Here is a 57,671-nt window from a genome sequence, read left to right on the forward strand (position 1 = left end):
AGCCATGGCACCTAATAGCTGAGGCAGGTAATCAGGGCTCTCAGTCTGTGATGTATCTGTGAGTAATCCGCTAGTCACCATGCTGGTGGCAGGTTCAGCGCCTTTGCCCTGTGTTTGTATTCCCCAACGCACCTGCGGATATACGTTTTGAGCGTCTTTACCCGTGGCTGCCTGGCCGAGGTATTGCATTTGCAAGGCTTGTTGCTGGGCAAGGTGGGCCGGCAATTGCATCTGGACCACGGCGGGTTGCTGGTTGGGTAACTGTACCTGGACTTTGAAATTGGCTAACTCTGAGCCATTGGCAGCATTGGATTCTTTTTGCAAAATCATGCCGGTGAACTGCATTCCCGGGCGCAAGCGGCTCCATAAAGGCGCTTCGGATTGTGCCCCTTCGACCGGCATGATCGATGAGACAGCACGCAAGCTCTCTGTTTCCTGTGCTACGAAACGATTAGCGAGAACTTGCGGGATAGGGAGCATTTATATGGCGTCCGGCGGGATGCGCGCATGTAACTGCGCATCAAAAATCATATCGGTAATTCTGTGCATGACCGGGTATAGCAGGTTGCGGATCTCGCCATCGTCGGCCAGGATCTTCTGCACCAGTTTTTGCTTGCGCGTATGGTCTTCTGCACTCAAGGTTTCAGATTGCAGCCGCAGGTTTTGCTCCAGGGTTTTAATCACCTCAATTTTGAGCATATAAGATTGCTCGAGTTCGGTGACTTTTTCCCAGGCACTTTGCCGGGCGGCGATCAGCATCTGCTCCATGATTTTGGCAGAAGACTCATAGGTATCAATCAGTGCTTTTGACATAATCTTATACTCCGGCAACAGCCAAGCGATTAGTGTTTACTGCAGGAATGGACTGCGCCTTTTGAGAAACAACTGCGTTGAAAGGTGCGCTGGCCTGCGTAGTTCTGTTCACCCCGGATTTCTCCAAAGTTTCCCAGGCACTTTTCAATTCCATCAATAGCTGCTGGATCTCATTTACTTTTTTCACATCCAGACGCAAGCTGGCCTGCATCAGGGTACGTGTCATATATTGATACAGCTCATCCAGGTTGCTGGCGATCTGTCCGCCGGCACGTTTATCCAGGCTGGAGCGCAAGCCATTATCAATAATCGAAACTGCTTTGGTCAGGCACTCGCCTTTTTTAATGATATTGCCCTGCCCCATAGCTTGTTGTGCATGAATACAAGCGGTAATCGCACCTTCATACAGCATCACAGTCAATTTCAAAGGGCTGGCATCCACGACACCGGTTTCCAAGCCAACATTGGCATAAGCATTAATGCCTGATTGTTTCATTCCAAACATAAAATTCTCCTGATTCCTAATTCTTGATGCTGTTAGCTTTTATTCAATGCAGCAATTTGTTGACTGAGGTAAGAGCTGGTGCTTTGCATGCTGGAAAGCAATGCATCCAGTTTTGCATACTGCGCCCTGTAGCGTGCTTCAATGGCTGGCAGCTTTGCGCTCAAATCGGTTGACCTCTTATTCAGCGACTTGATAGAGGTCTGAATACCTTCTGTTTTGGTGGTGATTGAGCCTGTTGCATCCAGCCATCCGCCTATCATGCTGCTGAGTTCTCCAGCCAGACCTTTACTAAAGGTGACTGTGCCGCGGCTACCGGTCGCCGAGCCATTAATCGATACTTTGAGGCCTTGTGCCGCATTGTCAGCCGCACCGATCAGGCTGGCACCGCTGCCATACGCTGTCACACCGTTGATACTGCCGGCAGCATCTTGCGAACTGCTACCCAATTGGCTGACGTTGATGGCATAAGTACCGGTCTGCGTTTTGCCTGAGCTGCTGACATACGTGACTTGCGGGTCTGATGTCGTTGCAGAAGGTGCAAACAACTTGGCTACATCCGTTAAATTGGTGTTTAACGCAGTATTCAACTTGGCCGCATCCAGGGTTAGTACGCCATTTTCACCAGACTTCACCCCTATATCACTTAACGTGCGGAATGTGGTTGCCGTGGTTGAAGGGCGTGCCAGCATGGATTTCAGCTTGACCATGATGTCGCGTGTGGTTGAATCCCCTAGCAATGGTCCGTTAGAGGAAGATCCCCCTTCCACAAACTTGGTCAGGTCACGCAAGCTGGAATTCAGCTTGTTGTAGGCATCGACGAAATTCTGTACCGATGCCTGTATGGTGTCAGTATCTGTGGCAATCTCAAGCGTGGTATTCACACTGGTGATCGATTTCAGGTTTAAAGTCACACCCTGAATCACATCATTCAGTGTATTGCTTGGCTTGCTGATACTCAGGCCATCTACCGTCAGCAGCGCATTTTGTGCGCCCACCAACTGCGTCATGTTTTTGCCTGCACCCACAGTGCTTAATGGATCATAAGCGAGTGCCGACAAGCCGGTGCCATCTGTGCTATTACCATCGGTATCAGTCACATCGATTTTCAGGCTGTTCACCGCGCCGGTGTCTTTTGAAGTGATCACCAGGCGGTTACCGCTACCGTCATTCACAATCGAGGCCGTCACCGACGCATTTTTAGCATTGATCGCATCACGGATGCCTGACAGCGTATTGTTGGTGCTGTCTATGGTGATACTAAGTGCCTGCTTGTCTGCATTGGCCGTGAAGCTTGCAGGGCTCGCAGTGTAGCTGCCAAAAGAAATGTTCAGGGTACCGGTGCCGATAATATCGGTGGCACTGGCATAAGCCGATGTGGCAAGTTTTTGTGAAGTGGCCAGCTGGGTGACTGCAATGCTGTAACTGCCGTTTGCCGCTGTGCCGTCAGCAGTGGCCGCAAGGCTGCTACTATCAGACAACTTGGCAGCTTGCGAAGTGAATTTGGCAGCCGTTGCCAATTTATCAACTGCAGCCTGAAAAGTACTTAAACCGCTTTTCAACGTGCCGTAAGCGGTGAGTTTGGTATTGTATGAGCTGACTTGTGTCTTGATCTGTGTGATGGGCTGTTGCTCAAGCGTCATCAACCCGGTGACTATCGAGTCAATTGCCAGTCCGGATGCACCGGTTGTTGATGTAATTGAAGCCATCTTTTAATCTCCAGACACTTTAAAACAGTTGCCCTAAACTGCCTGCCTGATCACCAGACCACGCAATTTATCCAGGGTTTTACTAATCGCAAGTACTTCTTCGTTCGGGATCTGGCGCAATACTTTTTGTGTTTCAGTATCCACCACCTTCACGATGATGCGATCAGACTCGTCATCAATCGAAAACTCTATGGTTTGCAATGCAGGTGCAACATACTCATTCAGCTTGTTGACTGCCCCTGTCAAAGTTGCCTTGTCTAATACCTCAGCAGCTTTTTGCTCACCATTACCATACTTCACCAACTTAAGACTATTCACAGAAGCTAGTCCGTTCACCGGACGTCCGCCTATTCCATCTATAGATTGACTCATGATATTGCTCCTTCTGCTTAACCTAAATCCACAGAGACGGATCTCTGTGGATATGATTCAACTGGTTGGGGAATTAACCTCTTAACAGTGACATCACTTGGTTAGGCAGCTGGTTAGCTTGAGCCAACATCGCTGTACCTGCTTGTTGCAGAATCTGTGCACGTGTCATCTTCGCTGTTTCTGAAGCAAAGTCAGCATCCATGATACGAGACTTAGCAGCAGACATGTTTTCAGAAGAAATTTGCAAGTTGCTGATTACAGATTCAAAACGGTTTTGGTAAGCACCCAATGTCGCACGGTTGGTGTTTACACTATCCAGTGCAGCGTCAATCGCTGTCAGTGCAGCAGAAGCAGCAGAAGCAGAAGACAGTGAACCAGCCATACTTACAGCGGCTACAGAGCTCACACTGATTGTGTCAGAAGCATCTGCACCAACCTGGAACTGATAACCCTTACCTAATGCAGCTTCGCCGTTAAACTTGGTGGCGGTGCTCAAACGTGTCAATTCTTCTTTCAGTTGTGAATATTCAGCATCCAGGTTTGCACGGTCACCAGTACTGTAAGAACCGTTAGCTGCCTGTACAGCCAATTCACGCATACGTTGCAGAGCGTCTGTACCTTTAGACAAACCACCTTCAGCAGTTTGCAGGAAAGAGATCGCATCGTTAGAGTTACGAATCGCAACATCCATACCACGCACTTGAGCGTCCATACGTGTTGCAATTGCCAAGCCAGCGGCGTCATCTTTAGAACTGTTGATACGCAGACCTGAAGACAAACGTTGAATCGATTGATTCATGCTTGACTGAGAAGTGCTCAGGTTACGTTGTGCGTTTAAAGATGCAATGTTTGTGTTAATTACTGCAGCCATGTTATTTCTCCTTGAGAGTCGTATATCCAGTTAAGTGTCAAATCGTCGTATTACTATTTCCTCAACGTTGATTCGCTTACTACCAGTTTTCAATTTGCAAATTCATCGTTGTTGTTTATGTTATCGACCGCTTCCGAAATTTCTTTAATGTTGCATTTAAAATTTCTTGTTTTACATCTTGACATCGGTCGAGCACTTGTTTCTGTTAACGACGACTCTCAGGAGTTCTTTAGCCCTTCTTGAAATTTATATAGTTTTAGAATTCATAACCATAAATTCAACTTGCTCCATTCTAAATAAAGCCAGCACAAATCCATTGGCGGAGTTAGCCGTGAATCACCTCTTAATTTATTTAACTAGCGGATGCGAGATGTACATGAAAAGCAACCTTATATATAGGTAAATATATAGATAAGGATTTAAAGGAGCTTTAAGGCGTTTTTCACACAATCAATTCCATGCCCTGCATTTCATAATTCCTATAGATGTTCAACAGATGTTTTCGGCTGGTTTGAACAATGCATATATATAGGAGTGTTGCATGGCATCAGTTTATGTAGGTATGACGGTAGATATTCTGCATCACGGGCATATCAATATCATCGAACAGGCGAGAAAGTACGGCGATGTGACGATAGGATTATTGTCCGATGCGGCAGTGGCTGATCACAAACGCTTGCCATACCTGACTTACGATCAGCGTAAATCCATCGTTGAAAATATTCGTGGCGTGGTCAACGTCGTACCGCAGGAAGAATGGGACTATGCGCCCAACCTGCTGAAGCACAAACCCGACATCATGGTACATGGCGATGACTGGCTGGACGGCCCGTTATTGCCTTATCGTGAGCGCGCCCGTGCCGCACTTGCCGAATATGGTGGCCACCTGATCGAAATCCCTTATACGCGCGGCATTTCCTCCAATGAAATGCTGGGCCAGATACAAACACTGGGCACTACACCGGATATCCGCCGCCGCACTTTAAAAAGATTGCTGGCCGCCAAACCTATTTCCAGATTTATTGAAGCACACAACCCGATCTCGGCCCTGATAGCTGAACATGCCATCGCCCAGCGCAACGGTAAGAACTGCCAGTTTGATGGCTTCTGGTCCAGCTCGCTGACTGACTCGACTGCGCGCGGCAAACCGGATATTGAAGCGGTAGAAATCAACAGCCGTTTATCCAACATCAATGATATTTTCGATGTGACGACTAAACCATTAGTCATGGATGCAGATACCGGCGGCAAACTGGAACACTTTGAACTCAATGTGCGCAGCATGGAACGCCTGGGCATTTCAGCCACCATTATTGAAGACAAGATAGGCTTGAAAAAGAATTCGCTGTTTGGTAATGAGGTGGCGCAGTTGCAGGATGACATACAGCCTTTCTGCGACAAAATCGCCGCAGGCCGTGCTGCCCGCGTCAGCGATGACTTTATGGTGATTGCCAGGATAGAAAGCCTGATCCTGGAAAAAGGCATGGAAGACGCGGTCAAGCGTGCACAAGCGTATGTCGGTGCAGGCGTAGACGGCATTATGATCCACAGCCGCCAGAAATCACCCGATGAAGTATTCGAATTTGCCAAAATCTTTAAATCTGAATTCCCGACCACACCACTGGTGTGCGTGCCTACCAGCTATTGCACAGTCACTGAGGAAGAGCTGGCCGCCCGTGGATTCAACCTGGTGATTTACGCCAACCATATGATGCGCGCGGCTTACCCGGCCATGCAACGCACTGCCATCGAAATCCTCAAGAATGGCAGGACCGCAGAAGTTGAATCCGAACTGATGTCGATCAACGATGTACTGTCGCTGATCCCCGGTACCAAATAATAAAGGAGCATCCCACATGATTGAAGCTGGTGCATTTCTGGAAGCGCTGCAACACGCAGGTGTGCAGTTTTTTACGGGTGTGCCCGATTCCTTGCTAAAGGAATTGTGTGCCTGCTTTTCTGATCGCCTGCCCGAGCACAAACATGTGATTGCTGCCAATGAAGGCGGCGCCACTGGCCTGGCGATGGGACATTACCTGGCCACAGGCAGCCCGGGGCTGGTGTATATGCAAAACTCCGGCCTGGGCAATGTGGTGAATCCGATCGCTTCGCTGGCAGACCCACAGATTTATGGTATCCCCATGCTGATGGTGATAGGCTGGCGCGGTGAAATGCAGCCGGATGGCACCCAGATCCATGACGAGCCGCAACACATTAAACAAGGCCAGATTACGCTGGAACAACTGGAAATGATGGGTATCCCGTTTGAAATTTTCCAGACAGATATCAGTTGCGCCTTAACGCAAACGCGCAGGTTGCTGGCATTGGCAAAACGCCGGTCAGGCCCGGTGGCCCTGATAGTGCGCAAACAAAGTTTTGCGCCTTATAAAGCAAAAGCAGTCATTAAATCCGGCCATGCCAATGAAGCCACCCTGCCTAGCCGTGAAGATATGCTGACCAATGTCGTACGCCTGCTGGCAGAGGATGTTGCCGTAGTTGCGACCACTGGCATGGCTTCTCGTGAGCTGTTTGAATTACGGCATGCACAAAAAAGCGGGCATTCCCGCGACTTTTTAACGGTAGGTGGTATGGGCCATGCTTCGCAAATTGCTTGTGGCATCGCGCTGGCACAACCTGAACGGCAAGTAGTTTGCCTGGACGGTGATGGCGCCATGCTCATGCATATGGGCAGCCTGACCTTGAGCGCACAACAACGCAACCTGGTCCATATCGTCTTTAATAATGGCGCGCATGATTCTGTGGGTGGTCAACCTACCGTGGCTGCGCAATTGAATCTATCCAGCATCGCCAAGGCGGCTGGTTACCAGTGGGTGATCCGCGTCAGTTCCGGTGGCCAACTCGATGAATCGTTGCATTACGCTTTAAGTCTGGGTCAAAGCTGCTTTATTGAAGTGCTTTGTCGCCGTGGTGCGCGCGCTGACCTGGGACGCCCTACCCGCACGCCTGCACAAAACAAACAGGACTTTATGCAGTTTCTGGAAGAGGTCGCTTATGCCTGATCAGTCGCCAACCTTACTGGCGCATATCACGCAGCAAAATAGCGCCAAAGCCTTATTTACCGCAGGTCCTGCCAGTTTACTGGAAGAAAATCTGCTCGGCTTGCGCCCATGTTTTGGCCGTGGCGACACCGATTACCAGCAAGTGGAAGCTGCGGTGCTAGATGCATTAAAAAACATGACCGGACACGCCCAGATTGCGCGTCTGCAAGGTTCTGCCAGCCTGGCACTGGAAATCGCCTCATTGAATTTCCTATTCGGCAAGGTACTGGTCATAGACAGCGGCTACTACGCACAACGTCTGGTGAGTTTTGCCGAAGCGGCACAACGCCTGGGCCATGTCAGATCGGTCACTTTCGTCAACTGGCTGGACCTGGCAGATATCGCCGACCAATATGACTGGGTAGTGGCTTGCTATACCGAAACCAGCATAGGCCTCAAATTGCCCATGAATGAATTACGTGCGCTGGCAAACCGTGCTGACGCGCAGCTGTTTCTCGATGCCACTGCCTCCATCGGCCTCGAAGATGATCACGACCAGGCAGATGTGATTGCCTATAGCTCGTGCAAAGGCTTATTCGGGCTGACTGGTGCGGCTTTTATCGCATTTAACCAGTTACCAACCAATACAGTAGATGGGTTTTACCTCAATCTGCATACCCACCTGGAACGGCGTATGACCGGCCCTTATCATGCGATTGCTTCGCTGTATGAGGTGTTGCAAAAACATCAAGACTTACGTCAGGCGGTGTTTATTAACAAAGCCGCCATGTTGCAAAAATTTTCAGGCTACGCCACTCATCAAGACAGCCATCAACCTGCACTCTGCACCTGGATCGATGCCAGGATAGGTTCCCATGACCCGCGCGCAGTCCTATATGCTCCGCGTGGCATCAGCCGTGGCAGCGTAGTTTGCCACCTGGGTGAAGCCCATCTGGGTAAAGCGGCGCGTGGCGAGATCCTAAACATGCTGGAGGTACTGGCATGAGTCATCAAAAACGCATCATGGTTGATATGTCTGCCACGCTGATCCATCATGGCCATGTCCGTTTGTTAAAACAGGCAAAACAGTTGGGACACGTCGTCGTGGCATTGACCACTGATGAAGAAATCCGCAGTAAAAAAGGCTACGAGCCTGAGCTGGATTATGCCGCACGTGCAGAAGTATTATTGGCCATGCGCGACGTAGATGAAGTCGTGCCCAGCCCATGGTTGCTCGATGACGCATTCTTGCAGCAACACCGCATTGATTTACTTGTCCACGGCCACGATAACAGCAACCCGATTGCAGCCGAAAAATTACATATCCTGCCACGCACCGAAGGCATCAGCAGCACGCAGCTGCGCGCACGCGTGCTGAAAGCCGTCAGTCAAAAAATGGAAGCGAACTCATGAGCAATTTATGGCAACAAATCTGGGAAAAACGTACCCTGCAACCGCAACACGCGATCACACTGGAAACACTGATCTCGCTGGATGGCTTTGACAGTGGCGCCGGTAAGATCAACCTGGCTGACTGGCAGGAATATACCCGCCGTATCAGTGAAAAGCTGGGCCTGAAAGCTGGCAACTCACTATTCGAAGTCGGCTGCGGCGCCGGCGCTTTCCTGTTTTCGCTGCGTGAACAAATGGCACTCGAAGTGGGCGGCCTGGATTACGCAGCAGGCCTGATAGCAGCCGCACAAAAAGCCATGCCAGATGGTGAATTCCTCGTCCAGGGCGCACAGTCACTGGACACCGAAACCACTTACGATTTTGTCATCGCCAACAGCGTGTTTCACTATTTTGATGAAGCGACAGCAGCGCAGGTATTGCAGGCCATGTGGAAAAAAGCCAGGCATGGTATTGCCATACTGGATGTCCCGAATGCGGCCACTCGTGAAGCCTGTGAGCTGGCTCGCCGTGAAGCGCTGACTGAGGCTGAATATGAAGAGAAATACCGTGGTTTGCACCACACATATTACACACCGGAATGGTTTATCAATCAGTTGCCGGAATGGCCGCATCAAGCCTTCGAAAGCTGCGTGCCTAACTATACACAAAGCGAATTCCGTTTCAGTGTAATTTTTTCAAAACATTTGCATGGATAAGACGCAATCATGACGACACCTGCACTCAATAACCTGCCCGCCATCACTTTCTTTTTTACCGATAACTGCGAACGCCAGGCATTGGCCCCTATCGCGGATGAAGCGGCCGGCAGGGGCTTCCCGATACAATGGAGTACCGACTCCAGGCAGTACGCTGAAATCGGCGTCTATTGCGAGCATGCATGCAAACCCAATGCGGGGTTTTCTATCATATTGCTGCACGACCTGGCCCAGCGCCACGATATCTGGCCGCATTTCTGGCACCACGAGCCGTGGAACGCCTTTGATATGGGCATAGTACCCGGCGCCGACTGGGTAGACCGCTGGCAAACCCAGGCAGTATTTGCCAAGGCACGTCCTAAACTGGGTGTGTTTGATCTTGGCTGGCCCAAGGCCGACCTGGTCTACCGCAACCAGGATGAATTCAAGCAGCAAGCGAAAGCCTTGCGCGAACAACTGGGCCTCAAATACGAGCGTTCGGTGTTATACGCACCTTCATGGGAAAACCATGGCAAGCAGGATGACTTTGTACAGGCCCTGAAAGATTTGCCGGTAAACCTGTTGCTTAAACAAGCGCCATGGTCTGAAAAATACCGCTGGGTGCTGAATAATATCGACGAGATGGACGCCCTGCATCGTGGTTGTGCCGACAATGTCTACGTGATTGATCGCGAGATCAGTATCATGTATTGCCTGGGCCTGGCTGATGTCATGGTATCTGATGAATCGAGCGTGCTAACCGAAGCCTTGCTGCTGGATGTGCCTGGCGTCGCAGTGATAGACTGGGTGATCCCTGACACCAACCCGCCCAGGCCGGCTTGTGTGCCTTACGATTACGTCACTAAAACCACCCGTGCCAACCTGCGCGAGACGGTTCTGGACGTGCTGGAACGGCCTCAGCACTACCAGACAGAAATCAGTGTCAACAAACAGCAACAGTTCGCCCACCTGGGTGAAAGCGCCAAACTGATCGTCGACAATCTACTGGCCGCCTTGCAAGGCCAACCGTTGCCTACGCCTGCGCTGACTGCACAGGTCGAAATTGACCGCACCACCTACCAGCAAGCAGAACAACTGGCAGTGCAAGGCGATATGAAATTATCTACCCAGATCATGCTGGACCTGATCAAAAAAGGCAGCACTTGCTGGGAGCCCTATAATGACCTCGGCACGTTGCTGGTAGGCCAAGGGCAATTTGAAGATGCTGAAATGCTGCTGGAAAAAGCGGTACATTTTGCGCAGGAAAACCCTGCAATCCCACTGAGTAACCTGACTGAGGTGTACTGCCTGCAGGAGAAAGCAGATAAAGCGCTACAAACGCTGGTGAAGCTGAGCCAGCATGCACCTAATTCAGCGGCGTCTATTCCGCATATCCGCAAGTGCATGGAAACGATGTTTTAGGGTTTTGGGTGGCAATGGATGCTCTGAGACTGCATAACGGCAGGCTTATCCTAAGTTGTTGCCACCTGTATAGGTATGTATTAGAACTCGTCCTTCTGGCATAGGCCAGAATCCAGGCAAGGTTAATGTTCAGCTTGGTTGCAATAGAGTGCAGCTGTCGCGCTTGCTGTAGGTTTTAGTAGGTATTTCTTTGGATAGTTTTGTGGTCTGTTTCGGCATTTTATTTCGCCTCTAGGCGAGTTACTTTTCTTTGCTTGCACAAAGAAAATATAACCAAAAGAAATGCACCCTAGCTTCCGCTTTCTTCCTGCGTTGCTCATCAAAATAAGCGGTCGCGAAACTCGCCCTAGCGGCCTGCACACTACGCAGCCCACCGCGGAGCTCAGACAGTCGCTCCCTTCCTCCTTATTTTGACTGCGCTACTCAGCGCGTCAGATAGGGGCCCGTTTAAAACCAACACGTTGAAACGTTAGTTAAACGGCTTGAGATTGAGGGCGCTTAGCAATTGTGTAACCTAAGACCAACCCGCCAACTCTCTTTTTTGCTTTGGTTTTATTTCGCTGGTCGAGCGGGATACGATGTGAGAAAGACCTAACTAAATAACCGCGTAGTGCCTTTCAGGGTCCCCTATCTGACGCGCCGAGTAGCGCAGTCAGCGTGGGAGTTTTCGGCCAGCGCCTGTTTGAGCTCCGCGGTGGCTTGCGTAGTGTGCAAGCCGCTAGGGCGAGTTTCGTTGGACGCCCACGTTGACGAGCAACGCAGGGAACAAGCGGAAGCTAGGGTGCCCTTTCTTTTGGTGACTTATTCTTTGGGCAAGCAAAGAAAAGTCACTCGCCTAGAGGCGAAAAAGAACGGTTCATTCGTCCAAAGAAATACCTAATTAACCCTTCCTGCAACTACAACACTTGTTCTTTACTAGAACCAAGCTAAGCATTAATCTTGCCTGGATTCCAGGCCTACGCCAGAATGACGTTAGTTGCACGAAGCATCCGCTTCGCACATAGATCCGGTGACTTAACCTGTGTCACTATCAATAAGCCCCTCAAATCCCATCCCCATAAAAAAAGCCTGCCATTTCTCAATAGCAGGCTTTTATCAATCCTTATGCATTAAGTAAACAGCTGACGCACCGGCAATGCCGCCCGTGAGAACTCGGCAGTCAATCCATTCACATGCTGCTCCGGCAAGCCCTGGATCAGGTTCTGCAAGCGGTTGAATACGCTGATAAACGCCTGTAGCTCATGATCCTTGAAGGTATAGCCCAATAACTCCAGCACGGCCAGTGACAAGCCACCGATATTAGAAGGTGTGCTTGCATGCGGCTTGGCGCAACCACGGATACGATGCAGTGTCAGGAACAGGCCACGTAACGCGACGAATGACACCGGCAATGGAATCGCAAAATCCCATTCCAGGTCAAAGAAATGGCCCTGCCCTTGCGCATCCACCACAAAGTTTGTAGGGGTGGCGTCAAAATATTGTGATGGCAGCAGATCAGTAGCGCCTGCAAACTCTGGCAAGGTATGGACACCCTGTGTGGTGCTGGAAGCTAATGCATCTACCCATACTTTTGCCCATACGGTGAGATCTTCCACGCGCCAGTTAGGTCGGTTGACCAGTTGCGTCAATTTGTCCATCCATAAAGTGCCGCCATGGTAAGGAGACTGCTCCCAATCGGCCTGCAACAATGTTGGTGTTTCACCGGTGCTGCGGGTGCGTATAGATACGGCTTGGTCAGCATGCACAAACTGGGTTTCTTTGCTGAATATTGCCTGACGCTGGCAACCATAATGGGCAGCCAATACGTCCGGATGTTGTTTCTCTGCCTGTTGTGATGGATAGGCCACGAACATAAACGAGTTGGCCATATCCTCGACCAGGTTATTGCGCGCAAGTACTTTCCACGCATTTTCCAGCGAGAAGGTAGGATGTCTTGGCGATTGTCTGTCATGCACGACTGAGCCAGCAGCCAAAGCACCGATATCCCAGCCTGCCGCTTTATGCGCAGGATTAAACCCTTCCGGATAGATCACAGTCACCGGTGTTTTGTAATCTGGCAATGGTACATACAGCTCTGTCGTTTCAAACCCTGCGCTACGGATCAGCGCATCCAGTTCAATGCGGCCGAATGTGATCGGGCTGGTGGTGCTGTAAGAATCATTAATGCCATACATGGCCTGGCCCATATGGTCTTCAGGTGCGCCGTTGAAATACTTCAGGCCCAGCTGGTTTTCAATCGCCACAATCAGCATGCCGTCTTCTTTCAGGAAAGACTTGGCTTTTTGCAGCAGGGTCAGCAATGGATTAGCTTCTTTGACATAGACCTGAGCGTATTCCAATACGCCGATCAGGGTCACTACATCGAATTTTTCATCTGTTTCATAAGACTGGATCAGATCGCAAAATACGTTGACGTTAGATAATTCAGCGCAACGCTGGCCAATGATACGGGCACGGTTAGGGCTGCCTTCCACTACCACGACTTCCCCGCCTAATTCACCTAGAAAACGCGTAATCGCACCGCAACCGGCACCCAGCTCGAGCACCTTGCCGTTGGCGATTTTTTCGGCAAACGGACGTAACAGGTTGGCACGTTGTGAAGTCAGGTGATAGTAGCTAGGCCAGTCAGTGGCTTTAGCAGCCAACTCATCTGAGAACACACTTTTATCACGTGCCTGGCGGATGATGTCGTACAGGCGTTGTTCGGCATTACCGGCATCCTGGTAGCCGAAGGCTTCTGCCTGTGCGCGTTGGTAGAAGTTATCCTGCGCGCGGTAAATGTAACCACCAACAGTGGCTGGTTTCTGATTGCCTGTGGCAACAGGCGCTGCCGCAACAGGTAGCGCCTGCGCATAAAACGCCTGGCAGGCCTGGTTCAATTGCTGGATCGCTGTTTCAGGCAAGCCATGCTGCCTGGCGAAGGCGATGACTTCAGTCACTTCTTTCTGGTTTGTGGTTTGCATCAAGGCATGCACATAGGCGGTCCAGTAGGCTTCTGTTTGCGGTGCCAGGATCACAGCCTGCTCCAGTAAAGGCAATGCCGTCTTGGCAGATTCCTGCAAGGCAATGAGCCCCAGCCCGTAATAAGCCACATGCTGTTTGGGCGCTATATTGAGTATCTCCTGATACATTGCAGCAGCTTCAGTGAATTCGCCTTTTTCCTGGTGTTGTATCGCCAGTTGCAAGACTTCCTCAACAGATTGTTCCAGGGTCTGCTGGCTTGCGTGTGTTGAGGCTAAATCTGATTCTGTAGATGCAGCTTGCATTGCTAAAGTTTCCATGGTGGGTCCTTTTAAGGTCGTTTGTTTGGTTGCAGAGAGCTCGTTTGCAGGTGACGCCAGTGCGTCGCTCTCTTCTGCAAGCAAGTGCATGTTAAAAGAATGGGCAGGCTGGTTTTGGCACCAGCGTTGCCACATCAGGCGTAATGCATCAGCCAGGGTGGCTGATAATTTGGCAGGCTGTGACAACAAAGACTGTTGCAGGCGGTCACGCATGCCGTTACGTACTTCTGCCAGCGCAGCAAGGTCAGCGCATAAAGCGGCTCCTTGTGCTACCCAGGCTTGTGCATCAGCAGCGATCCACTGTGTTAATCCTGCATGCTGCATCAATGCCATGGCACCACGGCTGGTCAGGCGATCACCGGTCTGGCACAGCGTAGGCACACCCATCCATAAGGCATGCGCAGTGGTGGTTAGCCCGTTGGATGGAAAAGTATCCAGGCAAATATCAACGCGATGATATTGCAGCAAATAATCAGCCATATGACTGCGGGCGACCAGTTCCAGGCGGTCGCTCGAAATGCCGGCCTGTTCAAACCAGCAGACCAGGTGACTGCCATTTTCTGAAGCGGCTATACCACCGATGATCATGCGGCTACCTGGTACGGCTAGCATTAGTTGTGCCCACAATTGCACCGTGGCCTGCGTGATTTTATTCGGGCGGTTAAAGCAGCCAAAGGTGATATAGCCATTGTGCAATGCTGGCAATGCCTCTACATCAGACATACTTGCGTCCGGCATAAATGGCGCATTGACAGGCAGCTGCACCAGTTTTTCAGTGAATTGGGCATCAAACTCTCCCATTGGCGTCAATGCCTGGTCCGACAGGTAATAATCCATGGCGCTCAGGCCAGTGGTGTTCATATAGCCCAGCCAGCTGATTTGTACAGGCGCAGGTTTTCTGGCGAATGTCAGCAGGCGGTTACCTGAGGTATGGCCGGACAAATCAATCAGGATATCAATCGCATCGTGACGGATGGTCTCTGCCAGGGATGCATCAGATAGCTCGGTCACGTCTTTCCAGTTAGCAAAGTATTCACGCATTTTTGCGGTGACTTCGTCGCTTAATGGATGGTTGTAATATGCATACAATTCCAGCTGCTGGTCGCTGGCCAAGCCTAGCAATAATGGCTTGAGGAAATGGGGAATGGAATGCGCCCTGAGATCAGCCGACACAAACCCTACTCTCAAAGGCCTATCCAGATCGCGGCTGTTGCCATGTGGCAACCATTGCGCTTTTAACGGGGCTTCATACAACGCCGCATACGCCTGGTGCGCTTGTAACAATTCTGCGGGTGGCATGCCTTGCGCATGGCTCATGCAAAACAGCAGGTTGCTGAAACAACCGGCATCATTAGGCTGTATTGTCAGCGCCTGTTTGAAGTGGCTTATGGCTTGATCCACTGCGCCCAGGTCTTTGAGCACAATGCCTAAGTTATTATAAGCAGCGGCATAATCCGGTTTCAGTGCAATCGCCTGTTCAAAGGCTAACACGGCTGCATTCAGATCACCCTGCGCCTTCAGCACCAGGCCGTAATAACAATGTTCTACCGGGTCGGCCGCATTGAGCGCCAGGGCACGCCTGGCTGGCTCGCGTGCATCCTCTTTCAGCAACATGCGTACGTCACTCAACATTTTCCAGCCGTTCAACCAGTCCGGATGCAATTGCAGCAGACTGTCCAGGCGTTGTTGCATGTCTGTGTATTTCGCTTGTGCGAACAATGCCAGTAAGGCGGCTTCTTCAGCTTCCAGGGTTGCAACACCGTTCACCTGCTCTGCCAAGCCCCATGAAGTCAACAATGCTTGCAGCGCTGGCGTGTGGTGGCCGCGCTGTAAGGCCTGCGTCAACACAGGCTCGAATTGAGGGTTGCCTGAGCTGTGTAAAGCATTCAGGTAATTGCGCAGCAATGGCCATTGCTCTGGTGCCAGCGCATGCGCCTGTTCAAACAGGGCAATCGCTTGTGCGTCCTGCTGTGCATGCCAGGCGATCAGGCCCAGGTTATGTATGGACAAGGCATGCTGCGGATATATCTGCAAGATTTCCTGGTACAAGGCGCGCGCTGCTTCATACTGTCCCTGTTGCTGTTGCTCCGCGGCCAGATCAAACACCTCGGCAATTGAAGCCTCCAGCGCTGTCGAAGGCATCTGCTGCGCTGGTTCCCACTTTTGCGCGTATTGCTGGTATTTATCACGCCAGCGCTGGGTACCAAACGCACCGCCGCTCTGGTGGGTCATGCGCAGCGGCCAAACGCCCAGCTTTAATCCGGCACTGCTGGCCGTACGGCAAAAATCCAGGTCGTAAAAGTGAAAATCAAACTGCGTATCAAAACGTACCTGCGATTCAACCAACCGCTGCTTGTAAGCAGCAAGGAATACACCATCCATCAACTGGGTGGCGCCAGCAGGCTCACCATAAGCGGAAGCCGGACCGAACGCGTGCTGACCATGGCTGACCGCGCCGCGCAAATAAGCGGTGTCGTCCCAGGTGAATTGCGTATCCACAAAGCACCAGCCAGTTTGGCCAGGCTGGATGCGCGCATTGCCGGCCACGCCTATCACGTCGTAATGTTGCAGGCCCTCAGAGATTGTCTGCACAAAGGTATTCTCATCGATCCAGACATCATCATGGATAAATACCAGTAAGGCATCTTCGGGTGCTGCAGCGATAGCGTCATTAAAAATCTCGGACAAGCCGCGTGTGTTTTCACAAGCGATGCTGGCCACCAGTCGTGCATCCTGGCGCATATGGCGTTTTAAGGATTTGCCCAGTGCTGCATCACGCCAGAAGGCTTCTTCAGTCATGCGTGTGGCACTGACCACCCATACCGGTTGTTCGCCGCTAAATACGGATTGCACGGGCGCTTTCGCCAGGAGCTGATGTTCACCCAGGCCAGATTTAACCTGTTGCCACAAGCTGAATAGCAGTGTTTCAAAATCTTGTGCGAATTGTGCGGCATCCATCAATGGTGATTGCAAAACTTGCGCGCGCAAGGCTGAGCGCGTGGCTGCCAGCGCCGGCAAATCACTGGCGAAAGCCACTGCTTTATTTACATAATCGTCAGTGCTAGCTGCTACCCAGTTACCCAGGCCTGCACATGTCAGCATGCTCGCGCCCTGGCGGCCTATCAAGGTGTCGCCTGGTAATGTCAGCGTTGGCACACCCATCCACAAGGCTTCGCAAGTAGTGGTACCGCCACTGAAAGGGAAGGTATCCAGGATCATATCCACTTCATGATGGCTTTTCAGGTAAGCCTCACGCGTGACCATACCCAGTAACTCGCAACGTTCGGCGCTGATGCCAACCTTGGCTAATCTTTCGACGGTTTCTGCCCTGGCAGCGGCGTCATTGAATGTCTTGCACTGCCAGCGTAACCTGGCGGATGGTTGCGCTGCGAAAATGCGTCCCCAAAGCGTTAATACCGCATCGGTCACCTTAGTGTAGTTTTGGTAACAACCAAAAGTCACTTCGCCGGATTGTGCTGCCGGCAAGGCATTCACACCAATCTCGAATGGCGGTGGCGTAAAGCACAACCGGGTGTGTGGCAGATAGGCCATTTGTTCGGTAAAGCGTTGCGCCACCTGGGCGTTGGCAGTGATAGGGTCAGCAATCACGTAATCCATCACCGGCAAACCAGTGGTGCCCCAATAACCCAGCCAGGCCGCCTGCACCGGTGCTGGTTTCCAGGCGAATACCGGCAAGCGTGTGCCGCCGGTCAGGCCGGATAAATCCAGTAACACATGAATGCCATCACTGTGGATCAGGCGTGCAGCCTGTTCATCGGTCAAGCCAGCCAGAGAGCGCCACTCGTTGCAATAGCCTTTAAGTTCGTGCGTCAGTACATCTTCACGGCCATCAGTAGAATAGCCATACACTTCCAGTTGCCCGGGGTGAAAATGCTTTAACCAGTTTTCAATAAAATAGCCAACCGGGTGACGTCTCAGGTCTGCCGAGACAATACCTATGCGCAAACGCTGGTCATTGTTGTGAATGTTCCATGCCTGGAATGGTGTTTTATCCTGCATCATCAACTGCCCAAGCCTGGCGACATAAGCTGTATATTTAGCTTCGGTCAGGTAATTCACATAGCTGTCTGAGAACAACAGGTTTCTCAACGCCATGACTTGGTTAGGGTCTTGCGCCAGTACTTTTTCCAGCGTTTCGATCGCCAGCTCTGCTTTGCCTAAATCCAGGTAAATACTGCCCAGATTGATATAGGCCGACAGATGGCTGGGCTTAAGGGCAATGGATTTTTCCAGGCTGGCAATCGCTTCAGGAAAGCGACCCAACAAACGTAAACTGATGCTGTAATTGCTCAGTATCACTTCTGAATCGGGCAATAATTCCAGTGCTTTCTCGAAGTGGAGACAGGCTTTGTCAAACGCCGAACGTGCATTCTCGATCAGGCCGAGATTGCCGTAGATATAGGGATTACCGGGGTCCTGCTCCAGGGCTTTATTGCAATAGCGCTCAGCTTCTGCATACAGATTCTGGTCCAGCAACTCAGCGGCGACATTATTCAGTTGCTCGGCATTAAAATCCTGCAACTCCATGACCTGGTCAACATAATGCTGGTACTCGCGTGTGCGCTGTGTGACGCGGTACAACTTGGCCAGATTCTTTAAAATGGATAATTCTTTTGCATTGACAGCGTATCCGGCCAGTAACCATTGTTCGGCTTCGTCAAAATTGGCCTTTTTGAGGTAAAGCGCGCCCAAGTGGCTGTAAGCCTCGACATAGTCAGGCTGATGCGCAATCGCGGTTTCATAAGCCTGAATGGCTTCGCTTTCATTGCCTAACAACTCAAGCGCGACTGCCATATTAAAAAAGATGATGGGATTGCCTGGCTCGATCGCCGCCGCTTCGCGGTAATACTGGATCGCTTCCAGTGGCTTGTCGGCTTCATGCAGCAAGGTGGCCAGTTCAAAATTGACGCGGCCATCCTGTTGATGCAGATTCAGGCCACGCCGCAGCAGCTTCTCAGCTTCTTTCAGCTGGCCGGTTTTTTTAAGCACACTCGCCCAGTTGGCATAAGCACGACTAAAAGCCGGGCTTAACTTAAGTGTTTGGCGGTAATGTTTGATCGCTTGCGGATGCTCTTGCAACTGCGCATGCACATTGGCGAGGTTATAAAACACCTCGGCATCTTTTTTCAGCAGCTTGCCTGCTTGGGAAAAAGCCTCTACGGCTGCGTTTAATTGATCTTGTTGCTGGTACAGGCTGCCCAATAACTTCCAGGCCAGGCCTTCTTCAGGAAAGTCGGTCGTGATTGTCTGGGCCAAGGTCAGGCACTTCGGCCAATCGCCCTGTTTCCAGGCCTCGACCAGCTGTTGCATCCAATAGCTGCAATCCCTTTCCAGGGAGTGAGCAGACGGCAAGACATCGGGCGACAGACGCATAAAAAAGAAATTCCAAAAAATTTCTCTTATTATTGTGAGTTTGCGTCGATATGGATTGCCGAAAAAAAGCGGGAAAAGCCAGTCAACTTAAGTGTTTCAAACTGGGAATTTTGGCTGGAATGCCCTACCAGCCTTTGCCTGGCCTCAAAGTCAGGCAAAATCTTGCATCAGTAGATTTCATTGCTAAGCACAGCCAGATTAAAGCTTATGGAAAAAACGCCGTAAACAATGCGTTTTTGCAAACGTACTTGCGGATGAGTAAAGCGAGCTATTAGCGAATCAAAAGTAGAACACTACTTAAGCCACATATTCCTGCAAGTTGGGGAGATCAGGCTCCCAGCGCACAAGGTCATATAACTCGCATTGCAGGTAAGCACACAGCTTATTGAGGTGATCAGTGCTGGCGTTGTAACTCTGATCTTTGAGCATACGGTGCAAAGTCATGCGGCTAATCCCGCTAGCATCCGCTATTTCTGTGATGGTAATGGTTCTACCCCACGCCAATTGTTTTTTGAGGATGACTGATTTTAATTCAACGTAAATCACACTACTTCTTTCACTTTAATACTCAGAACACATTAGCCGACACTTTCAGCATACTTTTCGTAGACCAAGATATAGTTGATAAAGATCAACCATACTTAGAAAAAGCAGTGAAACCGGATAACATTCCTACATTATACAAGTTTATATAATATTAAAATGACAAAAAGAGATATTTAATCATGCGTGACTCTATAATTTAAACAGCGACTAATTTGGCTTGGCAGGCTGTCTTCGAGGTGATTTGGCTTTTTTAGTACGTGCAGTTTTGGCAACTTCACTATCTGGCGCCAGCGCTTTGGCACCATTTTCGGTTAACGCACTGGTCAATTCAGGTGGCGTCTCTTTATGTTTGCGTGAGCCAAAAATATGCGAATATGCCCAGGTAAACTCAGCCCCCATCAGGAATATCTGCGCGGAGTAATAGATCCAGATCAACAACGCCAACAATGAACCGGCCGCCCCATAGCCGCTTGAAATCGCGCTTTTACCGATATATATACCAATCAGCCATTTACCCACTGTAAATAAGGCCGCAGTCAGCGTAGCGCCTATCCATACCTCGCTCCAGCGTATGTTCACGCGCGGCATGATCTTGTAAATCATGGCGAACATGCCGGTGGTCAATAAAAAACTAAAAATAAAATTAAAAATACCGGCCACTACCATCCAGCCACCCAGCACCGGCGACCACCACTTACTCATGGCAGATAAACCCGCGCTGAACACAAGTGACACCATCAGCAGAAAGCCTATGCCCATGATCATGCCAAAGGATAGCAGCCTGACCCTGACCAGGTTCCACATGCCGCTGGTGACCATGGCAGGCGCTTTCCAGATGCGGTCCAGTGAATTCTGTAACTCACCAAATACCGTGGTCGCCCCAACCAGTAGCAACACAACGCCAATGATTGTTGCAGCGATTCCCTCCGTAGGTTGGCTGGTGCTTTCGAGCAGGGTTTGCACTGCCATTGCACCCTGCTCGCCCATCAGGTTATTCAGCTGCCCGAAAATCTCGCCTCTGGCAGCCTCCTGTCCAAAAATAATGCCAGTGATGGAAATCACAATCAGCAATAACGGCGCAATGGAAAACATGGTGTAATAGGCCAGTGCTGCCCCCATGCTTTGCGCATAATCATCACTCCAGGCCGTGAATGCGCTTTTGATCAGTACCCAAATGTCTTTCATTGTCATCTCTGTGTGTTCGCTTTTGTTATTTAGTGAGTTGATAATTCAGTGAAAAAATAGTCTGTTGCCATCAGTCACAAGGTCGTGGAAGAAAAAGCCGCCTCTAAAACTTCAAATAATGGCGTGGCTGATTCCGGGCATATGCCACATGTCTACCCTGAAAACAGAAAACGGTGCCATATAGGCACCGTTTGATGCCGCGCTCAACATGAGACAAACTCATGTGAACCAGCAATCTCAGGATAACGATTTCAATACGCCACTGGCATAAGCAATAAGCGCATTCTGTTGTCAGAAATGACTGACGTATAAGGTTTTATTGAATGTATTAAGAACAAGGTGAGTTTGAGGGTGTTTGATCGAGCGACTGAATCGCTTATTACATTTGGGATTTAAGCGCTGACTGCATTTTTTCACAACAAGCTTGTGTTTGCCTTCAACACTGATGTCTCCGACTTATTGGCTTCAGGGTGTAGGCGGACTATTTTTGAAGTGAGCTAAGGGCCTAAAAAGTAAGTGTCACTGTTTGTTCATTTCCGACAAAGACCGTACAGCGCACATCCGTCCAGCGATCGGTTACCGCGTAGCCTACGCATGAAGCACTGACTTTTTTGTCGCGGTAAGTACCGCCGCCAATTTCACCAGAAAAATTGTACCTGTCGACCGGCTTTCTCACGATCACCTTTTCACTGCCAATTTGCACTGTCAAAAACGCCCCATGATAAGCCCAGTCATTCCCATATTTTTCCAGCAATCCGGTAATTTTGGTTGATGTATCATCGCCCTCAAAGTGATAGCTTTGAGCAGGCGAAACCTCGCGATTTTTAACTTCTGGTGTGCTGATGCAGGCAGGCAACCCAATGGCGATGAGCAGAACGAAAAGGTATTTCATGAGTACTCCTGTTTATGCCCTCATCATAGCAAAAAATCTGTCGTCATCACAAAGGCGGCTGGTAGCGGTTTGGCTGGAGAATCTAAATAGACTGACCATTTCGACATCAACCATGACCATCTATTTTCAACACATAGTTCAGGGTTTGAGCCATGCATTGATGAATAAATTCCCGTAAGATAATTCCTACACGGTTATCAGATATGTATGTATAGAAATTCAATGTAAACCACTTTAATTTGTTTAGTTGGTTTTCCTGTTGACTGTGATTGAAAAGTGAAAGGAGCGCTTAATGACTTTGAATCACCATGAAAAAAGTTGCAATGATCATTTAGATGACAATCAATCGGAATCAACCTCTAGTCAATCACCCCGTTCAAATCGCAAACTGACAGCAAAAACCAGCAAGAAACCCAAAACCATCCATTCGCATGCTTTAGATCCGGATATCATTCCCCCCGCAGCGGCAGGTGAGGAAGAAGATATTGATTCAGAGTTTTATCCAGAAGTGTATATTCCTTGAACAGGGACTTGTAAGCTCACAGATGCTAGTGATTTCATTAACCCTGTCAATTCAGTTCACACACTAACGCTATTGCACATACTTTTTCATCTCGTCTTCGTTCCTGATTGGCTTGGTGAAATCCAGTTTCATCGCTGAAGGATTCGTTTGCCAATTAGGGGCCGAGAAAGTGCGCAAACATCCCAGCGCATTGGCGATATTTCCCGCACTGTCCTGCTTGCAAATCTCAGCAGCTGCGGTCATACAACGCGCGCCATATTCAAAACCAGCCCTGATCTTGTCCACACAAACCGATTCGCCTATCAATGGACTGGTGGCAGGATCATCCATCTTTTGCTTGATCAGATCATAGGCATTCAATTTAGAGGTCACACAGTCTTTAAACGCAGGAATATTCCCAGCGTTCCTGTAATCATGACAAGTATTCAACTCTTTAAATAATAGAAGTTTGGATGATTTGTAGAACCACGTATTTTTTTCCGCACTCGCTACACAGGAGTAGATCAGGAAAGTCAGTGCCAAAATTAGAGGTTTCATCATATGCTTAAATGCTTTGTCTTTCGAATGGACTTGCGCCTAGGTGCATGTATTTTCGATAGGATAAACCTAGTCCGCTTCTTTTGTCACCCGATTGCAAACACCAAACGCTGCCCTCACTGTCATAAATCCTCTTATAACGTTTTACAGCAAGGAAAATAACACGACATCCAGGTCCTCATTCACTGCAAAAGTCTTTTGGCTTATGGACTCCAGTAGATATAGATGACCAATAGTCACGCAACTAGACACGGGCATATTTAACGATAGAGATATGCGGTGAAGGCGGATGAAAAATTTAGGCACAAAAAAACCAGCTGACTAGCTGGTTTTAAAGTATTAATGATGTGGTGCCCGGAGCCGGAATCGAACCGGCACACCTTGCGGCGAGGGATTTTAAGTCCCTTGTAAAATTAAGTAATAGCTATATTTACAACGATATATTAGTATAAATCCCACATTAAACCCACACCACGCATCATGGCTACTATACGAAAACGCGATAACGACTCCTTTTTTAGCTACGAAGTACAGATACGGAAAAAAGGTCATACGCCTCAAACTAAAACATTTCGAAATCGCGCAGATGCCGAAAAATGGGGACGCATGATTGAGTCTGAAATGGATAGAGGTGTTTTTGTTGATCGTGGCGAAGCTGAAAGCACGACCCTGGCCGAAGCTTTACAACGCTATCTTACGGAAGTAACTCCTTTAAAAAAAGGAGATAAAAGAGAGACCGCCAGAATAAAAAGATGGCTACAAGACCCTATAGCCCTAAGAATGCTATCTACTCTTAAGGGTAAAGATATCGCTGAAATCAGAGACTCTCAGCGGAAAAAGGGATTAGCTGCAAACACAATTCGACTTGAAATTGCATTGCTTTCAATTGTGTTTGAAACTGCTAGAAAGGAATGGGGGATGGAAGGCCTCATCAATCCTTGTCGCCTAATAAAATTACCGACAGGCTCTGTCGCGCGAGAACGCCGCCTCGAGCATCAAGAAGAAACCTATCTTCTCGAAGGGCTCAAATCTCATTGTCGCAACCCACAAACAATAGCGGTCGTTAGATTTGCAATTGAAACAGCAATGCGTCAGTCGGAGATTCTAAATCTTGAATGGAGCAGCTTTAACATCCAAAAAAGGACAGTTTTAGCTAAGGACACCAAAAATGGTGAAGATCGCCTTGTTCCCCTCTCATCTAGAGCCTTAGGAATTCTTGATGAGCAACCAAGAGACATCGCTAGAGGAAAAATCTTCAAAGTTAGTCAGGATGCATTAATACGAGCTTTCCAAAAAGGTTGTGAAAAGGGTCGAAAAATATATTTGAAGGACTATCCCTCCTCCCAAGTAGACGGATTTCTACAGGACTTACGCTTTCATGATCTTAGACATGAAGCGACCAGTCGTTTATTTGAGTTGGGCACTCTGGACTTAATAGAAGTTGCCTCAATTACGGGTCATAAATCTCTCTCAATGCTTAAAAGATATACTCATCCTAGAGCAGAAAAGTTGGCAGAAAAACTTGGTTAGGCAACGGCCCCTTTCTCTAACTAATCAACTTCAAGCTGGAGATGGCGCTCCTGTACCGTTGTGACTATAGACCGAGTTGGGTGTTGAGAGTGGATGAGTATCGGGAACGGCTCGGGTATGAGCAACCTGAAAATCACAAAAATCGCGGAATGCTGAAAAACTAAAATCTAAAATTCTGAGTCGCCGTTCGACATTGAAAAAAGAAAAACGGCTCACATTTCTGCAAGCCTTCGGATCTGGCTTGGTGGTTCTTCGGTATTTTAGCTTTTGCAATAAACACTCAAGTTTAAATTAAGCCCCTTTAAGCATTAATCGCCAGTATTCTTTTTGTTCAACATATGACTATAAGCTCATGTGCGCCTCCATTTAATGGAAGTTGGAGCGTACCATCCGTCATCAGTAAACCAATGCCGTCCCATGTTCCGCCAGAAATAGCACTATCTCTACTCCCATGATTTTCTACGCGAATACTGTACGTTGTATTTTGCAAATTAATTTCCACCTCAAATGCTGGCCACGTTTCCGGTATACAGGGTTTTACTAAAAGATCATTGCCCACTCGCTTGATCCCCAATATCCCTTCTATACCGGCTCTGTACATCCATCCGGCAGAACCTGTATACCAGGTCCAGCCGCCGCGTCCAGTATGAGGAGCGACTGAATATACATCGGCTGCAATCACATAAGGCTCTACTTTGTAACGCTCGCTTGCTGATTGATCAAGGGTATGGTTAATCGGATTAAGCATGGCGAATAAATCAGCCGCTTTACTTCCCTGCCCTAATTTAGCGAAGGCAAGCACAGTCCACATGGCAGCATGACTATATTGGCCACCGTTTTCGCGCAACCCTGCCGGATAGCCCTTGATATAGCCAGGATCATGGTGGGTATGCTCGAATGGCGGTGTGAATAATAAGGCCAGCGCACCCGTCTGATGAATCAGGTATTTCTCTAAAGATGCCATCGATTTTTCAACGCGTTTTACATCAGCCACACCTGATAATGCTGCCCATGATTGGGCAATTGAATCGATCTGGCACTCTTCACTTTCCGTAGAACCCAACCAAGACCCATCATCAAATGTAGCACGCCGGTACCATTCGCCATCCCATGCTTCCCGCTCAATCGACTGCCTGACAGACTCTGCATGCGCATACCAGCTTTTGACGCGTGCATCATCTCTTACAGTATGGCGTGATGCAGCGATAGGCGCGAATACCATGATGGTGCGTATCAGTAACCAGCCCAGCCAGACGCTTTCCCCGCGCCCCTCTTTGCCGACGTTGTTCATGCCATCGTTCCAGTCGCCAGTGCCCATCAGCGGCAGCCCATGCTGGCCGGTACGCTGTATGCTGAGCTCCAAGCCCCTGACGCAATGCTCATAAAGAGAGGAGGCTTCATCGCCTATCATGGGCTGGAAGAAACAATCATGCTCACCTTCGCGCAATAACTGGCCTTCAAGGAATGGGATTTCTTCATGCAACACTGCGGTGTCCCCTGCACATTCAACGTAATGTGCAGTACAAAAAGCCAGCCAGACACAGTCATCAGAAATTCTAGTGCGTACGCCATGTCCAGTCTGAGGTTGCCACCAGTGTTGCATATCGCCTTCACTGAACTGCCGTCCGGCCGCGCGCAACAAATGCTGGCGACTGATTTCCGGTGCCACGAAAGACATGGCCATGCAATCCTGGAGCTGGTCTCTAAAACCATAGGCGCCACTTGCCTGGTAAAACGCCGAGCGTGCCAGAATCCGGCAAGCCATGGTTTGATAAAGCAGCCAGCCGTTGAGCATGATATCCATAGCCCTGTCAGGCGTCCTGACCTGGACCGCACCCAGCAGACCCTGCCAATACTGTTTGACCTCGCTCAACACTGCATCGAGATCTATTTCACGATAGCGCTGTATCACAGCTCTGGCATCTTCTACAGAAGCGCACTGCCCCAATAGCGCACTCACTTCAATGGACTCTCCTGGCGCTAACAGAATCGTGCGTTGTAAGGCCGCACAAGGGTCCATGCCTGCCCCCACGCGGCCTGATAGTGGCTGCCTATCCAACAGTGCTTTCGGTTGGGATAGATCGCCATACCTACCGATAAACTCGGCACGATCAGCTGTCCAATGCGTTTGTTTACCCACAAGGTCAGCAAACGTGACTCGATTTGCGTAAGAGATACTCCACGGGTTTCTTACACACATAGCGCCGGTCACACTATCAAGCTCAGTCATGATAAATGGTGCTGAAGCGCTACGTGATGTGCCTAGCACCCATTCTGTATACGCAGTGACTGAGATCCGGCGAGGGCTTTGCGTAAGGTTGCGTATGGTCAGACGCGAGATTTTGACAGGGTCTTCCAGCGGCACATATTGCAATAACGTCAGTTCAAGTGCATTTGATTCATGTTGAAACACGCTGTAGCCATAGCCGTGCCGGGCGACATACGTACCATCATCCCTTAGCGGTTGTGCAGTTGGGCTGGAGACGACACCATTATTTTCGTCGCGCACATAAAACACCTCTCCGGAGGAGTCCATCACCGCATCATTTGACCAGGGTGTGAGCTGGTTTTCCCGACTGTTATCTGCCCATGTATAGCCACTCCCGGCAGCAGAGACCTGGAAACCAAACTGACCGTTAGAGACGACATTGATCCAGGGTGCCGGGGTTATTTTCCCCGGCGTGAGGACCGTCACGTACTCTTTACCATCCTCTGCAAAGCCACCGAGGCCATTAAAGAATTCCAGATGCCCGGCTAAAGCCAATGGCTCTAAAACTGATGGCGCCAAAGAAATAGCTTCTTTATCAACCAGGCCAGCGACAGCTGCTACCATGTAGTTAGAGTCCGGCACTCTAGCCAGTTGCTGGGCAATCAAACCTTGTCTGGCAGTTAACGCTACCCTGGCAACTGATTGCAATAAACTGCGGGTTTCCAGGCTCATTAAATCTGCGCGCAAGGTGAAGACAATCCCTTTCGACAGATTTTCGCCATCCCTGCGTCTCGCCTGGCTGGTACGCACGGCAGTCTCTATGGCAATCTGCAGATCCTGCACATAGGAAGAAGCCCGCTCATTGATGATGACCAAATCGACAAACAGGTGCTTCATTCTCCAGTACTGATGTGCTCGCAATAGCTCATGCACTTTGGGCATATCTTCCAGGTCATCAATCCGCAGCAAAACGATAGGCAGATCTCCGGAAATAGATTGCGACCACAGCCCGGATTGAGAGCCTGCACCGCGTGTGATCACATCGGTATGTGACCTGAAACGATGATCTGCATACAACACCGGGGCTGCCAGTTTCTGGAAATTTGCCGCCTCTTCCGAGGTGATATCCAGATAGCGCATTTGCACCTGGGACAAGGTCCAGGCTAAGGTATGCGCTCGCTCAAACGCACTGCGGTCGTGATGCTTGTCTATGATGTCCAGCAACTCCTGTCGTGACGAGGCGACAACCGTCCAGTACGCCAGCTTAGCCACTTTTCCAGGGGCAAGCCTGACATGGTTACGCAGGGAGAATATGGGGTCCAGTACGGTGCCTGTCGTGTTGGAAAGTTTCTCACCATTGATAATGACATTGGCGGATTTAACTGTTTTTTCACGGCCGATAAAGCGCGCTCTGTCTGATTCGTACTGCAACGGTGCCGACATGTCAGCGTCTACCACACAAAAATGCGCCGCCCACAGTTGCGTATCATTTGCCGAGCGTAAGCGGCGTGTTGCCAGCAGCGCACCAAACTCGGCCAGATACTCCGTCACCACAAACATTTTTGAAAAAGCCGGATGTGCTTTGTCACTGGCAGCTGACGCTAATACAAGCTCCAGATAAGAAGTCAGTTCAAGTTCATAGGGCAGGCGGCTATTGTTGGTCAACGACACGCGGCGCACTTCTGCGTTTTCTTCTCCCGAGACGATCACATCCATTTGTGTCAGCAGATGATTATCCTGTCGCAAAAACTCTGCGTGCGCTTCGCTGAAAATAATATGGTTGCTTGCCCTGGGCGTCACCGCGCTATTGCGGATATCCTGTCCTGCTGAGGTCCAGATATCGCCACTCACCACATCTTTGATAAAGATATAAAACCCGTCTTCTTCACGGGTAGTATCTGCAGACCAGCGGCTGATGGCTGTCTCATGACAGCGGCTATAACCCGCCCCGGTGGCTGTGATCATGATGGAATAGGCACCATTTGAAAGCAGATGCGTGATCGGATTGGCCGAGCGCGTGTCAGTCAACCTGCGCACATAAGGCGCACTATCGCTGGAATCCGTCGAGATATTGACTTCTTCAGCACGTGGATGGGCAATCGCGATATCCCTGGGCATACGCTCTTGCAGTAACAGATCGCAGCTCTGGATCATGGGTTCACGATGAAACCGGTTGCGCATTTCACCATCATTCAAACAGTTAGCAATCGCAACAATGGTCATGCCCTGATGGTGTGCCATATAGTTGCGGACGATGGCGACGCGCTGGTCCTCACGCAATCTGGATGGCGTGAAATCTAGCGCTTCGTAAAATCCATACTTCCCGGCTGCGCCCATGCTTGCAAGCAGCGCAAAGTTTGCCTGCGCCTTGGTTGCATCAACCATGGTGGCGAGACCGGTCGCATACGGCGCAATCACGAGGTTTTCAGATAAACCACGTTTCAACCCCAGTCCGGGAATACCAAAATTGGAGTATTGATAGGTGAATTCAATATCACGTGCATTGTAAGCAGACTCTGAAATGCCCCATGGCACGCCTAATGACTTTGCATAGTCTTGCTGCCTGTCCACAATCAGTTTATTGGTTTGCTCCAGCAGGCTGCCGACCGGGGCGCGCATGACAAGGGAGGGCATTAAGTACTCAAACATAGAGCCCGACCATGAAATCAATGCCGATCCATTGCCAATGGGCGTGGCAGTTCGGCCGAGGCGAAACCAATGCTTGGTTGACACATCGCCTTTTGCAATGGTAAACAGGCTCGCTAGGCGTGCTTCTGACGCCAACAAGTCGTAACAACTAGCGTCCAGACTGTTATCTTGCAAGCTGTATCCTATCGATAACAACTTCCGCTCTGGTTCAATCAAGAAAGCGAAATCCATGACCATTGCCATGCTGCGCGCACTTTCCGAAATGATCTTAAGTCTACTTGTGATAGTGCTAGGGGTTTGTTGTAACTGCAGTTGATCCTGCTGATGCGCAATCACTGATTTCACAAGGGCATCTATCCAGTAAACTGCTTCAGGAAGAGAATCTTGATCAAGGACAGGCATAAGGCTACGTACGCTCAAGGCTGCTTTTTCAGCCAGCCGCTTTAATGCTGGCAGCGAGTGCATGAGCTGGCCATCATTCAACAAGGCGGCGATCTCATCCAGCCTGGACATAAGCAATGTCCAGGCTTCGCTATTAGCAGAAGCCGAGGTGGCAATAGGTGTAGCGAGAACCGCGCGCCTGGCCAGGATCAGGTGATCCAGCATGCCAGCCTTTGCATCACCGATTACCAGCTTTTCTGCCCACTCGTCACAGGCATTGGCCAGCGCGATTAAATGACCAGCCAGATTGCCGCTATCCACCGATGACACATAAGCCGGGTCTAGCACCCTGAGATCAAGGGTGCCGTACCAATTAAATAAATGGCCGCGAAATTTGGGCAGTTCTCGTAAAACATTAAACGTTGCTTCCAGGCGCTCAATCGTTTCCAGCGTACCAGTCCAGCCAAAATCCCTGGCCACCACTGTTGAGAGCAAATATAAGCCAATATTGGTCGGCGACGTCCTGTGCGCAATGACGGGGAACGGCTCCTCCTGAAAGTTATCAGGCGGTAACATATTATCCAGGGGCGTGACAAACCGCTCAAAGAAACGCCATGTCAGTCGTGCCGTCAGCCTTAAAGACTCTGCAGTAGTATCAGAAATATCAACGGCTTTGGTTTTAGAAGCGGATATCGCACTGGCACTAAAAGCCAGCAATGGGGCGAATACCCATAGCCCACACAATGGCAGCACCATAGGCCACGCAACAGGATTGAATACGAGGGTGACCGTACTGATGATGATTGCAAAAAAAACACTGCCTGCCATTTCCTGATAAAAACCAGCCATGGTCAAGATAGGGCCGCCCTTGGATTTTGCTGCGGTTGTCCACTCAAGCAAGTGTTTGCGCGTGATAAACAACCGGACGAAAGTGCGCACGATGGCATCCATCATTTTCAAAGACTGATCCACAAGTAATGCAATGGATAAAAAGTTATACGACAACACCTGCCATATATCTTTGACGACATTTCTCGAATGGTTACGAAGCTGGAAATCTCGTCTATGCGGTAGTAAGGAAAAAAAGATAGGCAGGATGGTAGGTATCGCGAATATCAATAAAACACATGCCATGGCTTTTGCGCCAACCATCTGCGGTAGCCACCAGCAGAGTACCAATATGGCCAGGTAACTGGGGGCGACTAATGACCTGCGCAGATTGTCGATCATTTTCCAGCGGCCGATCATAGGCAGGTAACGGTCAGGGGCAAAGCTGAATATCCAAGGCAATAACTGCCAATCGCCTCTCGTCCACCGATGTTGTCGCTTGGCGGAAACATCATAGCGCGTCGGTGATTCCTCTACGACTTCAATATCCGATGCAAGCCCGGCACGCGCAAATATACCTTCAAACAAATCATGACTCAGCAAGGTGTTTTCCGGCACCCTACTACCCAGAGAAGACTCAAATGCATCAATATCGTAAATGCCCTTGCCGGTATATGACCCTTCACCAAACATGTCTTGGTAAACGTCAGAGCTTGCGGCCGCATAGGGATCAATGCCACCTGCTGCTGAAAATATGCGTTGAAAAAGAGAGCCCTCGTAATTAAGGGGCAACGAAGGAGTAACACGTGGTTGCAGAATGCCATACCCTTGCACCACACGTTGTTCTGATGCATTGAAGATGGCACGATTGAGGGGATGCGCCATTTTGCCGATCAGCTTACCGACAACATCTCTTGGTAGCCTTGTATCCGCGTCTAATGTCACCACGTAGCGCACCCCTGCAGGCACCTGAGGTGCGTCGCCATCCACCGTCATGAACGTTGTATCCGTCGCACCACGTAACAGGCGATTCAGTTCGCGTAACTTGCCGCGCTTACGTTCCCAACCTATCCATTTGCCCTCGGTAGCATTGAATATCCGCTTGCGATGCAGGAACAGGAAACGCGGCGCAGTACGGATTAAGTCATCATCCTGGGCATACTTTTGATTCAACTCTGCGATTGAGGCTTTAGCCAGCGCTAATAAAGGCTGGTCAGATAAAACCTCTTCCTCATCGGCATCTGCGCCATCTGATAACAAGGCAAAGTAAAGATCACCGCCAACGCCGGATAAATAATGGACTTCCAGCCGCTCAATATGCTGAAGCAACTCGGCCTCATCGGTTAGGAGAATGGGAACGGCAACCAACGTACGTAATGCAGACGGGATACCTGACTTTAACTCCAGCCCCGGCAAGGCAGTCGCGGCGACACTCCAGACAATAAAACGATTAATCAGGCTGGTAGCCGCCTCACTGGCAGGGATGATCCCGATCACAGCGATAGCCCATAGCAGCAAAGGCTGCGTATCGAGCACATCAAGCCAATACAAAAATAATCCCAGCAACGAAAAGCTGAGCAATAAAATCGCGCCGATATAACCGCCAATGCCCAAACCCAGATTGAATCGGCTGATTCGAAGCCTAGCGGGCGCCTGAAATTGAATTGCTTTCTCAAGCGCATCGCGCCCTTCAGCAATCAGGTAGTAACCCGGCTCCTCGATCCTCGTCGACGTTGATGACTCATTGGAAAATCCTGCTTCTCTACACAAATGTAGAGCGGCCTCAACGATATCCACCTCAGAATATTCGGAGCCACGTGCCAGTTGCTCAATGGCACTTCTGTATACATTACGCGTAAAAAAATCCATGGCATAAAAATCATGACCATGGTTTAAACGCTCATCAACTAAACTCACACTCTCGAATAATGCTGCCCAATCAATATCTGAAATGAGCCGCATACTGGTGATCACATTACGCACCGTGACGTTAGTCGCGCCTTCTTGCTGCTGTGTTCGTTGCACCAGGTCATCAAGAGAAAGCCCCTGCCTTTGTGCCATCTGCTCCAGCCAGGTGATGGCAGGCATGGTTCGCTGATCCTGATCCCGCAGGCGTTTGGATAAATGGACGATGAAAGTATCGGATAAAGGCTTTGATAAATGTGTGGCAATATCCCTATCTAGCGCTGCCTTTGAACGGCCGGTTTGCAATAGTGTTTCTGCTAAAGACTCTGCCTCTGCCCGTGCTGCGCGTTCCTCATCAATTTGGTCACCCAGGCGGCGTAAATTTTCAATGAGAACGATGCGTAAGGTAATGGCGACAGCCCAGAGCTCGCCAATAGTGAGTAGCTGAACGCGTTGGTAAGCACGAATAAACTGACGCAGCGTCTGCGGGTCAAAATGACTATCGGTATGTGCAATGAATGCCCAGGCAAGACCAAACACTCTTGGATAACCGGCAAAAGGCCCGTCTGCAAGCTTGGGCAACTCATAATAATAACGGGGAGGGAGTGCTGTACGAATGTCACGAATTTGCTTTTCAACAATGTGGTAGTTATCGAGTAACCACTCTGCGGCATGCGCAATGCCATTGCCACGTTCCAGATCCTCTGTGATTGTCTGGTAGGTTTCGCGCAGCGCGCTCGCATTGTGACTTAACCTACTCTGCAATGAATAAACCGGGAGAGGGTCTGTGGTCACACCCTGAGCTTGAGCCAAACTTTCAGCATGCTGCTCCAGACGATCAATACCAAAAAGTTCTTCTCGAATTGGTGCGTGGTCATTCAAGGGAGATGCTCTACGACGTTTTTCCGTAAACCAGGGGAGTATCAATGCATGACACCTTTACAGGAAAAACTACGGAAGTAAGAACTTAATGCTCAAGAATGTAGACTGCGAACTACATGTTTGAATATCTAAGGAGGGAAATACAGTCTAGGCCTGTTTCGTTGGTACTGCTACATATTTAAATAAATACTTGGATTCTGCCCCTGAGTTTCGAAACCGGAGGTGATTAGTCTTTATTGAAGGAAGAAGTCCAAAGCAAATTACCTTTCCTCAGTAACTTACTTAGGGTGATTAAATGTCTGATTATATTAGTTTACAGGCTCTAGAGTGTTGCAAAAGACGATCCATCTCACCAACTGATAGTCCGTAACTACCCCGCATACCGTTATTTTGACAATCGTTTTAGATTTGACGATGAATTAGAATTTGCTACATTTAAACCATTTAGAAGAATTGAAGCTGCTTACTTTGGCAATATCATTTGCAGCCACGGCATAGCTTGAAACATGCAGGGAAAACATAAAAACAAAAAATATCAGGCAAATATAAATCTGCCGGTGATGGAGAAGTTTCATATATCAAGCGCCCATCAGAAAAAGAAGCAGTGACAATATAGAAACAGGCACGATTACCGCAACTGCACCAGCACCGACTAAAAGAGCTGCCGTAGAAGCGTTCATAATTCGAATATGAAAGGAACCAACGTCAGGCAGTGAAGAAGTTACTGGCTCAGTGGCCTGATGCCCTGATATATGCGGTTTTGCCATGATCAATCTCCAGAAAGAATATTGCAGAGTATTACACTACTCACTGAAGGTTTCAGTCTGATAACGTACACAACCCGCATGCATTTACTTCAATTTTTCAACCTCAGAGGATGATTGAAAATTGTTTAATAATCAACTCGAACGATGCAAGTCGTAAAGCGGTTTCAAAGAAAATGAGGTGCTTTAACTTGAGAGATGCAAGGCTAATTTAGAGTTATGCTTGAATCATAAAGATTTAATGAAGGATGATTGTAGATTCATAAACTTGTTTGTCCAGCTCATAGCAATAACAAGCTTTTTGCAGCAATGCCAACGGGTTTAATATCTCAAAGTGTCCCCGACTGTAATGCACGATTTTCGCTTGCTGCAATCTATTTGCAGCATTATTAATGCCTGCTCTACGGACACCCAATAAAGTCGCAAGTAATTCTTGGGTGATAGTAAGAGTAGATGTTTGCATTCGATCACTGTAGGTAAGCAGCAAACGAGCCAGTCGCTGCTGTACATCATGCAGGCTATTACATACCGCAGCCTGCGCATATTGCGTAGTGATTACTGCGATATATCTATCCAGACAGATGCCAAAGCTTTTGCTGCTTAACTTTAAAGCATATAAATGTTCAGCTGAAATACGAAGCGCTGTTCCTTTTACAAGCACCATGGCCGAGTAAGGCACAAACTGAACACCCAGCGCTGGCGCGACCCCTAACATGCCTTCATTGCCAATCAACGCAATGGCTAATGGCTTATCTAATGCATGCTGAAGGATTAAAGCGATGATTCCACAAGTTGGGAAATATATATGCTCAATGGCTATACCAGGCGCATTTAATTGTTGCCCAAGCGCCATTTCCACCCAAACACCATATTTTACGAGTTGATTCTGACTACGACGGTCTAATTGGCTTATTAACCGGTTCCAAGCGAGTGTGCGTTCCATCCAACAAAGTAACACATAGATGTTATTTCGTATGTTCGTTTCCCCACATGCTGAGCATTATTTCGCATTTGCTTGTGTTTAGCAGAAGAGAATCACAGTTTCACCAGAGGAATATGCTAGTTGAATAATATTGGGTCTAGGAATAAAAGTATTGGCTTCATTGATGATGTCTTTGCATATCCGGCAGTAGCCGATCAAACTCTGTTTTTACTACTTGGTAGCATTCACAGACTGCCTTTTCCAGCTTGGCTCGGTTCAGCACATGGATATGCCCCCGAGAATACTCAATCATGCCAGCACGTTGCAACTTTCCTGCTGCCTCAGTGACCCCTTCGCGTCGTACGCCCAACATGTTAGCAATCAACTCTTGTGTCATATGAAGATCATTTGCAGATAGCCTATCCAGGCTCAGCAATAACCACCGACACAATTGTTGCTCGATGGAATGATGACGATTGCAAACGGCAGTTTGTGTCATCTGAGTTATTAAAGCCTGCGTGTAACGCAATAGTAAATGCATCATTGCGCCACCACGATTAAACTCCGGCTTTAATAGGCTAGACTTCATCCTGTACCCATAGCCTGCACTTTGCACCACTGCTCGACTAGGTGTGGTTTCGCCACCCATAAATAATGAGATCCCTAATACCCCCTCATTACCAACAACAGCAATCTCGGCAGATGCTCCACTTTCTAACACATACAATAAAGACACGATGGATGTGGTTGGAAAATAAACATGCTGTAACTGACCACCAGATTCGTATAGCGTGTGGCCCAAGGGCATATGAACATGTTCAAGCATTGGGTGAATTCGCTTGTAATCAGATTCAGGCAGGGCTTCCAACAGATGATTCTGTTGTGGTTGTGGAATATCGTGGCCAACCATGTTCCGCCCTTTGCTTAAAGTTTAGATCATAGTACACCTTACAATTTTAATATGTTCGGTAGCGTACATAAACGCCTCCGAGAAATAACTAAGGATAAGGTTTGCTTACTCACATTCATTCTCATGTACTTGATTGAGAGCAAGCTTGGCTAAAATAAAAGACGCCATCTGAATGGCGTCTTAATATGCAAACAACATTTTAATTAAGGTCAGTTTTTAAGAAGTCTTTTTAGAGCGACGTGTTCCTATCAAACCCATAAGACCAAGTCCAGACAGCACCATTAGGCTAGTAGAAGCCTCAGGCACAGCCGATGTAGCAAAACCATCTGCATTTGACCCAATACCATTTGATATCACAAAATTTCCTGGTTGATAGTTTGTGGCATTGGTTCGGATAATTTGGATGTAGCTTGTTGTCCCTGGCCTAATGTCACCCAAACCCACCGGTATAAAATTAAATCCAATTACACCTGCAAGTGATCGATCTGCATTGTCTGAGGTTGTGCTACCCGCTATAAATATCCCAAAACTAGTTGCAGTCTGATACACATCGACTGAACTTGCACCCAAACTACTGAAATCAAAGGCCGCAAATCTGTGAATACCATTCTGAGAGCTTTCTTCACTCGTAAATTGATAATAGAAATCTAAACCTGATGCCGTACTATAAACCGCTGAGCGAGCAGTGCCATTGTAACTGGCATTACTTATTGCCGTGATAGCACTATCAAGCAAGGTTCCTTCAAAATAACTATCCACGATATCAACGGGCGCCGTTGACGTATTTACTGCAAGTGCTGTTGCATTAGCATTACCTACTAATCCAGCCAAAACTAGAGCAGCCATTAATATTTTAATTTTCATGTGCATATTAAATTCCTTAAAGGGTGTGGGAGAAGCAATCAAATCATTAATTGCTCTTCATCATTGCCCATTCAATATTGGAACTCTGTACGCTAGAACACTTATGTAAGAAAAGAACTCAGGAACAACTTCGGCACTGGCGTTATGGCATTATTAACTCATCCAAAATGTGAATAGACAAAGTGCGCTACCGTACAGACTTTTCACTCGCAATTGCTGAATATACGGTTTGCTGATTGGCCGAAACTAATTAGCTACAAGCATCCAGGAGCTCAAAAGGATGTAGATTCGCATTTATTTGAAAAAATAACTCTTTCCATATGGTTCACCCCCAACCATACGAAAAGTGAAATCCCGCTTAGGCGGGATCTTTTTCTGCTCAATCCGTATCCAGAGCGTCTTATATATGCAACGTGCGGAACCGCACAGAGAAATCCTTACACACTGCTTATTGTTTACCTGGATTCTCACAGCAAGATTTGAAGATTGCACGTCATAAATTTTTAATCACTTCCTGTAATACATCCTAGAGTCATTTTTCAGGTGTAAGTTAGAAGATGGTTGAAAGAAGCACATACGTTCGAATTAGGAGTATCTCGTTTGAGAAAAGCCAATATTATTCATTTAGTTTTATTAACGATACTCACTGGATGTGCAACTACACGCAATCCAGACCCGTTGGAGGGAATGAATAGAAAGACCTTTGCATTTAATCAAAAATTAGATGAGGTTCTATTAAAGCCAGTTGCTGAAAGCTATCAGAAGGTTGTGCCGACTTCAGTTAGAGCAAGTGTCCATAATTTTTATGCAAATCCCCGTGATTTGTTGTCAGCTATTAGCTCTTTTCTTCAAGGTCGCCAAATCGATGGGGTGTCAGATTTGATGCGGTTCGCTACTAATACGACACTTGGATTTCTTGGTTTATTTGATGTGGCGACTAAATTGGGAATTGAAAAACACAATGAGGATTTAGGTCAAGCGCTAGGATACTGGGGCATAGGCCCAGGCGCTTACATAGTTTGGCCAGTTTTTGGGCCATCTTCTTTAAGGGACACTACTACTCTTGCTAGTAATCTTGCTTTAACACCACAAGCATTTGTATCTGATAACTCACTTTATTACTCCCTGACCGCATTACAAATAACGAATGCGCGTAGTGAGCAATTAATTGCATCGGAAATTCTTGACGATATTTCATTAGATCAATATATGTTTGTCAGAGACGCATATCTTCGACACAGAGAATCATTAGTTCATAACGGCAATCCACCAACTAATCCAGATTTTGATTGAGCCTTACAATTCCCATAGACTTTGCGGAGTAGCCGCTAGACTCATTATGCAATCTATGAAAATTTATAATCCAGATGGGTTATTTGCTATTGTTTGCTTTGAGGTTAAGGATAGGCATTAAAAGGTTTATACCGTTTTAAGAGGATCAGTAAGACTCTCATTTATTTGTAAGATATGGCCCACCAGCGATGCATGCCTGTCATTCAGTGTCTTTTTTCCCTCAATACGTGCGACCTATCCTACATCTATATCAGACTAATCACACTCGTAACTATTTATATCACTCCCTACACTGGCTGCTCTAATAAAAACCACTTTGGAGATAGATATGACTACAGTTACGGGTTTGTTTAAGGATCAAGATAGCGCAGAGCGCGCATATATTTCAGCTACTGAAGCGGGTTATACCTCGAATGAAATTAATGTAATCATGTCTGAGGAAACCCGTGAGCGTTACTACGGTAAGAATGCCACTTTGGAAACTGAAGTCGGAAGCAAAGCCGCTGAGGGTGCCGCAGTTGGTGGGGCTTTAGGTGCAACGGCAGGTGCTATTGCCGCTGCAATCGCAGCCGCTGGTACTGTATTAGCGATTCCAGGTTTAGGATTAGTCATTGCGGGCCCTTTAGCAGCTGGTATTGCAGGTGCTGGAGCAGGTGGTATTACCGCGGGCTTGGTCGGAGCATTAATTGGATGGGGTATTCCAGAAGATACGTTGAAGAAGTACGAAACTGATGTGAAAGATGGCGGGATTCTGATCGGTCTCAAATCAAAAAATGAGGATGATACTCGTCGATTCCAGAATGACTGGGGTAATCCAGAACTCAATCGTGTATAAAATGCATTGATCGTAAAAGCCACCTTCGGGTGGTTTATTGTATGTTTAAATGTATTAGCGAAAAAGTTATTATGAATCCAAAATGGTCCATTTTCATTTACTTAAAAGTACAGCATGCTAAATTATAGGAAAAAAGTGGCCTGATCTAAGTGCAATTTTATGTGATCCAAATAAAAAGGGAAGCATGCATTTCGTTCTATATTCTGCTGTTAAAAAACAGTATTTAACTACGAATCCTGGTGCCCTGGGGCAATCAGGAATCATCATTTGGTCTGAAAACATCAGTGAGGCAGTTAGATTCTATTCACCTAATAAAGCCGCAGATGTTTTAGCGATTCTTCCAGCAATATCTGATCCCAATATACTTCTTATAGATAGTACAAAGTTATGGAAATTATCGGACTTAAATGTATAACAATCAAATCTTGTAACAACGCTAGTCAATCCCGCCTGTATAAATCTCAACTCCCACGCCAAGCCAACATATCGGCCAACGATTGCCACCGGGATCACCATCGTATCAGCCAGCCTCTGATTGCTTGGCTATGGCTCAAAACGAGCGGCTATGGGTATGGTTTAAGGATGCGAGTGGGTGAGTTTCAGGAACTGCTCGGGATAGGCAACCTGAAACCTGCAAAAAACCGAGTAATGCTGAAAAACTGAAATCTGAAACACTGCCCCAGAGTTTGTGTTTTCAGAAATCTATCAAATGATATAGTGTAGGAACGACAATAATTTATATTGCTTAATCAAATGACTGGCAGAGAAATAATCTTTAAATGGCTTGACGCTATCTTTGAAAACAAAATTCCAGCAGAAATAGAGGCTATTTATATCAATTTAGTTGAATGGCAGACTCTTGAGACTCTTCAAATTGAATTCTATGGCATTAATCAATTTGAAAAAGAGGATGCTGATTGGGCATGCGATTTTATCTTTCACTCACAAAGCGTTGATGTCCCATTTAAAGAATCATGGGAGAAGTCTTTAAGTGATGTCGTAGCAATAATGAGTACTTATTTAGATTCCCAGAAAAAAGATCATAGATTAGCAAGTATAAAAAGAGTAGGTGTTGGCTTTGGAGACAGCGAAACAGTACTAATCAAAGATAATGTCTGATATATTTTGTGCGACACCAACCTAAAAACAAAAAAGACCCAAGGCGTTAACCTTGAGTCTCTGGTGGTAACTACCCACCTTGCATTCGAACCTAATACTAACGGTAAGTAATCCCTGCCTGGATCAATCCAAACTTCCAGCTTCTAGCGAATAAGCTTTCATCTTTCTATATTGGTATTGCAATCAAATACCTCGCTTGATCGGAGTGGATCTGTTTTCTTTTTTATAGTTTTAAGATACTCAATATATTGAAGTGTTTTATATCTTATTTTAGGTATATCTATCTCACGAACAATATTTTCAGGCCGTTCATTTTTAAACACTATCGCATCCAATCGGTTATCGGTAGTTACAAAGGTTGGTTCTAGCCATTTAGACCAAGATGAAGCATTCAATTTGAGATTTTTATCAAACTTAAATACATAGCGTATATCTTTGTTAGGCCAAATTTTAACAACCATTCCAGCAAGCTCACTACGAGACTCTGCAACTGAGTAGTAAATTAGATCGCCACTTCTTGTAATGGAAGTTTCATTGATACTCCCTGAGGTGATAACCACGCTAAATCCAGTGTTAGCGTATATGGTTGAAAATACAGCTGTGTCGTGAGCTGATTTCGACTTAGGGACACAAAGTTCATATATAACTGTAGTTTTGTAAGGCCCACCTTGGCCTCCAGTAATTGGAATGCAGGCAGACAAAACTAATGGAATTATTAATTTAGTGGCTAACTGAAAATGTCTCATAAATATGGAGTTGTATTTTCTGGCCACTGAGATGGCTTATGCAGTCCACTGTCAATTGGTACAAAACGAATCCCATTAAAGCCTCTTGCAAGAATTTCCTTAGCAATATCTTCACGGTAAATATTATTCGCTGGTTTATTAAGGAAAAATGCGGGGCTATTGTTTGTTTTTTCACCATCTAAAACTACGCACTCAACATCGTCAACCGCTATCTCTCCGGTTCTCTCCAAGCGCAATTTAGTATATACGCTTCGCACCAAATCTAGGGCATTCTTACGGTCTAAACAATGTAGCAGATAAAATTTTCGTTCATCATAAAATTGACCTTTTAGAGATGTCACAATCGGAATAAACTCTGCATGAATTTTATCTTTTAAAAACTCAACCAGCTCTTCCGAAAAAATATCAATCGAGCCAGAAATTAGATAATCGTACTTGCTAATACAGCTTCTATTAGTAAAGTTAATAGAAGGCGGCGGCACTTTATCTAAAATTGATTCGTTTTCGTAAAAATAACGCCCATAGTGTTTACGCCAAGTTGCATAATCAATTTGTATCTTGGTTTGACACTCACTGACAAAATCCATCCAATAATATCTTGGTGTTTCCATTTTTATTTTTATTCCTCCCGTTTAGAATTTTGGCATGAGGCAGTCGATATGCAGTCCTTTTCGATGAGTTGGTTGGATTGCTGGCTCTCATAAATATAGTCTGCTATTTCTTATGTTTTCGATACCAAGAAATGAATTTTTGTAACCACAAGACGGCGCTTATCCAAAAGCTTGCGAATGATATAAAAAGACAAAGCTTTCCCAAACTTAGTGCTCTGGCTTGGCTTACAGCAATAGGCGTTCCGTGTAAGATAAAATTTAAAACAGGCCCCAAAATATATTGCAAAAAGGGAACTAGTATTATTAGTGCCAAAGCAAATTGCAAAAAAGTAAAAATAAAAAATAAACTCCAACTCTTCGGAATTGTCTCATTGTAATTATTAGTCATTTCACTCCTTTAAGAATTAAGTGAAACATCTCTTTCATCAAACCCCAGTTTACCTCACCTCAAAACAAAAAAGACCCAAGGCGTTAACCTTGAGTCTCTTTATAAATGGTGGCCCCTCTATGAGTCAAACCTGATCTTGCTTCACTAGTTTTGGCAATAGTATCCACGAACCAGTGAATACACACAGAAACACTGCAAACTCTATCAATACTTTAAAATTTAAATCAGAAGCTAGTAAATAAACTAATTGAAGCGGCCAAAAAACTAAATCTAAAAGAATCACTAATAGAGTTGGTATAGGAATATCAGGGTGCGCAGGCACATAGTTTATTGGTAGAAATATTAAAGAGCTAAGCAAATAGCATATTAAGAATCTCAAAACTTTTGAACTGATGATTAAATGCCACATCTACTCACCCACCAATTTATTTGATTTTAAATAGTTTACCTCACCACCAAACAAAAAAGACCCAAGGCGTTAACCTTGAGTCTTTCTATAAATGGTGGCCCCTCTGTGAGTCGAACACAGCACCAACGGATTATGAGTCCGGCGCTCAAACTCTCTTTAATGATATTCAAATATAGAGCCAAGCATTATGCGATTTATCAACTTTTAATTCTTAGAAGGTGACATTTGAAATCACACAAACATATTATGTTTACCGACAACTGCCCATCCTGCACTAGTGCAGGAATCTCAAAAATCGTTGATATTATCAACGCCCTACTTCGGTAAAATCCAAACCTTTATTCATGTTGCCATCCCAATTTTTTTAAATTTTGTAACACATTTGGCACCAAGTGCCTATCCTGCATTAGCCCAAACACTTAAAAAAGTGTTGATAATATCAACACGATTTACGCCCTCTCTCTAGAAGGGAAATGAAGCTTTCAAAGGGGCTTCGCCATTTGCGCCCTGCGCTCGTAAAAAAAGCCCCATGCGGGGCATTGCTAAACAAAAGCTTGGTATATTAAATCAAGCAGATGCAAGTCGATGAAAACTCGCATTATGTCTGAGATGCATTCACTTTCTGATTAAATGCCAGCTGTAAGTCCATTACTCTTCGCACTTCATCCATTTGCAACACACCTTCGTTACATACAGGACAATAATCACCCATCACATTCAACGTTACGGTTGTTTTGCCTTTATAGGTGTATGGCAAGTCACGAACATCTGGTACCAACTCGGGCATAATCCGTTGGTGCTGTGTTCGACTGACAGAGGGGCCACCATTTATAGAGAGACTCGATCAACCACTAGCGACTAAACATCTTTATGACTTTCTGTCGCGCATGTTGCATCGCAGTTTCCACCGATGAAGGTCCATGATTCATAGCTTCTAAGTAAACGAATTCTATGCTTGTTATTCCCACTGTTCGTAGAATCTCAATCAGGTAAGGAGTAAGGAAATTTGGTTGCCATGCGGGGTCATTAGTATGGTTGCCGCCAGACGAAACAATTATATAAGTTGGCTTGTCTCCAATAAGACCAACCTTCCCTTGGGGAGTAAGTTTAATTGTTCTATGTGCGCGAACGACATGGTCAATCCAAGCTTTGAGCACAGATGGAACAGTATAATTATGCATTGGTGTCGCAATGACTAGAATATCTGATGCTTCCAACTCCTCAATTAATGTGTTTGAAAGTTTTAATGCTTGCTGCTCAGCGGGATTCAGCATCCGTTCATGTTTTTCTGATGCAAATGTATGCTGACTTGTGACATGGGGAATAGGAGAATTGCTTAAGTCTCGATTTACAACGTTTGAATCCTCCAATGTTTGCCTTAAATTTTCTACAAATTCTTGAGCAAAAGTGCCGCTTTGCGAGCCTGATGTTTTCGGACTGCACCGAATGAAAAGAATGTTTTTCATAATTATTTTTCCAGATCGTAAGTAAAGTGCATACCGCTGGCCAGCATGCCCACCCTGAAATAAAAGCGTTGTGCCAGGGAGTTGCCTATCCCTGTATCAAGGATAACTTTGTCCATCTGCTGTTTTTTGGCTAATTCAAATATGAATTGCAATAGCTTTTCACCCAAACCCTGGCCACGTTTGCTTTCGCAAGTAATTAAGTCATCCACATAGAAAAATCTGCCGTGAATCAACATCTCTTGTTCTCGGTAACCAGCTAGTGCTAATGGCACGCCATCTTCCACGATGGTTAGAAGTTTGTATCCTCGCTTTTGCATGCGCAAAATCTTTTCGACAAAGCTTTCAACGCTTTCAAGCATAGGACGTAGTTCCAGCATTACCTTAAAACAGGCTGCAATTTCAGACTCGGTTTCAGCATGTTTGAACTCAGGGTGAATCAGCTTAATTATTGGCCGCATGATTTTTCTCCGGTATTAGGCTCGTTAGAAGTTCTAATGCTTGTGTGCAGCATCCAGAAATGGTGCTCCGGGATCACTCACATAGAAAGTCACTACATCCATATCTACACTTTTACTGAGGTTGTAACCCGTCATTTTGATATTAGGCGGCTCAACTATCGCTTCACCTGCTTTTACTGTTATCGGCTTGCGACCATCTAACTCCAGAGTGAATGCGCCTTTAAGAACGTACAAAGTGACAGGAAATGGATGGGTGTGATAATTGGTTTTTGCCCCAGGTTTAAGAGTCGCGGTAATCACTCGTATCTCTTGTTTTTCACCCTTCGGCAAACCTGATACAACCTTTGATAGTTTGGTGATTTCTTGTGCTGACAAATGCGTGCATAGAAAACAACCTAAAAGCATCACTGTAATTTTGTTTACGCGTTTCATGGCAACTCCTTTAGTAGAATCATTGCAGGCCTAAACAAATCGCAGGCCTATGACACCAGAAAAAATGAGAAATATGCACAGCAATCTTAATGGCGCCGCTGAATCACCCATGAGCAAAATACCAAAAATTGCTGTCCCGGCCGCTCCAATACCTGTCCAAACTGCGTATGCAGTACCTACAGGCAGAGAGCGAAGGGAATGTGACAGTAAGAAAAGACTTGATAAGCCAGTGACCACCGTCAATATGGCTGGAGTCAGCTTTGTAAAGCCATCAGACCATTTCATACACAATGCGAATGCAACTTCTAACACACCCGCCAAAGTCAGTAATATCCAAGTCATTTCTCTGATCCGGTAAGTAGAAGAAATCAAACAGAAACTGATTTTGCGGCTGCTGGAGTTACACGGAATGTAATCCCCAAACGATTGAATGCATTCATAAGTCCAATGGCATAAGTCAGATCAGTTAAATCCTTTTCGCCAAATTCCTTTAGCGCGGCCTGATACTCGTCATCTGGTACACCGGCTTCATGAATCAGAGTGACTGTTTCGGCCCAGGCCAATGCAACGCGTTCGCGCTCGGTAAATACTGCACCTGCCTCACGCCACACAGGAATTAAAACCAATTTATCCACTGCAAGTCCGGAGGCAAGTAGCTCTCTTGAATGCATATCAATGCAATAAGCACAGCCGTTGATTTGAGATACTCTGAGGTAAATGAGATCAATGAATGCTTTTGGAAGATTGCTTTTAAGCAACGTGGCATATACTCCGCCAAATGCTTTGTAGCCATCAGGAGAAGCTTTCGCATAATCGATACGTGTAGTCATACAGATCCTTAATAATTGTTGAACTGAGGATGCCATATTGGACTTTCTTGGATCACATAAGAAGACCCATAATATGACTTATTTAATGATCCATAATTTGCATCAATACAGTTTCAGTAGATCAAGAACGATTCTGCCATATCCGTTCGCAGTCGCTTCAGAGTCGATATTCGTAAAATTTATTAATATCGTTGGGACCTTGGACTTGTTCACTGTCCAGTCTGATAGTGCTTCTGCAGATAAACCATTCTCACGCATTAATTTGACTAACGCAGAATCAGACTTCTGATTATGAAATCTCAGTATCAGATGCATTCCTCCAGGCTGGGAATCTATGCTCATAAACTCACCCAGTGCGCTTTCCAGACCGCTAACAGTAAGTTGCCTCCTATCAGCATATAGTCTACGCATGCGTTGTATATGACGAGCAAAATGACCCTCTTTCATAAAGGCGGCTACAATCCCCTGAGTAAGTTGAGGGCTACCCCCGGCAAAGGTTTGAACCACATTTTCAAATTTCTCAACTTGTGGTTCTGGTATGACTACATAGGCAAGTCTTAAGCCAGGGAACAGGACTTTACTGAACGTACCCGAATAAATAACTCTGTCAGAGTGATCTAAGCTTTTCAATGCCGGCAGTGGCCGACTAACATATCGATATTCACTATCGTAATCATCTTCAATGATCCAGGATTTGTTCTGAGATGCCCAATCTATCAAACTTAACCGCCTTGGAAGTGAAAGACTTACTCCCAGCGGGCTTTGATGTCCAGGAGTAACGACCACTGCTTGGGCACGAGGTGCTAGATCAATTCCACTCTGAACATTTACTCCTTCACTATCTACCTTTACTGGCACAGTATTTATGCGTAAGGTTTTCAGTAGCTCTCGGGTTGGAGGATATCCTGGGTCCTCAATCAATACTTGATCTTCAGGTTTTAAAAATGCATGAGTAATCAGCTCAAGGGAGTTTCGATAGCCCGTGGTTATAAAAACTTGAGATGGGGAGCAATTGATACCTCTAGAGACCTGTAAGTATGCAGAAATTTCGTTTCTAAGCGCAGCTAGGCCATAGATTGAGGGGTGAGCCATATCTTGGAGCTGCATTGATCGAGCACACTTAGCAGCCAGGCGTGCCCAAATCTTTCTAGGAAAAGCATCTAAAGCAGGTAAGCCCATTTGAAATGGAAGAATTGAGTCTGGTCTGAAGCTGTTTTGTGGCAGCTTATTGGCTTGGTTCAGTTCGGAGAAAGTATTTTTTTGGATTTTCAAATTAGAGGTTACGAACGTTCCCCCTTGCCCAAAGGACTGGGTATAACCTTCATCAGCCAACAAGGCATATGCCGATTTAACCGTACCTCGTGCCAACCCCAGTTCTTTTGTGAGAGCTCGCTCTGAAGGGATGCGATCACCAGGTTTAAGCGTCCCATTGGTAATTGCACTTCTAACTCGATCATAAATCTGCCGGTAATAAGGCGTAGATGAGGCGGAGTTGAGTGTAACTAATTCCTGATTCTGATTTTTCATGGGCCACTACCAATAATGGAAATCCTAATATCAGTTATACCATGATGTTTCGAGAAACTCGAATTAGGCTACCTAAATTTGCTTTAAAGATTTCTGATATGGGTCACTCCTATTGTTATTTTATGGTTCTACCAGTGAATGTTTTTTGGATTTAAGATCTCTGGCTTCCCCTTCCATATAGTTTCATAACATGGTAATTCGCCCAATCAAATCAGCCACAGTCTTCTGTGGCTCTAACTTCGGATTTTCCAATGCGTATATGGATGCAGCAATTAAACTAGGTGCAACGCTTGCAAATGAAAAGATCACCTTAATTTATGGTGGTAGCACAAAAGGCTTGATGGGTGTACTCGCTGATACTGTTTTGAATGGTGGAGGCATAGTGCATGGTGTTGTTACTCAACATTTACACCATATGGGTCAATCGCATAAAAATCTGACTTATCATGAAATCACAGACAATCTAGCACTACGCAAAGCACGCATGATTGAGTTAGCCGATGTTTTTATTGTGTTGCCGGGTGGCATTGGAACCACTGAAGAGCTGATGGAAGTTTGGAGCATGAATCAACTGATTGAGATTGATAAACCAGTCGGCTTACTCAATGTTGATGGATTTTTTTCCAGTTTTTTAAGTTTCATCGATCACATGATAACCACTGGATTTTTACCTTCTGCACATAAAGAAGCCCTGTCAGTCAGCTCAGAACCTTCTGATCTACTTGCAAAGTTAAGAGCGCATGAAGCCCCCAATGTACCTAAATGGCTTGCTGCAACGGAGTAAGCCAATGTGCATCAATCACTGCCTTTAACGCAGGTAGTCTGATGTTTTATGGTATTAATTTCCTGATTGGTATTTCGGTCCATTAACAATAAATCTACGGACTTACCCGTATCTTTATCTACCAAATCAATATGCGGCCCATCTTCGGCATAGTATTTATTTCCCCACTGCATAATGGTTAACAATACAGGTCTGAAATCTATTCCTTTTTGAGTGACCACATACTCATGGCGTGGAGGTTTCTCGCAATATTGGCGCCTTTCCAATAGCCCGGCATCAACCATTCCATTCAGGCGTCGAGTCAGTGTACTTGCAGTAATGCCCAAGCTATTTTGAAAGTCATCAAATTTAGAAATTCCAAGCAAGGCATCACGCAGGATCAATATGTTCCACCACTCACCGACATGCTCAAGACTCCTAGCAATAGGGCAAACCATATTTTCTAAACTTTTATTTTTCATGCCAGTTCCAAATTACATTTGAAGAGCCCAATACATGGCTCAAACTTTATTCCGCCATATTAACGAATTTAGTTTTTCTTACTCAATTGAGTCAGGCTGATTAATCCAATAAACATCATCACTGCGGCTAACCATAAAGAACTTCTGTAACCTCCAGAGGCAGCCATCATCCCGGCAATCGTTGGCGCGATGATTTGTGAGATCCCATAACTGACCGTCAAAGTGGCCATTGCTGCAGAAGAATTGGATGGAAAACGTCTGCCGACAAGCGATAGCATCATGCTGACGATCCCAGAGACTGTCACCCCAAAAATCAATGCAGCAATGACGTTAGGGATTAATGTGTCAGTCATGGCAGGGATCAAGATTGAGATTACCTGTAACGCATAGCTAATGATGAGCGCTTTCGAATCACCAACGATACGTGAAATTCTATCCCAAACGAAAGTGGCAGGGATTCCGGCCAACCCTATAAGCATCCATATTAATGGCCCCTTACCTGTTAGGTTTGGTATAGATTCCAGAATAGCCACGATGAATGTCGCACTGATCACATATCCGAAGCCAGCACAAAAGTAGGCGAAAATCACTGTAGACATCCATTTTTTCGATGGTGCGATAGCTTCTTGATGACTACCTGAAACCATTGCAGACGGTGCCGGCATCCAAAACCAGGCAGGGATAAGAAATACGACCCCTATCAAAGCGAACATCTCCCACTGCTCGTTCCAGGCGAACTGGCCTTTCATTAAAAATGTGGCTATGCCGGTTAAAACTATGCCCAGGCCCAAGCCAGAAAAATGCAATCCTAATTCAGGTGTCATACCGTTTCGGCGCAACCAATCGAACACCAAGCCTGCTGCTAACAACATTCCTGCCACACTGGCAACACCAGAAATTACCCTGAGAACTCCCCAGATAACTACGTCATGTGTCCAGGCCATCGCCAAGGTTGTAACCAATGCTGTAATTAATAGCACTCGATATGTCTTAAATTTGTGAGCCCCACTCTTCATACGAGCCACAAAAATCGCACCCATTAAGTAACCTACATAATTCAATGTGGCTAATAACCCGCCTGCAAAACTGCTTAGGCCAGCTTGTTTGATCATCAGTGGCAGCAGGGGCGTATAAGAAAACCTTGCGACCCCAACTGTGAGGATAACAGCGGCAATGCCCGCAATGATCACTTGGGCTCTCGACAACTGGCTAGTATTTGCAAGCGTACTCATAGGCTATCTATCCCTGGTAAACCACCGGCTCAAACCGGTGGGATACATATATTAGCTTACATATTCGCAAAAAATTCTTCCAACCCCTTTGGATTGGTACCCCAAAGTTGGGCAAGTTTTGAGGAGGTAGGATCAGGATAAATGTCCTTTTGTCCTTCTACTAAGCCTTTTACGATATTTTCCGCAGTTTCTACTACCGACGCTTTATCTAATGGTAAATCTTTAGCCAGATCAGTATCGATCGGGCCTGGGTAAACACCAATCACTTCAATATTTTTACTTTTTAATAAGCCCCTTTGTGCTTGAGTGGCTGAAAAAAGGGCTGCTTTTGATGCTGAGTATCCTGTGATTCCAAGTGGTGGGGCATAGCTGACAATACTATTCAAGTTTACAATCGCTCCACCTCCACGCTTTTCTATCAATGCCGTAAATGCTTGAGTAACTCTAAGAGTACCGTAATAGTTAACATCCATATCAGCTGCCAACTCTTCAATAGATGAAGACACAACATTGTTGTATGTCATCACTCCGGCGTTATTAATCAATATATCAATCTGTACCACCTGGTTGATCGCTGCGGCCACATCGCCTTTATCAGTGATATCCAACTTTAATGGCACGACTCTGGGATCATTAAAGTCAGGTAGGGACGACAGGTTACGAGCAGCCGCATAAATCTTTTCAACATCATGCTTAAGAAAAGCTTTAACCAATTCGGTTCCAATGCCCCGGTTTGCTCCTGTAATTAAAACAATTTTAGATTTCAAATCCATCACAACTTCCTTTCATGTAAAGAGAATAAACAGTTACTCTGAATTCCAATCATTAACATCAATTGTTGAAATCCCTAAGTAACTTTCATAATGATAGTGACATAGTAAGTTTCATTATGCAAGTTACTTTTCGTGACTACATATCTTCTTGTATAAAAGGCAGTTAACCCGGGGGAGCAAACAGATGGGATTTGTTCGAGTGTGATTAGGCTCTAGTTATCGCCAATATCAATGCCTAGTACTGGAAAGGCCCCAAACATAAGCAGTCAACAGATGGATTTGCTCTGGACTGAATTTTTCTTCCCAGGCTGGCATCTGGTTGGTTTTACCTTCGTGAATACGCTTGATGATCGCCGCTTCACCCTGGCCATGCAACCAGGTGTTGTCTGTCAGGTTAGGTGCGCCGATCATCTGGTTACCTTTGCCGTCCGGGCCGTGGCAAGCTGCACATACCCCGAATTTATCCTTACCGGCATTGGCACGACCGGAGTCATGGATACTGCCAGACAGGCTTAATACGTAGTTAGCCACGTTTTTAACGTCCTCTTCGCTACCGACAGCGGCTGCCATAGGCGGCATCATGCCTATGCGGCCTTCGGTGATGGTTTCCTTGATTCTTTCAGGGCTGCCACCGTATAACCAGTCATTGTCTGATAGGTTAGGAAAGCCGCGGCTACCTTTGGCATCTGAACCGTGACATGCAGCACAGTTGTTCAGGAAGATACGTTTGCCGATATCGCGGGCTTCTGGAATTTTGGCTACGTCTTCTACCGGCATAGCAGCGTATTTTGCATAAAGGGGAGCCACTCGCTCGTTATTTCTTTTAACCTCAGCTTCGAATTCTCCAACTTGAGTCCAACCCCACGCACCTTTATAGCTACCAAGACCTGGATACAAGTAAAGATAGCCAAGTGAAAAAACTACAGTAATCACAAACAGCCCCACCCACCACATTGGTAGTGGATTATTCATTTCTTTGATGCCATCCCATTCGTGACCGTTGGTATTATCGTCATCCAGTGGCACCTTTACTCGACTTGCAAAAATAAGAAGGGCTACACAACCTGCGATTCCACCAAGCGTAATGGTCGAGATCCAGATTGGCCAAAACCCACTCACAAAATCATTCATTTTTCTAAATCCTTGTTGAGTCCTAATGGACGTTGGTCTTGATCAAAAGGCAATCTTTGTGCACGCTCAAATTCAGCTGATTTTCGATTGAACCAAGCCCAGGCTAAAATTCCTGTAAACAAAACAAAAGTCATTGAAGTAAACAATATGCGTAAAATGCCGATGGTATCCATGGCCAATCTCCTTATTTGAGGTGTGTACCTAACACTTGCAGGTAAGCTACCAGTGCATCCATCTCAGTTTTCCCTTTAATGGCCTCACCGCCCTCTTTGATCTGTTCATCGGTATATGGCACACCTACCATACGCAGAGCCGCCATGTGATTGCCAATACTTGAATGGTCTACTAATGATTCAGTGAGGAATGGGTAAGCTGGCATGATCGATTCTGGTACGACGTCACGCGGATTGTTCAGGTGCACTCTATGCCAGTCATCACTGTATTTACCACCAACACGATGCAAGTCAGGGCCGGTACGCTTACTACCCCATTGGAACGGGTGATCGTAAACGTATTCACCAGCCACTGAGTAATGACCATAACGCAGTGTTTCAGCATGGAAAGGACGTATCATCTGCGAGTGGCAGTTGTAGCACCCCTCCCGTAAATAGATATCCCGGCCAGCCAGTTGCAAGGCTGTGTATGGTTGCAAACCACGGATAGGCTCTGTCAGTGTCTTTTGGAAAAACAAAGGCACGATTTCTGCCAGACCACCAAAAGAGATGGTGATAAAAGTCAGCACGATCAACAGAAAATTGTTGGTTTCAATTTTTTCGTGCAGGTTGCGACTAGTCGGTTGATTAGATGCCATTGTTATTCCTTAGGCGTGATTTAGGATTTGTGGAATTTCAATGGTGGCTGGCTTACCCATTCGCGCCGTTTTTACTGTGTTCCACAGCATCAAAGCTAATCCACTCATGTACAGGAACCCACCTAATGTCCGAGTGATATAGTAAGGAGGTTTCGCTTTTACACTTTCAACAAAGGTATAAGCCAAAGTACCGTCAGCGTTCATAGCACGCCACATCAGGCCTTCCATCACACCGGAGATCCACAATGCTGCGATGTACAGCACCACACCTATGGTTGCCATCCAGAAATGCACTTCGATCGCTTTCACGCTGTACATCTGTTTCTGACCGAACAGACGCGGGATCAGGAAGTACAGTGAACCGATGGAAATGAAACCTACCCAGCCCAGAGCACCGGAATGCACGTGGCCTACGGTCCAGTCAGTGTAGTGAGACAAAGCGTTCACAGTCTTGATCGCCATCATAGGGCCTTCAAAGGTACTCATACCGTAGAAAGACAATGAAACGATCAGGAAACGCAGGATAGGGTCAGTACGCAGTTTGTGCCATGCGCCGGACAAGGTCATGATGCCGTTGATCATACCGCCCCAGCTAGGTGCAAACAGGATCAGAGATAACACCATACCTAATGACTGGGTCCAGTCTGGCAATGCGGTGTAATGCAGATGGTGAGGGCCCGCCCACATATAAGTAAAGATCAGTGCCCAGAAGTGCACGATAGACAAGCTGTAAGAATACACAGGACGCTCGGCTTGCTTAGGCACAAAGTAGTACATCATGCCCAGGAAACCGGCAGTTAGATAAAATCCAATCGCATTGTGACCGTACCACCATTGCACCATCGCATCTTGCACCCCTGCGTAAGCTGAGTAAGACTTGAACCAGCCGGCAGGAATCGATGCACTTTCAACAATATGCAGGAGTGCGAATGCGATTATAAATGCGCCGTAGAACCAGTTAGCGACATAAATGTGTTTAATTTTTCTGTGAGAGATAGTGCCGAAAAAGCTAATCGCGTATGCCACCCAGCTTACTAATATCAATACATCAATTGGCCATTCCAGCTCTCCATACTCTTTGCCTTGGGTGTATCCAAGCGGAAGACTGATTACCGCGCCGACCAATACGGCTTGCCACACCCAAAAACTAAAACTGGCAATCTTGTCTCCGTATAATCTGGCTTGGCAGGTCCGTTGGACGACGTAGTACGAGGTTGCAAACAGCGCACATCCGCCAAAACCAAAAATGACCAAACTGACGTGTAACGGGCGCAGCCTGCCAAATGAAAGCTCTGGGATTCCAGTCCCTAATTCTGGCCAAACTAAAAGAGAGGCAATTAGCACACCGATTAATGTACCAATGACTCCCCAAACTACAGCCATGATTGCAAACTGGCGAACAATAGTATCGTTGTAAACCTCTGTCTTAGCTAAATCATTCATTTGATTATCTCTAATAATTAAAACGGTAATGTTCCTTGAGTAACGCAATTCTGATCGTATGTAACTTAAATAAACAGCAGCAGAAATATACAAAAACAGCGTATCAGATGTATATTGAAAATAAGAAACCTACCGACTTACTGGAAATCCTATGAAACGATATGAAGAGTTAGCAGAGGCAATCGCGAAATCTATAAGGGATGAGGTAATTAAACCTGGGGAAAAATTACCCTCCGTTAGGGAGACTAGTAAGAAGAGAGGAGTAAGCGCCTCAACGGTATTTGAGGCTTATTATCTTTTAGAAGCCCGAGGATTAATCACCACCAGACCGAGGTCTGGCTATTACGTTAATAGCAGTATCAAAAAGCTCAGACCTTTGGCAGAACAGAAGCCAGAAGGTATCGCAACCCAGCAAGAGGTAGATGTCAGTGATCTGGTTTTTGAAGTTCTAGAAGCCACCAGATCAAGAAGCAGCGTTCCTTTTGGATCTGCTTTTCCAAGCCCGGTGCTATTTCCAATGGCCAAGCTCGCCAAAACCATGTCATACACAGTCCAAAAGATGGATCCATGGCGTACAGTCGAAGATCTGGGACCTGGGGATAATGAACTTCGTCGCCAGATTGCATTAAGGTATCGCATTGATGGAATCGACATGCCTACCGAAGAAATTGTGATCACCAATGGTGCTTTGGAAGGACTGAATCTTTGCCTGGCTGCTGTAACCCGTCCTGGTGACACCATCTTGATCGAATCACCCACTTTTTATGCTGCCCTGCAATCAATCGAGCGCTATGGTTTGAAAGCTGTTGAAGTACCTAGTCACCCCGACACCGGCATTGATTTGGATTTGATGGAAGAATCCATCAAACGCTATCAACCCAAAGCTTGTTGGCTGATGACCAATTTTCAAAATCCGCTTGGTAGCTTAATGCCAGACGCCAACAAAAAGCGTTTAGTGGAAATCATCACCAAATATCAACTGCCATTAATTGAAGATGATGTTTACGGAGAGTTATATTTTGATGATAAACGCCCTACCCCTACAAAATCTTACGATGCAGAAGGTTTGATACTGCATTGTTCATCTTTTTCGAAAAGCCTTGCCCCTGGATACAGAATTGGATGGGTCGCCGCTGGTAGGTTCGCAAAGAAGGTTGAGAGACTAAAGCTTTCAACCTCGATCACTACATCAGTCCCGGCTCAGCAGACCTTAGCGAACTACTTGTCAAAGGGTGGCTATGATAGACATCTGCGACAGCTAAGGCATGTGCTCATTTTGGAACAGCTCCGCTACCTGAAGGCAATCGAACAATATTTTCCTGAAGAAACGCGGATTTCAAGACCCCATGGCGGATACTTTTTCTGGATTGAATTGCCGAAAAAAGTGGATGCGCTTAAGCTCCATAGAACCGCTTTGGATAACGGAATCAGTATTGCTCCTGGCCCGATATTTTCTGCGCAAAGAAGCTTTAAGAACTTCATCAGACTTAACTACGGACATGAGTACGACGAACAGGTCGATGATGCTTTGGCAATTCTTGGCAAATTGATTACCACTTGATCTGATACGTAGTTTTTACAGAAATCTGCAGCTGTATTGTTTCTTTTATAAAATTTATCCTTCATCCTAAATTTCATTAGGATGAAAAAATGTATAAGTACGATGACAGAGACCAAAGCCTGGTTGAGCAAAGAGTCACTCAATTTAAAAATCAGACGGAACGGTTTTTAGCAGGAAAACTTTCTGAAGAAGATTTTCGCGTCCTGAGATTGCAAAATGGTCTCTACTTGCAAAGACATTCCCCAATGCTCCGGGTTGCAATTCCCTATGGAATCCTGGGTTCGTATCAACTTAGAAAACTGGCTGAGATATCCCGCAAGTTTGACAAGGGATATGGGCATTTAACGACCCGCCAAAACATCCAGTTTAACTGGACCAAGCTTAAGGATGTGCCAAGCATTTTGGCCGAGTTAGCAACTGTACAAATGCATGCCATCCAGACCAGCGGAAATTGCATTCGAAATACCACTACAGATCATTTTGCTGGCGTCTCACATGATGAAATTGTGAACCCCCTAATATGGTGCGAGATCATTAGGCAATGGTCTGTACTTCATCCTGAATTCGCATTTTTACCTCGAAAATTCAAAATTGCTGTTAGTGGTGCAGTCACTGATAGAGCCGCAGTAGGCGTGCATGATATAGGCCTTCATGCAACGGAAGTTAACGGCGAGATCGGATTCAAAGTATGGGTTGGAGGCGGACTTGGTAGAACGCCTTTAGTTGGGCACCAGGTTAAAGACTTCTTAAGATGGCAGGATTTGCTCACCTATCTGCAGGCCATTCTCCGTGTTTATAATTTGCATGGCCGTAGAGACAATAAGTACAAAGCTAGAATCAAAATTTTAGTCAAAGACTTAACCCCTGCAATTTTTGCAGAACAGGTCGAATCATTGTGGGAAAAAATTAAAGCCAATGTTGGCGGCGTTTCAGAGGATGATCTAAATAAAGTCAAAGATCAATTCACTTGGCCTGAATACGCCACCATTTCTGATGAGTCTTATCCTGAGCAATATCTTACGAATAAATCCTTCAAAAAATGGGTACAGAGCAATACTCATAAACATAAAGTAAAAGGTTATATCTCAGTCACAGCTTCACTCAAGGCACATGGTGAAGCTCCCGGTGACATTTCAGCAGATCAAATGGAAGTGATCGCTAATCTTGCAGACGCATATAGCTACGGTGAGGTTCGGGTGAGCCATGAACAGAATATAGTCTTGCCTGACGTACGCGTCTCAGATCTGTACTTTGTTTGGCAAATTCTCGATAAAGCAAAACTGGCCACTGCGAACATTGGCTATCTCACCAATATTATTTCTTGCCCAGGAATGGATTATTGCAATCTGGCAAATGCAGCCTCCATACCGGTGGCAATGGCCATTCAAGAGAGATTCAACGATATGGATTTTCTCTATGATATTGGACCAATTGATCTCAATATTTCAGGTTGCATCAACGCCTGTAGTCATCACCACATTGGCCATATTGGCATCTTAGGTGTCGATAAAAATGGAGAGGAATGGTATCAAATCACATTGGGTGGCCGGCAATATGATGTTGCTCAGTCAGATAAGCCTGAAGCCAATAAAGGCGCCTCAATCGGAAAAATTATTGGTCCATCGTTCAAACGAGAACAAATTCCTGAGGTGATTGAGACCATCATTACTACATACCTCAGTCTTCGTGAGTTTGATGAGGAGTTATTTATTGATGTCATTGATAGAGTCGGCATAGAACCATTCAAGAGTTCAGTTTACTCATCCAAGGCCTCAGCGAATAAAGGGGCTTTGCATGCCTAATCAGGAGTTTATTCATTACGGGGAATTAAAGCCCAACGCCTGGAGGCTATTTGAATCCAACTTGGATAATGGTTTCGCATTACCGCCGGACGAGCCTTACTGGATGGTAGGAATCAATCACCTGATGCCATTGATCGGTCATGGCCCGAGGCAACATAAAGTTGGGTTAATTCTCAAAACAGGATCTACTATAGAAGACCTTATCGTTGATGAGGTAGCTCTTCATGAACTGGATTTAATTGCGTTTTTGGCAATCGATTTTCCCGCTTATAGCGATGGCAGAGGTTTCTCACTCGCTTGGAGTCTGAGAAATGAGTACCAATGGACTGGTGAATTGCGGGCCCTAGGCGATGTATTGATTGACACAGTTAATTACTTGTCACGGTGTGGCTTCGATAGTTTTGTTTTAAAAGAAGGGCATAGCCCAAGCGATGCAGTTGATGCATTGGATCTGTTTACCCAGCCTTATCAAACACATTCCATTAAGTAGTCAAACATGATTCTCATCACATTGAAACAAGCCATTTTCAAAAGACAGATTGCAATTGGCAAAGTCATAACCATCATTGAAATATCTAACTC

General features: G+C 46.6%; 49 protein-coding genes and 1 tRNA gene (2 of these 50 only partly in view). 17 read left to right on the forward strand and 33 right to left on the reverse strand.

What is annotated here, in order from left to right; all coding sequences use genetic code 11:
• The 6 genes from fliK to ACSSVF_RS12775 form a co-directional block, all read right to left on the reverse strand.
• Positions 1-423 carry the 5' end (the start) of a flagellar hook-length control protein FliK gene (gene fliK / locus ACSSVF_RS12750; protein WP_492403899.1) on the reverse strand. The gene continues 663 nt to the left of window position 1, outside the view, so only the first 423 of its 1,086 coding nucleotides appear in the window; the start codon lies at positions 421-423; its stop codon lies off the left edge, out of view.
• Positions 424-480: 57 nt separating this feature from the next.
• Positions 481-813 carry a flagellar protein FliT gene (locus ACSSVF_RS12755; RefSeq protein WP_442586159.1) on the reverse strand — a complete coding sequence of 111 codons (333 nt, stop codon included), beginning with the start codon at positions 811-813 and terminating at the stop codon, positions 481-483.
• Positions 814-817: 4 nt separating this feature from the next.
• A complete protein-coding gene (gene fliS / locus ACSSVF_RS12760) occupies positions 818-1,318 on the reverse strand; it encodes a flagellar export chaperone FliS (RefSeq protein ID WP_492403901.1) in 501 nt (166 codons plus the stop codon).
• 32 nt (positions 1,319-1,350) lie between these two features.
• On the reverse strand, positions 1,351-3,024 hold the full coding sequence (gene fliD / locus ACSSVF_RS12765; RefSeq protein WP_492403902.1) for a flagellar filament capping protein FliD: 1,674 nt from the start codon (positions 3,022-3,024) through the stop codon (positions 1,351-1,353).
• A 33-nt stretch (positions 3,025-3,057) separates the two neighbouring features.
• Entirely contained in the window at positions 3,058-3,399 is a 342-nt protein-coding gene (locus ACSSVF_RS12770) for a flagellar protein FlaG (RefSeq protein ID WP_442586947.1), read from the reverse strand.
• A gap of 70 nt (positions 3,400-3,469) precedes the next feature.
• Positions 3,470-4,267 carry a flagellin N-terminal helical domain-containing protein gene (locus ACSSVF_RS12775; protein ID WP_492403904.1) on the reverse strand — a complete coding sequence of 266 codons (798 nt, stop codon included), beginning with the start codon at positions 4,265-4,267 and terminating at the stop codon, positions 3,470-3,472.
• A gap of 541 nt (positions 4,268-4,808) precedes the next feature.
• Between ACSSVF_RS12775 and aepX the strand changes: the two genes are divergently transcribed.
• The 6 genes from aepX to ACSSVF_RS12805 are packed head-to-tail and all read left to right on the forward strand — an operon-like array spanning position 4,809 to position 10,775.
• A complete protein-coding gene (gene aepX, locus ACSSVF_RS12780; protein ID WP_492403905.1) occupies positions 4,809-6,107 on the forward strand; it encodes a phosphoenolpyruvate mutase in 1,299 nt (432 codons plus the stop codon).
• Positions 6,108-6,123: 16 nt separating this feature from the next.
• Entirely contained in the window at positions 6,124-7,287 is a 1,164-nt protein-coding gene (aepY, locus tag ACSSVF_RS12785; RefSeq protein WP_492403907.1) for a phosphonopyruvate decarboxylase, read from the forward strand.
• On the forward strand, positions 7,280-8,272 hold the full coding sequence (locus tag ACSSVF_RS12790) for a pyridoxal-phosphate-dependent aminotransferase family protein (protein WP_492403909.1): 993 nt from the start codon (positions 7,280-7,282) through the stop codon (positions 8,270-8,272). The genes aepY and ACSSVF_RS12790 overlap by 8 nt, the downstream gene beginning before the upstream one ends.
• Positions 8,269-8,679, forward strand: a complete 411-nt coding sequence (locus tag ACSSVF_RS12795) for an adenylyltransferase/cytidyltransferase family protein (protein ID WP_492403910.1) — start codon at positions 8,269-8,271, stop codon at positions 8,677-8,679. Before ACSSVF_RS12790 ends, ACSSVF_RS12795 begins: the two co-directional genes overlap by 4 nt.
• Positions 8,676-9,374 (forward strand): class I SAM-dependent methyltransferase, encoded by a 699-nt coding sequence (locus ACSSVF_RS12800; RefSeq protein WP_492403912.1) that lies wholly within the window; start codon positions 8,676-8,678, stop codon positions 9,372-9,374. The genes ACSSVF_RS12795 and ACSSVF_RS12800 overlap by 4 nt, the downstream gene beginning before the upstream one ends.
• 9 nt (positions 9,375-9,383) lie before the next feature.
• Positions 9,384-10,775, forward strand: a complete 1,392-nt coding sequence (locus ACSSVF_RS12805; RefSeq protein WP_492403913.1) for a tetratricopeptide repeat protein — start codon at positions 9,384-9,386, stop codon at positions 10,773-10,775.
• 1,109 nt (positions 10,776-11,884) lie between these two features.
• On the opposite strand, the gene ACSSVF_RS12810 is transcribed toward ACSSVF_RS12805, so the two are convergent.
• The 4 genes from ACSSVF_RS12810 to ACSSVF_RS12825 form a co-directional block, all read right to left on the reverse strand.
• Positions 11,885-19,450 carry an O-linked N-acetylglucosamine transferase family protein gene (locus ACSSVF_RS12810; RefSeq protein ID WP_492403915.1) on the reverse strand — a complete coding sequence of 2,522 codons (7,566 nt, stop codon included), beginning with the start codon at positions 19,448-19,450 and terminating at the stop codon, positions 11,885-11,887.
• 297 nt (positions 19,451-19,747) lie between these two features.
• A complete protein-coding gene (locus tag ACSSVF_RS12815) occupies positions 19,748-19,894 on the reverse strand; it encodes a helix-turn-helix domain-containing protein (protein ID WP_492403917.1) in 147 nt (48 codons plus the stop codon).
• A gap of 309 nt (positions 19,895-20,203) precedes the next feature.
• Positions 20,204-21,181, reverse strand: a complete 978-nt coding sequence (locus tag ACSSVF_RS12820) for a YihY/virulence factor BrkB family protein (RefSeq protein ID WP_492403919.1) — start codon at positions 21,179-21,181, stop codon at positions 20,204-20,206.
• A 505-nt stretch (positions 21,182-21,686) separates the two neighbouring features.
• The gene (locus ACSSVF_RS12825; RefSeq protein WP_492403920.1) at positions 21,687-22,073 is read right to left on the reverse strand and encodes a hypothetical protein; all 387 of its coding nucleotides are present in this window, start codon (positions 22,071-22,073) and stop codon (positions 21,687-21,689) included.
• A gap of 292 nt (positions 22,074-22,365) precedes the next feature.
• Here ACSSVF_RS12825 and ACSSVF_RS12830 point away from each other — a divergent pair, with 292 nt between their 5' ends.
• Positions 22,366-22,596, forward strand: coding sequence for a hypothetical protein (locus ACSSVF_RS12830; RefSeq protein WP_492403922.1), 231 nt, complete (start codon positions 22,366-22,368; stop codon positions 22,594-22,596).
• A 69-nt stretch (positions 22,597-22,665) separates the two neighbouring features.
• On the opposite strand, the gene ACSSVF_RS12835 is transcribed toward ACSSVF_RS12830, so the two are convergent.
• On the reverse strand, positions 22,666-23,136 hold the full coding sequence (locus tag ACSSVF_RS12835) for a hypothetical protein (RefSeq protein WP_492403924.1): 471 nt from the start codon (positions 23,134-23,136) through the stop codon (positions 22,666-22,668).
• A 345-nt stretch (positions 23,137-23,481) separates the two neighbouring features.
• Positions 23,482-23,610 (reverse strand) — tRNA-Leu (locus ACSSVF_RS12840).
• A 3-nt stretch (positions 23,611-23,613) separates the two neighbouring features.
• On the opposite strand from ACSSVF_RS12840, the gene ACSSVF_RS12845 reads away from it, so the two are divergent.
• Positions 23,614-24,663, forward strand: coding sequence for a site-specific integrase (locus ACSSVF_RS12845; protein WP_492403926.1), 1,050 nt, complete (start codon positions 23,614-23,616; stop codon positions 24,661-24,663).
• A gap of 331 nt (positions 24,664-24,994) precedes the next feature.
• On the opposite strand, the gene ACSSVF_RS12850 is transcribed toward ACSSVF_RS12845, so the two are convergent.
• The 5 genes from ACSSVF_RS12850 to ACSSVF_RS12870 all read right to left on the reverse strand — a co-directional run bounded on the left by ACSSVF_RS12850 (position 24,995) and on the right by ACSSVF_RS12870 (position 36,983).
• Positions 24,995-33,448 carry a GH36-type glycosyl hydrolase domain-containing protein gene (locus ACSSVF_RS12850; protein WP_492403928.1) on the reverse strand — a complete coding sequence of 2,818 codons (8,454 nt, stop codon included), beginning with the start codon at positions 33,446-33,448 and terminating at the stop codon, positions 24,995-24,997.
• A gap of 647 nt (positions 33,449-34,095) precedes the next feature.
• A complete protein-coding gene (locus ACSSVF_RS12855; RefSeq protein ID WP_492403930.1) occupies positions 34,096-34,284 on the reverse strand; it encodes a hypothetical protein in 189 nt (62 codons plus the stop codon).
• Between the two features lie 235 nt (positions 34,285-34,519).
• Positions 34,520-35,224: a Crp/Fnr family transcriptional regulator gene (locus ACSSVF_RS12860; RefSeq protein WP_492403932.1), complete on the reverse strand. Its 705-nt coding sequence runs from the start codon at positions 35,222-35,224 to the stop codon at positions 34,520-34,522.
• Between the two features lie 157 nt (positions 35,225-35,381).
• Complete coding sequence (locus tag ACSSVF_RS12865) at positions 35,382-36,113, reverse strand: Crp/Fnr family transcriptional regulator (protein ID WP_492403934.1); 732 nt, start codon at positions 36,111-36,113, stop codon at positions 35,382-35,384.
• A gap of 216 nt (positions 36,114-36,329) precedes the next feature.
• Positions 36,330-36,983, reverse strand: a complete 654-nt coding sequence (locus ACSSVF_RS12870) for a PEP-CTERM sorting domain-containing protein (RefSeq protein WP_492403936.1) — start codon at positions 36,981-36,983, stop codon at positions 36,330-36,332.
• Between the two features lie 555 nt (positions 36,984-37,538).
• Between ACSSVF_RS12870 and ACSSVF_RS12875 the strand changes: the two genes are divergently transcribed.
• From ACSSVF_RS12875 to ACSSVF_RS12890, 4 genes are all read left to right on the forward strand, one after another.
• Complete coding sequence (locus ACSSVF_RS12875) at positions 37,539-38,270, forward strand: MlaA family lipoprotein (RefSeq protein WP_492403938.1); 732 nt, start codon at positions 37,539-37,541, stop codon at positions 38,268-38,270.
• Between the two features lie 328 nt (positions 38,271-38,598).
• The gene (locus tag ACSSVF_RS12880; protein WP_492403940.1) at positions 38,599-39,105 is read left to right on the forward strand and encodes a hypothetical protein; all 507 of its coding nucleotides are present in this window, start codon (positions 38,599-38,601) and stop codon (positions 39,103-39,105) included.
• A gap of 184 nt (positions 39,106-39,289) precedes the next feature.
• Positions 39,290-39,520 (forward strand): hypothetical protein, encoded by a 231-nt coding sequence (locus ACSSVF_RS12885; protein WP_492403941.1) that lies wholly within the window; start codon positions 39,290-39,292, stop codon positions 39,518-39,520.
• Between the two features lie 338 nt (positions 39,521-39,858).
• On the forward strand, positions 39,859-40,224 hold the full coding sequence (locus ACSSVF_RS12890; RefSeq protein WP_492403943.1) for a hypothetical protein: 366 nt from the start codon (positions 39,859-39,861) through the stop codon (positions 40,222-40,224).
• Between the two features lie 158 nt (positions 40,225-40,382).
• On the opposite strand, the gene ACSSVF_RS12895 is transcribed toward ACSSVF_RS12890, so the two are convergent.
• The 9 genes from ACSSVF_RS12895 to pdxR all read right to left on the reverse strand — a co-directional run bounded on the left by ACSSVF_RS12895 (position 40,383) and on the right by pdxR (position 47,091).
• On the reverse strand, positions 40,383-40,997 hold the full coding sequence (locus ACSSVF_RS12895; RefSeq protein WP_492403945.1) for a hypothetical protein: 615 nt from the start codon (positions 40,995-40,997) through the stop codon (positions 40,383-40,385).
• On the reverse strand, positions 40,967-41,581 hold the full coding sequence (locus ACSSVF_RS12900; protein WP_492403947.1) for a hypothetical protein: 615 nt from the start codon (positions 41,579-41,581) through the stop codon (positions 40,967-40,969). The genes ACSSVF_RS12895 and ACSSVF_RS12900 overlap by 31 nt, the downstream gene beginning before the upstream one ends.
• A gap of 1,395 nt (positions 41,582-42,976) precedes the next feature.
• Positions 42,977-43,165 carry a type II toxin-antitoxin system MqsA family antitoxin gene (locus ACSSVF_RS12905; RefSeq protein ID WP_492403949.1) on the reverse strand — a complete coding sequence of 63 codons (189 nt, stop codon included), beginning with the start codon at positions 43,163-43,165 and terminating at the stop codon, positions 42,977-42,979.
• Between the two features lie 64 nt (positions 43,166-43,229).
• Complete coding sequence (locus ACSSVF_RS12910; RefSeq protein WP_492403950.1) at positions 43,230-43,844, reverse strand: FMN-dependent NADH-azoreductase; 615 nt, start codon at positions 43,842-43,844, stop codon at positions 43,230-43,232.
• 2 nt (positions 43,845-43,846) lie between these two features.
• Positions 43,847-44,302 (reverse strand): GNAT family N-acetyltransferase, encoded by a 456-nt coding sequence (locus tag ACSSVF_RS12915; protein WP_492403952.1) that lies wholly within the window; start codon positions 44,300-44,302, stop codon positions 43,847-43,849.
• Positions 44,303-44,335: 33 nt separating this feature from the next.
• On the reverse strand, positions 44,336-44,734 hold the full coding sequence (locus tag ACSSVF_RS12920) for a cupin domain-containing protein (protein ID WP_492403954.1): 399 nt from the start codon (positions 44,732-44,734) through the stop codon (positions 44,336-44,338).
• Between the two features lie 30 nt (positions 44,735-44,764).
• Entirely contained in the window at positions 44,765-45,076 is a 312-nt protein-coding gene (locus ACSSVF_RS12925; RefSeq protein ID WP_492403956.1) for an SMR family transporter, read from the reverse strand.
• Between the two features lie 26 nt (positions 45,077-45,102).
• Entirely contained in the window at positions 45,103-45,564 is a 462-nt protein-coding gene (locus tag ACSSVF_RS12930; protein WP_492403958.1) for a carboxymuconolactone decarboxylase family protein, read from the reverse strand.
• 102 nt (positions 45,565-45,666) lie between these two features.
• Entirely contained in the window at positions 45,667-47,091 is a 1,425-nt protein-coding gene (gene pdxR, locus ACSSVF_RS12935; RefSeq protein ID WP_492403959.1) for a MocR-like pyridoxine biosynthesis transcription factor PdxR, read from the reverse strand.
• Between the two features lie 259 nt (positions 47,092-47,350).
• Between pdxR and ACSSVF_RS12940 the strand changes: the two genes are divergently transcribed.
• Positions 47,351-47,875, forward strand: a complete 525-nt coding sequence (locus ACSSVF_RS12940; RefSeq protein ID WP_492403960.1) for an LOG family protein — start codon at positions 47,351-47,353, stop codon at positions 47,873-47,875.
• A gap of 11 nt (positions 47,876-47,886) precedes the next feature.
• Here the strand turns inward: ACSSVF_RS12940 and ACSSVF_RS12945 are convergent, their stop codons facing one another.
• The 7 genes from ACSSVF_RS12945 to ccoN form a co-directional block, all read right to left on the reverse strand.
• Positions 47,887-48,336, reverse strand: coding sequence for a winged helix-turn-helix transcriptional regulator (locus ACSSVF_RS12945; RefSeq protein WP_492403962.1), 450 nt, complete (start codon positions 48,334-48,336; stop codon positions 47,887-47,889).
• 68 nt (positions 48,337-48,404) lie between these two features.
• Entirely contained in the window at positions 48,405-49,568 is a 1,164-nt protein-coding gene (locus tag ACSSVF_RS12950) for a YbfB/YjiJ family MFS transporter (protein WP_492403963.1), read from the reverse strand.
• Between the two features lie 56 nt (positions 49,569-49,624).
• Positions 49,625-50,341, reverse strand: a complete 717-nt coding sequence (locus tag ACSSVF_RS12955; protein WP_492403965.1) for an SDR family oxidoreductase — start codon at positions 50,339-50,341, stop codon at positions 49,625-49,627.
• A 228-nt stretch (positions 50,342-50,569) separates the two neighbouring features.
• Positions 50,570-51,472, reverse strand: coding sequence for a cytochrome-c oxidase, cbb3-type subunit III (gene ccoP / locus ACSSVF_RS12960; protein ID WP_492403966.1), 903 nt, complete (start codon positions 51,470-51,472; stop codon positions 50,570-50,572).
• A complete protein-coding gene (locus tag ACSSVF_RS12965; RefSeq protein WP_492403968.1) occupies positions 51,469-51,645 on the reverse strand; it encodes a cbb3-type cytochrome oxidase subunit 3 in 177 nt (58 codons plus the stop codon). Before ACSSVF_RS12965 ends, ccoP begins: the two co-directional genes overlap by 4 nt.
• 11 nt (positions 51,646-51,656) lie before the next feature.
• The gene (ccoO, locus tag ACSSVF_RS12970) at positions 51,657-52,283 is read right to left on the reverse strand and encodes a cytochrome-c oxidase, cbb3-type subunit II (RefSeq protein ID WP_492403970.1); all 627 of its coding nucleotides are present in this window, start codon (positions 52,281-52,283) and stop codon (positions 51,657-51,659) included.
• Positions 52,284-52,292: 9 nt separating this feature from the next.
• A complete protein-coding gene (gene ccoN, locus ACSSVF_RS12975) occupies positions 52,293-53,726 on the reverse strand; it encodes a cytochrome-c oxidase, cbb3-type subunit I (RefSeq protein ID WP_492403971.1) in 1,434 nt (477 codons plus the stop codon).
• 151 nt (positions 53,727-53,877) lie between these two features.
• On the opposite strand from ccoN, the gene ACSSVF_RS12980 reads away from it, so the two are divergent.
• The 4 genes from ACSSVF_RS12980 to ACSSVF_RS12995 all read left to right on the forward strand — a co-directional run.
• Positions 53,878-55,287: an aminotransferase-like domain-containing protein gene (locus tag ACSSVF_RS12980; RefSeq protein WP_492403973.1), complete on the forward strand. Its 1,410-nt coding sequence runs from the start codon at positions 53,878-53,880 to the stop codon at positions 55,285-55,287.
• 89 nt (positions 55,288-55,376) lie between these two features.
• Entirely contained in the window at positions 55,377-57,089 is a 1,713-nt protein-coding gene (locus ACSSVF_RS12985) for a nitrite/sulfite reductase (protein WP_492403974.1), read from the forward strand.
• Positions 57,082-57,579: a DUF934 domain-containing protein gene (locus ACSSVF_RS12990; protein ID WP_492403976.1), complete on the forward strand. Its 498-nt coding sequence runs from the start codon at positions 57,082-57,084 to the stop codon at positions 57,577-57,579. The genes ACSSVF_RS12985 and ACSSVF_RS12990 overlap by 8 nt, the downstream gene beginning before the upstream one ends.
• A gap of 6 nt (positions 57,580-57,585) precedes the next feature.
• Positions 57,586-57,671, forward strand: the start of a protein-coding gene (locus ACSSVF_RS12995) for a helix-turn-helix domain-containing protein (RefSeq protein ID WP_492403978.1). The gene runs 133 nt beyond the window's last position; only the first 86 of its 219 coding nucleotides appear in the window; the start codon lies at positions 57,586-57,588; the stop codon falls past the right edge of the window.

It is taken from the genome of Methylophilus sp. E2MeOHC9 (genome assembly GCF_058744375.1).

Excerpts from the sequence above, each read along its gene's own strand:
- ACSSVF_RS12900 (WP_492403947.1), bottom strand. The coding sequence starts at position 41,581 with ATGGAAACACCAAGATATTATTGGATGGATTTTGTCAGTGAGTGTCAA.
- ACSSVF_RS12885 (WP_492403941.1), top strand. The coding sequence starts at position 39,290 with ATGCATTTCGTTCTATATTCTGCTGTTAAAAAACAGTATTTAACTACG.
- ccoP (WP_492403966.1), bottom strand. The coding sequence starts at position 51,472 with ATGAATGATTTTGTGAGTGGGTTTTGGCCAATCTGGATCTCGACCATT.
- pdxR (WP_492403959.1), bottom strand. The coding sequence starts at position 47,091 with ATGAAAAATCAGAATCAGGAATTAGTTACACTCAACTCCGCCTCATCT.
- fliS (WP_492403901.1), bottom strand. The coding sequence starts at position 1,318 with ATGTTTGGAATGAAACAATCAGGCATTAATGCTTATGCCAATGTTGGC.
- ACSSVF_RS12855 (WP_492403930.1), bottom strand. The coding sequence starts at position 34,284 with ATGGCAAAACCGCATATATCAGGGCATCAGGCCACTGAGCCAGTAACT.
- ACSSVF_RS12820 (WP_492403919.1), bottom strand. The coding sequence starts at position 21,181 with ATGAAAGACATTTGGGTACTGATCAAAAGCGCATTCACGGCCTGGAGT.
- ACSSVF_RS12915 (WP_492403952.1), bottom strand. The coding sequence starts at position 44,302 with ATGCGGCCAATAATTAAGCTGATTCACCCTGAGTTCAAACATGCTGAA.
- ccoN (WP_492403971.1), bottom strand. The coding sequence starts at position 53,726 with ATGAATGATTTAGCTAAGACAGAGGTTTACAACGATACTATTGTTCGC.
- aepX (WP_492403905.1), top strand. The coding sequence starts at position 4,809 with ATGGCATCAGTTTATGTAGGTATGACGGTAGATATTCTGCATCACGGG.
- ACSSVF_RS12940 (WP_492403960.1), top strand. The coding sequence starts at position 47,351 with ATGGATGCAGCAATTAAACTAGGTGCAACGCTTGCAAATGAAAAGATC.
- ACSSVF_RS12880 (WP_492403940.1), top strand. The coding sequence starts at position 38,599 with ATGACTACAGTTACGGGTTTGTTTAAGGATCAAGATAGCGCAGAGCGC.
- ACSSVF_RS12755 (WP_442586159.1), bottom strand. The coding sequence starts at position 813 with ATGTCAAAAGCACTGATTGATACCTATGAGTCTTCTGCCAAAATCATG.
- ACSSVF_RS12930 (WP_492403958.1), bottom strand. The coding sequence starts at position 45,564 with ATGACTACACGTATCGATTATGCGAAAGCTTCTCCTGATGGCTACAAA.
- ACSSVF_RS12805 (WP_492403913.1), top strand. The coding sequence starts at position 9,384 with ATGACGACACCTGCACTCAATAACCTGCCCGCCATCACTTTCTTTTTT.
- ACSSVF_RS12835 (WP_492403924.1), bottom strand. The coding sequence starts at position 23,136 with ATGATGAAACCTCTAATTTTGGCACTGACTTTCCTGATCTACTCCTGT.
- ACSSVF_RS12815 (WP_492403917.1), bottom strand. The coding sequence starts at position 19,894 with ATGACTTTGCACCGTATGCTCAAAGATCAGAGTTACAACGCCAGCACT.
- ACSSVF_RS12985 (WP_492403974.1), top strand. The coding sequence starts at position 55,377 with ATGTATAAGTACGATGACAGAGACCAAAGCCTGGTTGAGCAAAGAGTC.
- ACSSVF_RS12800 (WP_492403912.1), top strand. The coding sequence starts at position 8,676 with ATGAGCAATTTATGGCAACAAATCTGGGAAAAACGTACCCTGCAACCG.
- ccoO (WP_492403970.1), bottom strand. The coding sequence starts at position 52,283 with ATGGCATCTAATCAACCGACTAGTCGCAACCTGCACGAAAAAATTGAA.
- ACSSVF_RS12775 (WP_492403904.1), bottom strand. The coding sequence starts at position 4,267 with ATGGCTGCAGTAATTAACACAAACATTGCATCTTTAAACGCACAACGT.
- ACSSVF_RS12790 (WP_492403909.1), top strand. The coding sequence starts at position 7,280 with ATGCCTGATCAGTCGCCAACCTTACTGGCGCATATCACGCAGCAAAAT.
- ACSSVF_RS12810 (WP_492403915.1), bottom strand. The coding sequence starts at position 19,450 with ATGCGTCTGTCGCCCGATGTCTTGCCGTCTGCTCACTCCCTGGAAAGG.
- ACSSVF_RS12860 (WP_492403932.1), bottom strand. The coding sequence starts at position 35,224 with ATGGAACGCACACTCGCTTGGAACCGGTTAATAAGCCAATTAGACCGT.
- fliD (WP_492403902.1), bottom strand. The coding sequence starts at position 3,024 with ATGGCTTCAATTACATCAACAACCGGTGCATCCGGACTGGCAATTGAC.
- ACSSVF_RS12910 (WP_492403950.1), bottom strand. The coding sequence starts at position 43,844 with ATGAAAAACATTCTTTTCATTCGGTGCAGTCCGAAAACATCAGGCTCG.
- aepY (WP_492403907.1), top strand. The coding sequence starts at position 6,124 with ATGATTGAAGCTGGTGCATTTCTGGAAGCGCTGCAACACGCAGGTGTG.
- ACSSVF_RS12905 (WP_492403949.1), bottom strand. The coding sequence starts at position 43,165 with ATGCCCGAGTTGGTACCAGATGTTCGTGACTTGCCATACACCTATAAA.
- ACSSVF_RS12965 (WP_492403968.1), bottom strand. The coding sequence starts at position 51,645 with ATGGATACCATCGGCATTTTACGCATATTGTTTACTTCAATGACTTTT.
- ACSSVF_RS12955 (WP_492403965.1), bottom strand. The coding sequence starts at position 50,341 with ATGGATTTGAAATCTAAAATTGTTTTAATTACAGGAGCAAACCGGGGC.
- ACSSVF_RS12990 (WP_492403976.1), top strand. The coding sequence starts at position 57,082 with ATGCCTAATCAGGAGTTTATTCATTACGGGGAATTAAAGCCCAACGCC.
- ACSSVF_RS12925 (WP_492403956.1), bottom strand. The coding sequence starts at position 45,076 with ATGACTTGGATATTACTGACTTTGGCGGGTGTGTTAGAAGTTGCATTC.
- ACSSVF_RS12795 (WP_492403910.1), top strand. The coding sequence starts at position 8,269 with ATGAGTCATCAAAAACGCATCATGGTTGATATGTCTGCCACGCTGATC.
- ACSSVF_RS12865 (WP_492403934.1), bottom strand. The coding sequence starts at position 36,113 with ATGGTTGGCCACGATATTCCACAACCACAACAGAATCATCTGTTGGAA.
- ACSSVF_RS12980 (WP_492403973.1), top strand. The coding sequence starts at position 53,878 with ATGAAACGATATGAAGAGTTAGCAGAGGCAATCGCGAAATCTATAAGG.
- ACSSVF_RS12825 (WP_492403920.1), bottom strand. The coding sequence starts at position 22,073 with ATGAAATACCTTTTCGTTCTGCTCATCGCCATTGGGTTGCCTGCCTGC.
- ACSSVF_RS12950 (WP_492403963.1), bottom strand. The coding sequence starts at position 49,568 with ATGAGTACGCTTGCAAATACTAGCCAGTTGTCGAGAGCCCAAGTGATC.
- ACSSVF_RS12945 (WP_492403962.1), bottom strand. The coding sequence starts at position 48,336 with ATGAAAAATAAAAGTTTAGAAAATATGGTTTGCCCTATTGCTAGGAGT.
- ACSSVF_RS12920 (WP_492403954.1), bottom strand. The coding sequence starts at position 44,734 with ATGAAACGCGTAAACAAAATTACAGTGATGCTTTTAGGTTGTTTTCTA.
- ACSSVF_RS12845 (WP_492403926.1), top strand. The coding sequence starts at position 23,614 with ATGGCTACTATACGAAAACGCGATAACGACTCCTTTTTTAGCTACGAA.
- ACSSVF_RS12870 (WP_492403936.1), bottom strand. The coding sequence starts at position 36,983 with ATGCACATGAAAATTAAAATATTAATGGCTGCTCTAGTTTTGGCTGGA.
- ACSSVF_RS12830 (WP_492403922.1), top strand. The coding sequence starts at position 22,366 with ATGACTTTGAATCACCATGAAAAAAGTTGCAATGATCATTTAGATGAC.
- ACSSVF_RS12890 (WP_492403943.1), top strand. The coding sequence starts at position 39,859 with ATGACTGGCAGAGAAATAATCTTTAAATGGCTTGACGCTATCTTTGAA.